Origin of the sequence: Bremerella alba (assembly GCF_013618625.1) — a bacterium.
GTDB classification, from domain to species: Bacteria; Planctomycetota; Planctomycetia; order Pirellulales; family Pirellulaceae; genus Bremerella; species Bremerella alba.
On sequence record NZ_JABRWO010000002.1, the window covers coordinates 1 to 57,671 of the forward strand.

The following is a 57,671-nucleotide window of genomic DNA, read 5'->3' on the forward strand; positions in this document are numbered from 1 at the left end:
GATCAGCTTGATCAAACAGCAGAAAAGCAAGGAAAGCATCGTGATGCGGCGGCGTATGGCAGGCTGGAACGTGAACTTCCTAGCGGAAATCATAGGCCTGCCAACGACTTAGTATGCGTTAGCCGTGGGGGCGAGTGTCACTTTGACGATATCAACTTCCATCGCGTATTGATAACCCGAAGTTAAGAACTTGGGAGATAATGTCAGGTGGTTTATAGAAGAACTGAAGCTCTGGAAAGCGACGCTGCAGTTCTCGCCGGAGATTCTTTTTATGGGACTCCGTCGAAGTTCGTTCGTGGCCAAGGGAGATAAGGATTTCTCCAGCTGCGGAAGACATTAAGGTACCATCGCTTAGGGCAAGGTTGATCCCGCTGTTGGGAATGCCAATGTTATCGATGATTGACTCGATTTCCTCTTCCGGAACGACTTCATAAATCGTATCAACTACTTGGGCAAAGTACCGCTCTGTCTCTTCGCCCCGTGTTCCCGCAAGTGCGCGAACGTGAAGTCGAATCTGCCCTGAGTCGACCGAAGGAAAGAAGTCCTGGCCGACTAGCAGGAACGAGCCGGCGGTAAGTACGACAAATAGAATCAAGACAACCAGGCGGTGAGCCAGCATCCATGCGAGTCCGATTCGATAAAAGGATTTCATTCCATCAAACATCGAATTAAATCCAACGTGAAGGCTCCCGAAGAATCCAGCACTCCGTTGCTCATCGCCTTGGGCATGCTGCTTTAATTCAGCGGCCAAAAGGTACCGCGACATCGTCGGTACGAGCGTTCGACTTAACAAGTAACTGGCAAACATGGCAAAGACGACCGCTAAGGCCATAGGCACGAATAATGCGCGTGCTGCACCGGTAATAAAACCGACGGGCAAGAACACAATGCAGATACACACGGTCGATACAAACGCTGGCATGGCGATCTGCTGAGCCCCTTCTAAGATCGAAGTCGTGAGCCCTTTTCCCATGTGCAAGTTGCGGTGGATGTTTTCAATCTCAACGGTCGCATCATCGACTAAGATTCCCACGGCTAGGGCCAAACCGCCGAGCCTCATCACATTCAGAGAATGGCCCAAGGCTCCTAGAATCGTAATCGATGCCAAGATGGCAAGTGGGATCGAGATCACAATAATCAAAGTACTGCGCCACGACCCTAAGAAAAGTAGGATCATCGCCCCCGTCAAACTTGCAGCGATTCCTGCTTCGACAAGCACACCATGAACCGCATGACGGACAAAGACGGACTGATCTGCTAATAAGGTAACTTTCATCTCTTCCGGTAAAGTGGCTAGTACCGCAGGAAGCCGGTCCGAGACTCCTTGCACAATATCGAGAGTCGACCCACTTGATTTTAAAATCGGCTGGAGAACCCCACGTTTTCCATCGACGTGTACGATGTTGGTTTGCGGTGCGAATCCATCTCGGACCGTTGCCACGTCGCGAACGCATACCGTACGATTGCCGATTGATTTTATTGGCAAATCGCCAATAGCCTCTGCGGCTTCAGGACTACCGTTGAGGCGTACGTTCATTTCATGCGTCCCGATTTTTACCGAACCTGAAGGAAGTATCAGGTTCTGCACATTGATCGCTTGAGAGATTTTCAACACGATACGCCCGCGCAGTTCACAGAGGCACTGACCACGGGCACAAGATGCAAATCATCTATGGGAAGAGTGATTTCAGACTATCACTAAAACCTGCTTTCATTCGAGGGAGCAGGTCAATATCGGATAATAGAACAAGGAGCATGGATCAAGGAGAAGAGGGATGATCGACTTGGTATCCCAAGCTTTGAGCAGTCTGCTCAACCTTCTCCATCACGCGGAGCAAGTTCTCACCGAGGATGCCTTGGATTTGTTCCTCGGTATAGCCACGATCAAGCAGACCCTGGGTGATTCGTGGATAGGTGCTTACATCGTCCAGTCCTATCGGAACCATACCAACACCATCATAATCGGATCCTATTCCCACGTGCCGCCAGCCTGCTACTTTGGTCAGGTGATCTATGTGATCCAGCACGTCGGCAATATCACCGGCAGGCATCGGATGCTCACTTTTCCAGCGATTATACAATTGATTTACCTTGGCCGAATCATGCTCTTTCTGCAAGTCTCGCTTGTAGTCTAGCCCGGCCTGGTAGACTTCCGCTGCTTTGGGAACCACAAAGGCGGAAAAGTAATTCACCATTACGACGCCATCATGTTCCGGAATCCGCTTTAGTACGTCGTCCGGAACGTTACGAGGCGAATTGGCCACAGCACGGGCTGAGGAGTGAGAAAAGATAACCGGAGCTTGGCTTGTATCTAGAACGTCATGCATGGTCTTCGCCGAGACGTGAGAGATATCGACCATCATGCCCAACCGGTTCATCCGAAGAATCACTTCTTTGCCGAATGGACTGAGACCGTTCGACTTCGATGTATCCGTTGCCGAGTCCGCCCAGTCAAGACTATCGTTATGGGTGACCGTCATATATCGAGCCCCCAGATCGAACAGGTGGTTCAGGTTGCTGATCGAGTTCTCAATGCAGTGTCCTCCCTCTACACCAATCAGCGACGCGATCTTTCCTTCACCGTATATTCGTCGGATGTCGGCTACAGTCTTCGCCATTTCGAGTTGATCAGGATAGACTGTCACCATTTTCTTAACCAGTTCAATCTGTTCGATGGTGGTCAAAAGAGCTGTACCTTTATAGCCAAGAGACACCGGAACCCATACAGACCAGAACTGAGCACCGACGCCGCCTGCTTTCAAACGAGGAAGATCGGTGTGTAGCTTCGGTTGCGTCTTAGCGATATCCAGTATTTTAAATTCGCTGTTACTCTTGGTGCGAATCTTCCAAGGCAAGTCGTTGTGACCGTCGATCACAATGCTTTTCGCGTGAATTTCACGAGCGGTCTCAGAAATCTTAACGCGAGGCTCCTCGGCGTTCGCAGCGTTTGCAATTACGAAGCCAAATATAGGCATCATTACTCTTACAATGCATTGACCAACAACACTCATATCGCACCTCAATCGAACATCATATTGTTTTAAACAAAATTAAATGGACCTAATATTGACGCTCTTCAATCTGGCATTGAGCCTTTTCATTCGTCACTACTATCGTTTGCAATCTCATTCCAGGTCCAACGATACAAATTACGTGAATCAACGTATCTCGCATCGCTACTGGATGCACCTAGCACCACCAAAATCAGTCGCTGTCCTCGGCGTTCGGCACACGACACCAGGCACGCACCTGCCGCACCAGTGGTCCCTGTCTTCACGCCGAGGTAGCCTTCTTGGTCTAGAAAACGATTTGTGTTTTTCCAGGTGATCTCTCTTTTTCCACCTTCTGGACTTTTCACTAGCGCCAGATGGCGACGTGTACTAACGGTCTCTCGGAACGTTTCGTATTCCATCGCCTTGCGAGTCAACTTAATCATGTCAGCAGCCGTCGTTAGATGGCCTTCTTTTGTGAGCCCATGCGGATTGCGATAGCTAGTTTGGTTCATACCTAACTGCAGGGCTGTCTCGCACATCGTTCTAATAAATGCGTCATACCCCGATTCCTCCTCCTTCGCCAATCTAGGACCAAAGTGCTCAGCGAAGGCCACGGAGGCATCATTCCCAGACGGCAGTAGCAAACCATAAAGTAATTCTCGCACCGACAAGCTCTCCCCTGTACGCACCGCAGAGGTTGAACCAGGCGTCTTATCCGCCTTTTCAGTGAATGTGACGGTTTCGTTCCAGACATCAGGCGACTGTTCAGCAAGCCTTAATACGATCAGTGCGGTCATGATTTTCGTAATACTTGCCGGATTCCGCTGTTCATCTTGATTCTCACCAGCCAGGATTTCTCCGGTTTGTTCATTGGCGATAACCCATGCTTTACACGTGACAAACGGAGGACCGTACAACGGATCTGCTGGTCTCTTGGGACTGGTTACCTCAGGCATCGCCGCATGCCCTGTGGCACCAAGGCATAGCACTGCTGACACAATCACAGCAGGCGTCATAGACTGCATACAAAACACCATTTGATTAATATCCTTTTATGCTACAAGCGGCACCAACGATTCGCGTTCACTAGATTTCCGAAAGTCAAGTATACTCAATGACACTACTTACTATGATTGCACTATCTGCTGCTCCGTATAGATAGTCATCGCTGCTTATCGACTTTTGCTGTCAATCACGTCAGCAGTGCCCTTTCAACGAGTTTCTCCAAAAACTAACAGGTCGCTGTCGCTAGGGCACACCTTCACTTTGATCTCCCACAACATTGCCCCCATGTCTTTTTAGTGATCTCATGATGCCTTGATAGATATAGCGATTGTTGTTCTCTGAGACCTGATTCGCCTCGCTCCATCGCTGGTAGCTAAGCTCTTGGAAGGCTATATCATCAAGTCGGCGCAGTTCGACTAGTACATCACGCATCACCGCAGCGCCACGCAATTTAAGGTCTTCCATCACCGGGGTTCCATCGGAGTATCGTACCGACGCAAGTTCGCGCAACGGGGTCGACCGAGGAAGAATTTCTGCGTCATCAGTCACGGCGGCAATAGGGTTCCATAGCGTGTACTCTGCATCGTAGGAACGATAAAAAAGCTTGGCTTGTTCGTCGCTACTTTGCGGCCAAGGACCGTCAAGATCGTAGCGAATATCCCCGATTGCCTGACTACTAATGCCATGTTCAGCCCAACGGGTCATTCCTTCCAGGTACCATCGATTTTTGAAATAGGTAGCTCCATATTGAATCAGGTGGAACAGCTCGTGGGCCGGCGTTACGTTGTGAATTGGGTCGACGTGCGTACCAATGGATATCACCAGAACCTTTTCTTCAGGGCTCTCACCTAGGATGGGACGAGCCCGGCTGAGTTCATCGTATGCGGTTCCGTTACCATTCTCTCGATGATGCACGACAACCTGAATGCACGTCGCTTCTTTGAAGCGGGAAGACTGAAGCGGGTCCGGAAACTCGAGCACTTCGCAATAAAGTCGATAGGCAACGTTAAGCTGACGAGCCAGATTTTCAATACGATCCGGCACACCGGATTGATCCTGGTCCTGCTTGGATACGGATGATTTGCCCTCTAAGGTGTAAAGGATCCGAAAGTTGCCTGCGATGAAATGACACTCCAGCTCCGGGGGATCATTATTCGCCAAAGCTTGTTCGAATGAACCTCCAATTAGCACTGCGAGAACGATTCCAATAACTCGCGGTTTCGGCATATGCTCGAATCTTCGAATATAGTCGCGCGGATAACCGTTTGGTCCGTCCGAGCAATAGGACTTACTCACCAAACTTGTCTTCCCAGATTGCGGTGCCACGGCTACCAGTGGAATCAGCCCAGGCTCGACTCATGGAACCTGTGTTGTACTCAAGAGAGATATTCCCATGACCATCAATCGCAATCACTCCACCTTCACCCGGTTTAAGCACGTCGTTAATACACGCCTGCGTCGCCTCTGATAGCGACTGATTCGCATACCTCATCCGCCAATTCACTTGCGCTGCAATCGCATTGCGGATATACTCTTCCCCACTTCCTGTCGCGCTGATGGCGCACCCTTTATTGTCAGCGTAAGTCCCGGCTCCAATGATAGGCGCGTCACCAACGCGTCCTACCATTTTACCCGTCATGCCCCCGGTACTGGTCGCTGCTGCAAGATTGCCATGCTGATCGAGCGCCACGCAGCCGACCGTTCCGCGAGAAATAGCCATGTCGCTTGGATCGCCAATCTGGCTTACTGTCGCGGGCAGAGGATAACTTGGAGCCTCGATTGCCGGCCGACCTGACTTTCGAAGTTTCCGTTGCAATTGTTTCCATCGTGTTGCATCGTAAAAGTAGTCTGGGGAGACGAAGGCGACACTCTGAGCTTTGGCAAATTCTTCTGCTCCTTTTGATGTCAACAAGACATGCGGTGTTTTCTCCATCACCAATCTGGCAGCTTGAATTGGATTGCGAATCCTCTCCACTGCCGAAACAGCACCACACGATAGATCTTGTCCGTCCATGATCGAGGCATCCATTTGATGAAAGCCTTCTGCGTTGAATACGGCCCCCTTCCCTGCGTTAAAACAAGACGCATTTTCTAATACCATGACGGTTCGCTCGACTGCATCAAGTGCCGAACCGCCAGATTCTAGAATCGATTCCCCCTCATGCAACGCTTTTTCGAGGGCCCCTTTATACTTTTGGAGTCGCTCTTGTGAGATTTCTTTTGAAACAGTTCCTGCCCCGCCATGCAATGCAATTGCCCAACGTGGTTTCTCGGCCTGTAGCGTCCCACAGACAAGCAAGCTAAAACAAAAAATTGAGTGTGACCAATGCATGTAGGTGCCTTTAATACCGACTTATTCGGAAGAAGCGTGACATCTGTAGAATAGCGTCACGGGTAAGAACGCGTGGCGTATCTCCCCTACAAATCTAGTCCTGCTGACCAATGCAACAATGCAATATTGCGCATTTTTCCTGCGACAATGCGCAATATGGCATTGGCTCGTAAAATCAAAGGACTAATCTAGGCTACGCCGATCGAATCGTTTCACGGTTTGATTTTCCCTTTTGGCGCTAAAGCCCTGACAACACATTCCCTTGGATATTGCCAGTTTATGTCGAGTAATCGTTCCGTCGCTGTTCTCGTTGAAACCTACGATAGTTGGGGGCGGAACGTCGTCGAGTCGATTGCCCGCTACGCTCAATCTGCACGGTGGTCTTTGGTGATCTCGCCTCGTGACTACGACGGTCGATTACGCTTGCCACCTCAGTGGAATGGTGACGGCGTGATCGCTATGCTACGCGACACAGCGATGGTCGATCACCTCCGTGGCGCCAAGGTCCCGGTCGTCGATGTTGATGCGTTACTTCAGGATGTCAGCGATGTTGGACGCGTCGTAACGGACGACCATCTTAGGGTCTCGATGGCTTTCAATCACTTTCGGGACATGAACTTCCAGCACTTCGCAACCTATGCCCCCAAGGTCAATCGATATCCGGATTGGCGTTCCCAGTTGTTTCAGGAAGTAGTTGAGCAAGCAGGGTTTCCTTGTTTTGATTTCCTTGATTCGTGTGGTGAAAACTTTGGTTGGCTCGCCGATTCCCGAAAGGTAGCCGATTGGATTCGACAACGTCCCTTGCCTTTGGCGGTTTTCTCCCCCGACCCTGTCCCGGCTCGCCAGCTTGCTGAGATTTGCCAGTGGGAGGATATTCGCGTGCCGGACGAAGTTGGGATTCTAGCTGGAGACACAGATGACCTACTTTGCTCGATTGCCTTTCCTCCGATTTCAAGTATCGAACTGGATTGCTATCAGATTGGCCAAGAGGCCTGTCTCTTGCTTAACGAACTGATTAACGGAAAGACACCGCCCAATCAGCCCACTTGTATTGCTCCGCTACGAGTGATTCCCCGCCATTCGACCGAGATCTTAGCCGTTTCGGATCAGGAACTTGCTGAAGTATTGAGATTCATTCGTGCCAGGGCGTGCGAAAACATCCGTGTCAAAGACATTTTGGAAGTCGTCCCCATCTCAAGACGACGGTTGGAACAGAAGTTTCGCACGTTGTTGGGGCGATCGATCGCCGAAGAAATCCGTCGAGTTCGCCTAGATCATGCGCGCCAGTTGCTAATCGAGACGACCTTGGCCACCTCGGTTATCGCGATCAAATGCGGCTTTTCCAGTGGTGTTGAGTTGGCCCATGCCTTCCGGAAATATCACGGAATTCGTCCAACCGATCTACGCAAACGGCGATGAAATGATTCTGCGCAGTCGCCCAATCTATTTGCGCAGCCGCATATTGTCACTCTAAATCGAAGCACACACAATCGAAGCAAGTAGGAAATATAGTCTTTGTTTAGGACGAGTTGAGCGATGGTAGTTGCTTCGAAGTCGATTAAAGATAACCTCAATTCTGAAACCAAACACGAACGCACAGTCGGCCAGGGACAGAAGCCAATCGTTGTCGTCGGTGGCGGTGTTGTCGGCGCAGCATGCGCCTACTACCTGGCAATGCAAGGAAGTCCGGTAGTCGTTATCGACCAAGGGACCTTTGGCAACGCATGTTCGCACGGAAACTGTGGATACGTTTCCCCCAGTCACATTCTTCCGCTTTGTCGTCCCGGCGCAGTGCTTTCTTCACTGAAGACCTTGTTTTCACGAAACTCCCCTTTCAAGATCCGTGCTCGCCTCGATATGAAGATGTGGTGGTGGCTACTCAAGTTCGCCCTGCGTTGCAATCAAGCCAATATGATTGAAGCAGGTCATGCACGTCACGGGCTTCTCCAATCTTCGCGCACGTTATACCAGTCGATGATAGACGACGGTCGCTTAGGAGACTGCGAGTGGGAAACGGTCGGATTAATGTTCGTCCATAGTGACCGCAAACACTTCGAGTCGTTCGAGAAGACCAATCAATTGATCGTCGACGAGTTTGGTGCGAGCTTTGAACGACTCGATCAAGCCGAGCTTCTCCGACGCGAGCCGGCGTTAAGAGAGGTTGCCTGCGGCGCTTGGATGTTTGAGGGAGATGCTCACCTTCGCCCTCACCTACTTATGAAATCGTGGCGAAGTCTGCTGGAAGAACAGGATGTTGAAATCCGTGAGAACTGCGAGTTCTACGACTTGGAAACGACAGGAAATAACGCCCATGCCATTGAAACGAATCAAGGTCGAATCGAAGCGGATCAGGTGATCTTTGCCACGGGCGCCTGGTCACGAATGATCCAGCGAAAGCTAAAAGCCCGGATTCCGGTAGAGCCTGGCAAAGGCTACTCGATTACTATGCAACGTCCTGAAATCTGCCCGAAATATCCGATGCTCTTCGAGGACCATAAGGTTGGCATTTCGCCGACCTCTAGTGCTCTTCGGATCGGTTCGACCATGGAATTCGCAGGGTACGACTCATCACTCCGGGAAGATCGGCTCCAATTGCTGACAGACACTGCCAAATACTACCTGCACGACCCCATTCGTAATCCCGTTGTCGAACGTTGGTACGGATGGCGGCCCATGAGTTGTGATGAAATCCCGCTGATTGGCCGTGTCCCCCGATACGGCAACGTTTGGCTTGCCGCTGGTCATAGTATGCTAGGTCTTTCGATGGCCACGGCAACCGGCAAAATGATTTCAGAAATGATGACCGGTCAAACGCCTCATCTCGACCCCCACCCCTATCGCCCCAGCCGTTTTTAGTTCCTCGTTTGTATCCATATGGAACCTCTTACACCGAAAGAGAAAGCATGAAGATCGCACGACGATCCCGCTATATAGGGCCGCTATTACTAGTCCTCTCCATCGTGATTTCAGCTAAGGCTAAGGACGACTTGGTCCTCACGGGCGCAACCATCTATGACGGGTCAGGCAGTTCCCCAGTGGTTGGCTTTGTCGCAGTCGACAACGGCAAGATTACAGCGGTTGGCGACGGACAACCGCCGGAAGCGACCTGGACAATCGATGCCCAGGGCTTGATCGTCTGTCCAGGATTTATTGATTTGCATACGCATAGCGACTCGGGGGTTGTCTCATCGACTCGACGAGCTTGCGTCAATTATCTCATGCAAGGCTGCACAACGTCGGTCACCGGCAACTGCGGTGGCGGAAAACGATTGGTCGGTAGATTTTATGATGAGATTGACGAAGTCGGAGCTGGTACGAACGTTGCTCATCTGATTCCGCAAGGAACGCTTCGGCGCTATGTTGTGGGCAACGAAGACCGAGAAGCCACCAAGGAAGAATTGCAGCAAATGCGGGACATGGTCCAGCAGGCGATGAAAGATGGCGCCTGGGGAATGTCAACCGGTTTGATCTACTCGCCGGGTATTTTTACTCCAACCGAGGAACTGATTGACTTAGCAAAACTCGTTTCACTTCAAGACGGAATCTATGCCAGCCACATTCGCAACGAGGAAGCTGAGCTTCTGCCTGCGATTGAAGAAGCAATTCGGATTGGCAAAGAGTCTGGCTGTCCCGTTCACATCTCTCACATCAAGTCAGCCGGTACATCGAACTGGGGTAGTGCCCATTTGGCAATTCGTACGATCGAAGAGGCGCGCACACAGAATCAACGCGTTACGGCCGACCAGTACCCCTACACGGCTCTCAGCACGTCACTCACGCCCATTTTATTTCCAGGCTGGGCACGCTCCGGAGGTAGATCGAAACTAGCAGATCGCCTTGATGACCCCGAACTGGCCGCCAAGATCAGGGCTGAAGTTACCAAGAAGCTGGCCGACATCAGCGACGGCGAGCGAATCTTTATTGTCCGCTGTTCATCATACCCCAAGTACGCTGGGCAAAATCTGAAACATATTGCCGAGGCCGAAGGTTCCACTTCGCTGGCCATTGCCGAGAAGATAGTCCGTGGCAGTGGTGCCAGCATCGTCAGTTTTGCGATGAGCGAAGACGACGTACGGCAAATCATGAAACGCCCTTGGGTGGCTACTGCATCCGATGCTTCGACGCGTCTTCCCAGTGCGAGCCGCCCCCACCCGCGAGGCTTTGGTACGTTTCCACGAAAGCTGGGGTACTATGCGCTGCGAGAAGAGGTCATTCCTTTGGAACATGCGATTCGTAGCGCTACTGGGCTCCCGGCAGATATTATAGGCTTTTCAGACCGCGGCTACTTAAAGCCCGGCATGGCAGCAGATATCGTCGTGTTTGATCCAGACAAGTTAATCGATAAGGCCACCTTCGATGAGCCCAACCACTATTCAGAAGGCATCCAATACGTTTTTGTGAACGGCAAGGTCGCCGTAAGTGAAAGGGTACCCACCGGGGCGTTGGCCGGAAAAGCACTCCGTAAACGACAGAAGGAGGAAACCCAAATGACACCCACAAAGTAGAGAATTCCCAATCGGCATAGAAATGCGCAACGAGCCAATTCTTTTGCGCATTGATCCCTCGGGATGAGGTGATGTCGATGTTAAACTAAAACGCCACAACGTCATGCATGCGGAAGACTTCTCCCCACGAAGATCTTCAATCTCATTTTCAGTTCATCCGTATTAAACGCATGAGGTAAAGGTATGTCATCGACGACATTTCGACGATCGGGTTTTACCCTTGTCGAACTCTTGGTTGTAATTGCCATTATTGGTGTTTTGATCGCTCTCTTGTTGCCAGCAGTCCAACAAGCTCGAGAAGCTGCTCGGCGGATGCAGTGCAACAATAATCTCAAGCAGATTGGTCTGGCCCTGCACAATTATCACGATACTTTTGGCTGCCTGCCTGCCGGCTACCAGGACGTAGACTCTTCGCATGCCCTCGAACCGATCTATGGCTGGGCTGTCGCCATTTTGCCATTCTTGGAACTCAACAATCTATTCGAAGAACTTGATCCCAATCATATTCCGCTTCGAGATCGATATCACTCAGGCTACACAGCAGAAGACCAGCAACTGCTGCAAATGCAAATTGACGCTTATCGTTGCCCCTCTGATGTCGCCGGCGATGCCCACGAGTTTACTTTTGGGGCGACGAATCACTTTTATCCCGGAACATCGAATTACGTTGCTTACGGCGGAGCAGGCGACACCTCGGTGACGCTTCGCAACAATAACGATGCGCATGGTACGTTCTTTGGTGGTTCGTATCTTAAGTTCCGTGACATTACCGACGGGACGTCCAACACGTTCTTCGTAGGTGAACGAGATGCGAGCAAAGTTGGTCCTTCGAGTAGCGGCCACACAACAAATTTTGGTGCTGCTGTTTGGGCGGGTGTTGCCAGCCGGACAAATTCTCACCGCCCCTATCGAACGTTGACCCATGCGGTCTATCGTCCCAACCACGACTATGTCGCTTCTTATGATGACGAGTCAAACACCTATAATGGTCGTGGCGTAAGTAGTCTACACCCAGGCGGCGTGAATATATTGCTGGGCGATGGTTCCGTGCAGTTTGTCTCGGAAACCATCGAGCACTACTACACATATCGCTACATGGTTTGGCGAAACGATGGCAACGTCGTTAGCGAGTACTAGGCTGCGAAGCCCACTTCATAATCTTGCCCGAGCCGGCACGATCGCCGCTCGGGCGGCCCTTAACAAACGCAGGTACCAAATGCCTGTTTCTGCAACGCCCTCAGTTCACTGACAAGCCAATGTATCAACAATTTAACAAAGTTCGCGTATTGAATTTACTTGGTCTCTTGCTGACCACTTCATTGTTTGGTTGCTCGGCGGCAACCGGCACCATCGAAGGTACCGTCACGGCAGATGGCAAGCCCGTCAAGGGAGTTGAGGTTATTTTCCGCGATTCGACGATTTCCGTCGAAGGATCCGGTATCAGCAATTCACAAGGGCAATATCGAGTCTTCTATGGACGTGGCAATCGAGACCTCCCCACCGGCGAGTACCAGTTGACACTCGGAATTATGCTGCCGGAAGATGAGGGTGCTGGTATCAAGCTGCGCAAAGATGTTAAAAAGTTCAACGATGTCCCTACTTCAAAAGCAATTGCTAGCGGAAGCAACGTCGTTGATATCGAGCTAGACTCCCAAGCTATGTAATCTCAGTAAGCAGCCTAGCAAGTCAATTTTCTTAAAGCGGGCGAGTTCTTTAGGAGCCAGCCCAAGCCACTCTTTGTTGCGGTAAGGGATATTTTCGTATCATGGTCTGTCTCAAATCAATTACGTGCGTCGCGTTCATCTTAGCTATGACCGCCGTAGCAAGCGCGCAGTCAGAAGAATCAGCAGATGGTCACTTAATTGTGGTTGGTGGCGGTAGACTAACCGATCAGATTATTTCCCGATTCGTCGAATTGGCAGGCGGCTCGGAAGCACGCCTGATTGTTATCCCCACCGCTAGCGGTTCCCCCGACTCGGATCAAACGATTATTGATCGCTGGAAAAAGAGGGGTATTGCAGACGTCCAAGTGCTGCACACCTCGAAACGCGACGAAGCCAATAGCGATGTTTTTGTTGCTCCCCTTAAAGAGGCAACGGCCGTTTGGATTAGTGGTGGACTTCAATCTCGCTTGGCAAAAGCTTACGAGGGAACCCGGGTTGAACAAGAGTTAAAAGCCCTTGTTCATCGCGGGTGCGTCGTCGGAGGAACGTCGGCAGGTGCTGCGATTCAGTCACCTGTGATGATTGCCGGGAGCTACCCGATCCCTAGAATGGAACAGGGCTTTGACCTTCTGCCTGGTGTGATCATCGATCAACACTTTCTAGCGCGCAATCGAATGAATCGTCTTCTGTACGCTGTTGGAAAGCACCCGGATCAAATTGGAGTTGGCATCGACGAGTCTACGGCAATCGAGGTCCATGGCAATCGCTGCCGTGTTTTAGGGGAGTCTACTGTTACCGTGATCCTAGGGACCGGGATTAACAAACCTCTAAACATCCTCACGTATCAAGACGGCGAAAAGTTCACCATTGGAAATGCCGAAAGCCCGGCCCCAATGTCCCCTTAAATCGAGGCCGGGTTAAGAAAAGCCGCTTTACGCAACACGTCGGCAAACGTGTACATGCTTGTGAATCCAGGTTGGCTTCTTCTATCGCGAATGGTCGGACTTGGTCTCTTCGGAAGGATGGCGAAGAGCCTTGCCTGCTAACGCGCCTGTCAGTCGACCTTCATGAATGGCGAAGGTTCCGTTGACAAGCACATAATGAATTCCTTCCGAGTATCGACTCGGATTTAAGAAAGTAGCCGTATCCCGAAAGTCTTCGGCCTTCCAGACAGCGAGATCGGCCACGGCCCCAACCCGGATGTAACCACGGTCGTCAAGTCCAAGGATATCGGCCGGAAGGCCTGTAGAGCTCCGAACGGCTTGCTCTAGCGGTATCGTTTTTTCAGCAACGGCATAGCGGCCTAGTTTTCGTGAAAACGTGCCAAAGCTACGCGGATGCGGAACAGAGGCCGTAGGAATCCTTGCTGAACCGTCCGAAGCAGTCGCCACCCAAGGCATCGACATGATGTATCTAACGTCATCTTCGCTGATGTTATGCTTGACGACCGACGCTCCGCTCTTCTCTAAAATCTGTAAAGCAAGCTCAAACGGCGAGACCTGCATTTCTTCAGCGATTTCGTCAAGCCGCCTTCCGGCCCATTCGGGGTGCCAGGAGCAACTAGCAATCTGAATTCGATGACCATTGTCGTTGAGCTCCAGATTGCGCCGAATTGACGCTCGAATACGCTCCCCTTCGGCCGTGTCTGCTTTCATTCGTTTCAATCGATCGTCGCGACTGCCTGACCGTGCCCAGGCAGGAACGAGCGATGCCTTGAGTGAGGTGCTGGAAGCCGCATAGGGATACTGGTCGGCCGTCACCAGTTGCCCGTCTGCCAGTGCCTTCTGCACATTTTTGATGGCTATGCGGACAAGCCCCCAAGAGTCTTTCCCGCTCGACTTAAAGTGAGAGATATGTACCGGGATGCTCGCGCGACGTCCTATGGAGAGGATTTCGTCGACGGATTCCAGAAGGTTAGTCCCCTCCCCTCGCATGTGACTGGCATAGATACCACCGTACTGCGAAATGACTTGAGAGATGGCGACAAGCTCGTTGGTGTCCGCATAGGAACTAGGAACGTAAATCAGTCCTGTCGACATTCCCCATGCCCCCTCCTTCATTGCTTTTACTGCGAGCTCGCGCATTTCTTCTAGTTCATCTGAACTCGCTTTGCGATTCTCGCGACCCACAACACGAGATCGCAGGGCACCTTGGGGCAGCAAATGAGCGACGTTGACGCCGGCACCCTTTTCGTCAATTTTGGTATAGAACTCGTCTACGTCGACCCATCCAGAACCGCAATTACCGGTCACGATGGTCGTGCAGCCTTGGGTCAGGTAATTCGCCGCGGATCGTGTTGTTGAACGAAGAATGGGACGATCGCTGTGATTGTGTAAGTCAATAAAGCCTGGACTAATCGCCAAACCGCTGCAATCCACTTGCATTTTGATTTTCCCCGGAAGGAACGCTCCAACCCCTACGATTTTATCGTCCTTGATCGCCACGTTACCGCGTTCAGGTGCGTTTCCATCGCCGAGGTAAAGCGTCGCATTGCTCAAAAAGATGTCCGCGTCGACCGAAACGAGATGACGCTCTACAAGGGACTGCAATTGACTGGTCAAATCTCCTAGTTCACTGTACTTCAAGCCGGGTTCATCAAGGGAATTCGATTTAGGGAACGCTGCCATAATGACAAACACCAATGCCTGATCGCCTTGTTCATTCCAACCTGACTCCACCTTCGTGAGAGGATACGAGCGAAGTGAGCCCCCTTTGCGATAGGCTTGGAGCTGCTTATTACTTTTACTTTGCAAAACACCAGCGATTCGTTTGAGCGTCTTTGGCTTGATTCCGGGGCAATCGCCGGATGCCAGAGCGGACAGAATCACACCTAGATCTCGCGATGTTGCAATGTTGTCCCCATTTTCATTTCGATCGGCAAGCATGTATCGATTGACCGCGATCTTCTTTGCTTGGGGGTGCCGTGTTCGGATCTTGTCAGTCAAAGCCTGAGGCCCGCCAAGCAACGAGATCGCCAAGTTAGAAGCCCCGTTGTAGACACGATTCGGAGCATTCTCCGTATGAATCATACGCCATCCAATTTCCGCGACAGTCGCATTACCAAGTGCCGCAGCAACTTGTTCACGTTGATCGCTGGTGAAGTGTTGGAAAGCCGGGTGCTTGGCATCTTCAAGGATCTCAGCAACACCCGAAAGTGGAGAATCAAGCTGCGATTCAAACTCAGCAAATAGCTCAATCAGGATCGCTACTTTTATCGAGCTTGCTGTGGGCATGACCTGATCAGCATGAAGCTCAAAGACAGTACGGCCATCCTTTTGACCAACCCAGATCCCCACGTCAGTGGCACTGGGAATGCCCGTTAGCTCTTTCTGGATTGCTTCTGAAAGGCTGGTCGCAGTTTCTTCCGCGTGAATGGTCGAAACACTCTTAACCCAAACAAACGCACAAAGTGCGACCATGAGCCACGTCGAGCTTAAGAAATGATACTTCATGTGATTTACGAAAGGTAACAACAATGAAAGTCTGAGAACGATACCGATTGATTGGCATATTGTTTCAGATCAAACGGCATTGAGCGGATAGATCAATTGGCAATCCGACGACATTAAACGACGCCCAAACGGGGATCTTATGCATCCTAACCGATCAACAGCCCTAGAGAATGGAGTAAAGCGCATCCTTCTTGCCCAAACGCGCATCAGACCCGCTGGCGATGTGGTGATACGGTTGTAGATAGATGCCACTAATGTAAGCGACAACGGTGCCCATTCGAGTGAGACATGATTCAAACTTACGAAGTGTTCTGAAACGAACGAATCGGTTGCTCGAGAGAATGTAGCGCGATTTGGAAGCTTATGTGCGCGATTTGTCATTGTTTGAATTTAGTCGGAATGTATCCTGAAACTCGCTCACCTTTCGTGAGTATCCCACCCCTTTAAATCATGCATGCGTTCTTTCACATTATTTCTTCCGCCTTGAAGTAAAGGAATTTCTCATGGCTCATCGATCCAGAACGATGCGTGGGTTTACCTTAGTTGAATTACTTGTTGTGATCGCCATTATTGGCGTTCTCATCGCATTACTGTTGCCAGCTGTTCAACAAGCTCGAGAAGCTGCACGTCGAATCCAATGCTCCAACAATCTGAAGCAAATTGGTTTGGCAATGCACAATTATCACGACGTCTACGGCTGCTTTCCGGCAGCGTTCTACAAACGCCCAGATGGTGTTTCTAGCTCGCGACACGGCCCAGGCTGGGCCTGGGGAGTGATGCTGTTACCGCAGATGGAACAAGATGCTCGCTTTGAAGGACTACGCGTTCACGAGCGACATGCGTCCGACGATGCTGACATTTTGCAGTATTCGCAAGCACAGATTGACGGCTACCGTTGCCCTAGTATGCCTGGCGGGACTCTGAATGAAGCGGTGCCTAGTTCTTCCACTTCCCCAGCCCATGGCCTTTCTTCCTACAAGGGTGTCTTTGGTGACCGAAATATGCAATACAACTACTCGGACGACATATGCAGCGGGTACTTCGCCGGAAGTTGTCCCGGCTCAGAAAATGGCATGTTCGGTGCAAATAGCGACGTGAAGTTCCGCGATATCACTGATGGAACAACCAACACGGTCATGATTGGTGAATGTGCCTATGGGACAAACGGAACCATCGACGAGGGTACCGGAGATCCTATGGATTACAAAGGTTCGATTTGGATTGGCATCACCAGTAATGGTGCTTCGAGTTCCGGGTCGCCTTCCGGCTACAACACGATGAGCACGTTTCGTGGAGTCACCGGGTCTGGAACTGCATCCAGGTTCTATATGCCTAACGGAGAAAGTATCTATTCGTTCGGTTCGCACCACCCAGGCGGTGCTCAGTTTGTCTTGGGAGATGGCAGTGTACGATTTCTACCTGAGAATATTGATGGCTACATCGTGAATCGTTTGGGAGCACGCGACGATGGCGAAGTGGTTGGCGAATTCTAAGTTTCGTTGGTAAGTTCGCCATCCAAGTATCATCACCTTAGTGCCAGATTGCCGCATCCGCGTTCAATCTGGCACTTTCGCTCTCGCAATAAATGTTTTCATACCGATTCATATCCGCTAGAAGGATCATTCCGTGACTCGCTTAATTGTAATTGCAACTATAGTGGCTTCGAGTCTGACGGTGGGTTGTTCACGCCAGCAGATTACACGCGTTACCGTATCTGGGGTAGTCCGCTTGGAAGGACAACCGGTACCCAACGTGGAAGTGGCCTTTACGTCTCAATCAAATCCCATGGCATTTGGCATCACCGATGCCGAGGGGAAGTACCTGCTTGCAACGCGTCGTTATGGAGAGGGTGTGGCTCCTGGTGACTACACCGTCAAGATCCGTAACATTAAGGGCTCTACAGTTCCAAAAACGTACGACCAGAGGGGAGTCGAAACGATCACGGTGAGTCGAGAAGAAGCTAATTCATTTGACTTTGACCTTAGCAAGAATCCTGGCAAATCGAAACTCAAGGCAGATTCGGGAGATGGAGCGGCGGAGTCGTAAAGAAGTGCCCTCGAACGCGGCGGATATTTTTTATTGACCAATGAGAACAGAAACTAAGCTGTGTTGCGAAATCTTCTCTCCTATTGCGTAATTCTTTTCGCTGCGACCGCCCAACCGGCCTGGGCTGAGTTTGGCTCAGGCAAAGGCGTCTTCGAGTTCACTGACCAGCAGGGAAACGCCGACCGTCCCATCAAGGTCTGGTATTATCAACCGCCAGACTTTGCAAAAGACGGACGAGTGCTCTTCATCATGCACGGGGTGGGACGCAACGCAGATGGCTATCGTGATGCCTGGATCGATATCGCCGATGCCCAGAACTTACTTTTGCTTGTGCCGGAGTTTTCTGATCAAGCCTACCCTTCCAGCAGGCTTTACCAGCAGGGCTACGTCTTAACCAAACAGGGTGATCTCCGCAAACGTTCATTATGGTCGCTGATGGCCGTCGAGAGAATCTTCGATCACGTTGTCCACGAGAATGAGCTTCGTGCGACACGTTACAGTATCTATGGCCACTCCGGTGGCGGCCAGTTTGTTCACCGGATGCTCTTGCTCAATCCCAATGCTCGGGTCGAATTGGCGATCGCTGCCAACGCTGGTTGGTACGCCATGCCGGATCTCACCGTTGGCTATCCCTATGGTCTTGCTGGCATCGGAGCAAACACTTCCCAATTACGTCTCGCACTCGGTAAACCACTGGTCGTGTTGCTGGGTGAGGCAGATACCGATTCAAACCACAAGCAACTTCGATCAACGCCGGAAGCAATGCTGCAAGGAAAGCATCGACTGGAACGAGGTAAGACGTTTTTTGAATCAGGAAAGCGACTTGCCGAGGACCTAAATGTCGAGTTCCATTGGCAACTGCAAACCGTGCCTGGAGTCTCTCATAGTAATACCAAGATGGCTCCAGCAGCGGGTCAGATTCTTAAGCGAGACTCTGGGTAAATAACCATTTCGCCGGTGAACCTAAGTGCGCGCATAGGTGTTAGAGATAGGCCTACACGTTTGATCAAATGAACTGGCATTACGGTCGAACGAACAGGTCCTCTTCGAGTACCTCCATAACAGCTTGCCACACCTTTCGACCATTTACACCGTTGGTCATGATGACCACTCCTACGTTCGTCTTCGGATCGAACTGACTGTTGCAACGGAAGCCTGTACCATTGGAACCTGAATGATAGGCAACTACCGGGGTAACACCAGTCTTGAGAACCCATCCTAGACCGCGCGCTCTGTCTTCATTATCTGGCAATGTAATCTGAGGCGTCAGCATATTCTCGATTGTGCCGGATTTGAGCGAATGGCGAGCGGCCCGGTCACTTCTCAACATCTCTACGAGAAAACGAGCGTAGTCCGAAGGTGTTGTGTACAACGTATAGGCTGAATTGGGTTTCTCGTAGTGTCGGCGTTTTCCCTTGACCTTGCCATCGGAGTCATGGCCAGCAGCTGCCTTTTCCTTATATTGTGTTTGCCAAATGAAGCTGCTATCTGCCATCATAAGCGGCTGAAGTAGCGACTGCTGAATCCAAGGTTCAAGTGGTTCGTCTACGATCCTCTCCACAGCTTTTTGTAAGAATAGAAAACCCTCTCCAGAGTAGCGATAACTTGTCCCAGGTTCGAAGGCAACGGATAGTTTCTTACCCCTCCGCCAATTAGGGAAACCGGATGTGTGTGAGAACACCATTCGGGCTGTGATTATACGGTGCAGTGGTTCGTCGGACAGATATGGCTTTTCCATGTAGTCCACCAACGGGCGATCGAGTTCTAGTTTTCCTTGCTCGACGAGCTTGAGCACTGCATAGGTAAACACCGGCTTACTCATGGAGCAAGCCTCGAAAACCGTTTCTACGGTAACTGGCTCCTGAGTTAATGCGTTTGTCACGCCATAAGCCTTGGCCCAAATGATTTCCCCATGTTCAATGAGGGCAATGGATGCTCCGGGCACTTGATGTTGCTGCAATAACTTTGGAGTAAGAGAGTCTAGTCTTTCCGAGGCTTGCTGCCATTTCGGCATCTCTGAAAGCAAAGGTAAGGAAATTGCGAAACTAAGAATTGTAGCTATAAGTAAATGGGTACACCGAAGAATCATGAGTTCTCTCGAGAATGTTCAAAGTGAGCACTAAAACGATTGATGGGATACCAATGAGGTTACTCAGCGAAGAGAGCTTTCTGACGTTGAATGAAACTGCGAAGAGGGGCCAAAGGAATTGCCTCGGTTGTTCGACCGTTCCTTCCAGTCATCGTCGTGGCCTTCAGTAGTGCGTTATAGACAGCTTCTTCGGTTGCTTCGAGTGTTGCCTGAAACAGTGGCGACATGGCTTGATTGGGTACGGTTGGTTGCTTTTCAACTTTGCTCGATCCATAGTGACTCCGCACATCTGGATGCGATGAAAATGCGATTGCGTAGTCGCCACTTCCGTTGGAATACGAAGACCCTGTGCGCGCCAGCGCGAAGACGGCACGTGCTGCGATGCGTTTCAGATTACGAGCATCAAGTGGAGCGTTTGTGGCGACAACGATCATGCAAGAGCCGTCCCCTGGACTCGTTGGAGCAGGTGAATTCCGTTCGGGCTTCTCGAAATAGGCATGTTGCTTAAAGAGCTTTCCAACCGGCAATCCATCCATCTGCAGAACTCCACCATAGTTTGCCTGGACGAGCACCCCGACAGTGTAGCCTCCGTAACGTTTAGGCAATACGCGACTAGAAGTCCCAATTCCACCTTTCCAGCCGAACGCCTCGCAACCAGTACCAGCGCCTACATTCCCTTCTTCAACCGGTCCCTCCTGTATCGATTCAATGGCCTGAATGAAGTTCTGCCCCGTGACGTGTTGCCCACGTATATCGTTGAGCCGGCCATCGTTGGTCTCTCCCACTATCGCATTCACGCTACGGATTCGTTCATTGCCCGGTTGTTCAAGGGTCCATTTCACCACAGCTTCAACCGCCGTACCTACTGACAGTGTGTTCGTTAGAATAATCGGTGTTTCAATGGTTCCTAGTTCCTCCACCTGCGTTGAACCAGCCAGTTTGCCGAAAGCATTTCCCACGAAAACAGCGGCGGGCGTCTTCGACTGGAAAAGATTCTCCCGGTGCGGAACAATCGCAGTAACTCCACTGCGAACAGCGTCGCCTTGTATCAGAGTGACTTGTCCGACGCGTACATCCGGTACGTCGGTTATCGCGTTCCATTTTCCTGGAGCGAATACTCCCGGAGTAATTCCCACCTCTCGTGCCCTAGGTCTCGGTTCCAGGTCTTGGGCGCTAATCAACCCTCCGGACAAGCAGCTCGTCACTCCCAATACACTCAGCAAGACTTGCATCAGCTGAAGTGCTTCACGACAGCAGGAATAGAACGCGATTTTGTCTAACAAAACAGTAAATACCATGTCACTTCGTTCAGGGAATATTTAGAAATACTCGTTCGGAAAGAACCCTTCAGTCTAGCTGACCGTGCCGCATCCTCAATTCAATATTGCGCACACAACCATTCAAAATACGCGGCAGCCCAATCGTCGTGGATGTTGCCATTCACCTTGTTGAACATAACCCAACGGCTCGTTCAATTTCCATTGGAGGGCCAGATCTAGATATTCACATTGCGGGGAACTTTGAGACGGGGGCTGTCGTTGTGTCATGTGCAGGAAATGGATCACAAGCGTGACACTCTTAGCAAAGAATGGAACTCTTGTTGCGCATTTTCACATTGTGGAGAGTTTTGTTCTGAGCAATCCTTGTAGTACGGCGATAGGCTCTCTTACGACGATCGCTAAGCGTACTGCCTCAGAGAAATAGCAGTATCCTACCTAAACGAATTTCCTACCGAGGACCATGCTCCCATGAAGACTAGCTATCTTTCGAATGCCATCGGTCTCTTGGCCATCTTTGGCTCTTGTGTCTGGGCAAGCTTGGTCCAAGCCAAAGACATAGAGAACAATTCGCCGTCTGCCAAGCACGTCCGTGTCGCGATTTATGACCATGCCAAGGATTTCTGCAAGGGCACCAAGAACTTAAAACGATTCTTGACACCGGAAAATGGATTCGTCCTAACCGTGGTTCGACCCGATGAGATTCGCAAGGGAGTGCTTCACAATAATTATGATGTGCTCATCATGCCTGGTGGCAGCGCGAGCAGCCAGGCTCGGCATTTGGAAGAAGAAGGCCGTGATCAAATTCGCAAGTTTGTCCAGGAGGGTGGAGGATACGTTGGCATTTGCGCCGGTGCTTACCTGTGCACGACGAACAAGCCGTATAGTCTGGGTTTGGTCAATGCGAAGGTCTGGGACCTGGCACATTGGGCCCGAGGCACTGGGACTGTTTCACTCGAGATGACTTCCGCCGGTTGCCAAGCCCTCAAGTCATCTGATCAGATCGTTGACGTCAATTACGGCCAAGGACCAATGCTTGCCCCTGGGGAAGATAGCGACTTGCCTGGGTATCAAGTGCTCGCGACCTATAAAACGGAGGTTTCGAAGAAGGGAGCGCCAGAGGGAACCATGGTCGGCATGCATGCCATCGTGCGAACCATGTATGGCACTGGAAGAGTCATTGCATTCAGTCCGCATCCTGAAAAGCCATCTGGACCTGAATCATTGATGACCGAGGGTGTCCGCTGGGCTGGACGTGGCAAAACACCGTGAATCAACCACATAAATCGCGTCGATGTGCACCTTCGATGAACGACTTCGGAAACAAATTTATGACGACTTGCTATACCACCAGACTCGGTTTCTGGACTCTCGTATCTTTGCTGGCAACACTCCCTTTTCCGCTGCTTGCAACCGAAAAGGATGCTCCGGAGGTTCCATCACCAGAGATGCATCTAGACCGTCCCTTGGGGGCCGATTTTCATGTGGTCGACTGGGGTAACGTCAGTAAGTATTACCGAATGCTTGCGAAGACATGTCCCACCGTAAAGCTGCAAACGGTGGGCAAGACGAGTGAAGGACGTGATTTTCTGGCCGCCATCATCTCTAGCCCAGAGAATTTGGCGAGTCTTGATGCGATTAAAGCATCGGCCAAGGTTATCGCCGATCCTCGGGGTAAGTCGAGCCAAGAGAAGGAAGACGCGATTAACAACGGTCGGCTCATTCTATTCGTTACGCCAACCATGCATTCCACCGAACTAGCAGCAACCGAAATGGGAATGCAAATGGCTTGGATGCTCGCGACATCCTCAGAACAACCTTGGGATGCGATGCGTCGCGAGGCGGTTGTCGTCATACTGCCATCGCTCAATCCCGACGGGATCGATCATGTTGCGCAGTGGTATCGTCAAACGGTCGGCAAACCATATGAAGGTACTTCCCTCCCAGAGCTATATCAGAAATATACCGGGCACGACAACAATCGCGACTACTTCGCCCTCACCCAAAACGAATCGCGTCTTCTTACCAAGATGCTCTATCACGAGTGGCATCCGCAGATCTTGTGGGATGTGCATCAACAGGGTGGCGTGAGAGAACGCTTCTTCGTGCCACCTTATCGGGATCCTCTCAACAGCAACATTGATCCGCTAGTTGTCTCAGGAATTAACGCGATTGGCGCTAGAGCAGCCATGGACATGTTGGCCGACGGATGTTCTGGCGTTGCCACAGGAGTTTCTTATGACAATTGGTGGAACGGTGGAAACCGCGCGGTTCCGGCCCGGCATAATATTATCGGTATCCTCACTGAAGCGGCCTCGGCAAATTGGGCATCCCCTGTATTTCTGGAACGCTCTGATTTGCGTGATCCGCTAGGCCGAAAGTCATACAGCCTCTCCAATCAGTTTATCGCCCCCTGGCCCGGAGGCTGGTGGCGTCAGGCAGATATCATTGAATACGAACTCTCGTTTGCCGAATCACTACTGGGAACACTCAGCCGCGAACCTAAATTCTGGCTGCGGAACAAAATGGCTGCTGCAATTCGATCGTCTACGCTCAACGAAAACTCGAAACGCCAGGCTTGGCTTATAACGACGGACAACGAAGATCTGGGAGCAGTAATCCGCTTGGTGGACCTACTGCACCTTTCGGGAATTGACGTTCACGTGAGTGATTCTGAATTCATTGCAGACCAACGGACCTATCCTCCTGGAACACTGGTCATCCGCTGCGACCAACCAAATCAGAATATGCTCAATGACTTGTTCGAACTAAAAGAATTCCCAGATGATGCGAAAGCCTACGATGTTTCCGGGTGGTCACTGCCCGCCTTGTTTGGCCTGCGTGTCGTCGAAGTCATTCAGCCGTTGGGTTCCGACATTCAACTCGATCCCATCGCAGGAGAACTCCCACAATCGTTCCTGGGCGATGAAAACCAAGAATCACTAACCCCAAAAGACAGCCGTTACTGGACTCAAGTGATCCAAGAATTGAACAAGCTGTCCTCAAAGAAGGAAGTCAAAGCAGCCAACAATAAGGACAAGGACTCTGCCGACGACCGAACAGAAGATATAGGTAATGAGGTGAAGTCGCTTCCACGCGTCGGCGTGTATGCTCCCTGGAGCGCAAGTATGGATGAGGGATGGCTGCGATGGACGCTCGATCACTTTCAGATGCCGCATACTCGTGTGCGCAATGAAATGATCCGGGCCGGTAAGCTGAGCGAAGATTTCGATATCATTGTGATCGCCAACATCTCGGCGACGAGAATTGAAAATGGGCGGCGGAAAGGTAGTGTCGAAACGGCGATGACGGGTGGACTCGATGTCGAAGGGGCACTCGCCATCGAAGAGTTTGTCCGAGACGGCGGAAAACTCATTGTCATGGACGATGCTTGCCCCTGGGTCGTCGACTTGCTTCGAATTCCATTGATCAACGTTTTGTCTGAAGATCACGCAGATGGTTTTTACTGCAGCGGAAGCGTTGTTCGGGGCATCCCACAAAGCGATTCGCTGACCCAAGGTTTGCCTGCAACTATTCCGTTGATGTTTGGAAAGTCTCGCGCGTGGCGCACACTAACCTCGAAAGAAAAGGAATCTGAAGATTACGCCGATAGTAAGATAACGCCATTGCTACGGTATGCGTCTCGCAGGCTCCTGTTGTCGGGAACCATCGAGAAGCCGCAGGTGATCGAAAACCAGATCGGGTGGGTGCGGGTAGAACAAGGCCAAGGCACCATTATTCTTTTTGGCTTTTGCCCACACTACCGAGGCTGGTCCCATGCGACGTTTCACCTGCTAATGCGATCTATCCTGATGGATCCGGCATCTGAATCCTGAATCTTTAGGGCTGCTTATCAAGCGGGAGCGTTCAAGATAGCAATCGCAGCCGGAATTAGGTTTAGATACCGGCTGACTCTTGGTGACGGTCATGCTCGACAATGCATTTCGCTAGATTCAGCGACGCTTTACTAAAATAGACCCCAGCATGACAGCGTTAACCTAGTCCGCACTTTCCAAAAGATCTTGCGGATGATGTCGACGAAATTCACCTGGCGTGATCCCCGTCATTCGCTTGAAGAATCGCAGCATCGAATTCTCGCAACTGAAACCTGAACGCACGCTAATTTCGGCCAGCGTACAATTGGTCTGCTGAAGGATCGCTTTCAATACATTGACTCGTGCCAATCGTATTTCTTCCGCTGGCGATCGCTTTAGTACTTTGCGAAAACGCTCTTCGAGCGAACGCCGCGACACATCCAGGTGCCGCGTCAAATCGGTAACGGTGATAGCGACATCTTTGTTGAGCTGAATAAACCTGACAGCTTCACGAACAACTGCATCCGTCGCAAACACGGTGTTGGTTGAGGCCTTCTCGACAATCCCCTCAGGTTCGATAAGCACCGGCTCGCTCCGCGGCTCTCCGCCTGAGATAATCCGCTGAAGTTCTCTCGCGGCTTCAAATCCCACGTTTTCCACTCGTTGCTCGATGTAGGAAATCGGAATCGGGGAAAGCTTCGATACCAACGGATCATCTTCGACGGCCAGAATCGCGACATCATTGGGAACGTTGATTTCCTCGGCTTGGCAAGTCAGGATGATCTCACGAGCCACGACCGTATTCCAAGCGACAATCCCTACCGGTTTGGGTAGCGATCGCACCCACTGCACCAGCCGCCTTCTCTGATAATCGTAATCAGGCTGGGGCGCCGAGGGATCGGGAACAAACTGAAAAGTACGACAACCAGCGTTCTCGGCCGTCTTGAATACCTCAGGCAGTACTTCATCCTGATAACTGTAGCAGATCGGTGGCCCGATGTAGGCCACATTCGTGAAGCCACGGTTGACGAAGAATTCACCTGCCAGTCGACCGCCTCCATGCGGATCGGTGATCACTTTCGGAAATCGTCGGCTATGAACGCCATGCCATGAAACGTTGACTGTCGGCAAGCGATGCTGATCGATTGATTGACGCAATGGCTCATTTGATATTCTGGAGATCACTCCTTGTCCGCTCCAGTCCGGGGGAAGGCTGGACGGCGTCCCGATACCACGTGGATACATCCAAATGTCCCAACGGCCGTGTGCTAGTGCAAAGCGAGCAATACCATCGAGAATGCACCGACTCCAGTGACTTTCATTCAAGACCAGCAAAGCGATTCGAAGCCGATCAGGACATGCGGATACACGCTGGATCATTGCGAGTGGACCTTACTTCTTTAGAAGTATTTGTGAGCTCAGTTTGGCGAGGTTAAAAACAGGTGGGGTTTTATCTAGCTGAATTAAAGCAATTGCCAGGCCAAGCGATCCATCAACTGTCATTTACTAGAATATTTTTGGCCTTTGTTGGCTTGAGGGAAAGCCGGACCGCAAAAATCGTAAATCGTTATGCGCATAAGACCATTGTGAGACAACCGCACGATATGGATACTCCTATAAACAATGCATTCTCTGCCCAAGAAGCGGGCAAGAGATGACTCATTCGTGTCAACCTTGCAGACATTTCTATTGGTTCCTTACCCCCTTGAGGAGTATCAATGAAGCTTCTTTATCCAAGCCGTGTTTTCGCAGTGCTCGGGCTTCTATCTCTCATTTCAGCAATGTCGGCGACCGACAGTCTCGCGTGCACCACCGCTGTAATTAGTGGTAAAGTCACCCCAGACGGACGCCCTCTGTTGTGGAAGAACCGCGATACCAGAACGAGCCTTCATAACGAAGTTGCATTGATTACCAAAGGAAAGTATCAGGCGGTCGCCGTGGTCAGCGCCGGCAAACGCAGCAGTGTGTGGATGGGGGTCAACGAAGTTGGTTTCTGCATCGAGAATTCTCTGAGCAAAGACCTTTCGACCAAAGACGATTCCTCGGGCCCTGGTAACGGAACGTTTATGCGTATGGCGTTGGAAAGGTGCAAGACGGTTGATGATTTCCGCCGCTTGCTGGAGGAAACCAACATCTCAGGCCGAAGCACTGTCGCAAATTTCGGCGTCATCGACGCTCATGGCGGTGCCGCGTTATTTGAAACTGGACCCAAGACCTATAAACTCTTCGATGCAAACGATCCGGTGACTGCCCCTAACGGATACATCGTCCGGTCGAACTTTTCAACGACTGCCCAGAAATTGAAGTCCAATCCACCTGCTGAAAATCTGGATGGCATCTACTCGGGCGAGCGATACCTGCGTGCAACCTGTATTTTGAACGAAGTTGGCTTTGACGACATCTCGGTTCAAGACGTGGTCCGCAACTGTTGCCGGGACATGAGCGATGATTCTGGGAACCCCTATCCCGGTTCCGTTAATGGTCCCAAGGGAGAACTTCCAGAATCCATCGCGACCACCAACACAATTAGCCGCACCACCACCGTCTCGGCCGTCGTATTTCACGGTGTTAAACCAGGCGAGAATCCAAAGCTGACAACGATGTGGACGATGCTCGGTGATCCTAAGTTTTCGATTGCGGTGCCGGTATTTCCAGTAGGCGAAGTTGCCGATCCACTGACCGACGATAGGGGTGGGGAAATTGGCGAAATCGCGATTACTCTTCGAGACTGGCACAAGACTTCTGATGGCCAAGGAATCGATACCGATCGAATGACCGAAATCTGGAAGGACCTCTGGCGAACCGAAGACGCTCTTGTCACGACCGTGTTAGAGGCGAAGCAACGCTGGAGTGAAAAGGGGATCTCGGTCAGCGAAATCAGAGAGCTTCAGCGCATGGCAGGCCAGCAAGCGATGGACGCCATGCAGCAAGAGTTAATCGAGGAGAAAAACGCTGCCTTGTCTCTTCGGGCTCCAGAGCCTCCATCGTTCGCTACTTCCCTGGAAGCGGCTGCCGGCAAATAGCCACAACCCTCCCGAACCATTCCCGCCAACTCAATCTCCGCATTGGAATAGTAAGTGATGTCGCACGTAAATACTCTCGCCAATTCAAACCTATTGCTGCCGATCTGTGTGATCGCCCTGACTTTGGCAGTCGCCATGCCTGTGGTGGCCCAGACCTCTGTGGTCACCGAGACAGGTCCTCAGATCCGAGTTGCCGTCTATAGCCACTCAAACGGAAAAGGCAATGGACCTACAAATCTGAAACGCATCCTTATTGAAGAAACCGGCTTTAAAACAACGATTGTCAGTCCAGCGCAAATTCGCGATGGCGTCCTCAGTGATTTCGATGTCCTGATCATGCCAGGTGGATCCGGTAGTAAACAGGCTGAGATGCTGGAAGATGTTGGATGCGAAGTGGTAAAGAACTTTGTTAGAGATGGCGGTGGTTACGTCGGCATTTGTGCTGGCTCTTATCTCGCCTCTTCGCACTATTCCTGGTCGCTGGGTCTGATCAACGCCAAGGTGTGGGATCGCTCTCACTGGGCTCGAGGAACAGGAACGGTTTCGCTTGATATCTCTCCTGCTGGCTGCAAACTTCTAAACACGGAAGAAGCCGAACTTGATTGCTACTATGGTCAAGGACCACTGCTTGTTCCTGATAACAAATCTTCGTTACCAGGCTACGAAGTCCTTGCGTCCTATGGGACCGAAATCGCTAAAAAGGGTGCACCAGAAGGATCGATGGTCGGGACACATGCGATCGTGCGATCGATATACGGTCAGGGGCGCGTAATCTGCTTTAGCCCTCATCCAGAGACGTCTAGCGGCCCCAACTCCATCATGGCCGAGGGCGTTCGCTGGGCCGGTAGCGGCCAAGTCGAATAGGCCTTGGGACCGGCACTTGGGCGTCATTCAACCTTGCTCTGCAATTCCTCTCCAACATAGGATTCTCGTAGATTGATCTCTCATCAATTTGAGGAGTCGCGAATACTTGATCGTATCGCTAGTATCAAGCTTCCATTGGACGAACACCAGGGTAAGGAGCATTCCTATCCTTGGGAACTCGAGTCTATTCTCCCTCATCCCGAGTCTCGCATTTCCCTGGTTGGATACGGAAGCCTGATCAATCTGAAGTCGGCCTGTCGCACCTTCGCTCCGGAGACTGTGCGACAGGCACGGCCCGTGATCGTTTTAAAAGCTCGTCGCGTTTACGAGTACGTCATGAGCCCACGTGGCCGCCAGGTCTACGGCGGCGAGATCTGCAAAACTCGGTGCGGCGTCCTGAATGCCCGGCCCACCGACTCGATCGAAAACTGGTTCAACGGCCTTGTGTTCTCGCTTAACCTGTCCGAGATGCAGTCGTTGATCAATCGCGAGTCGGCCTACGACCTGATCTCAGCATGGACAACACCTTGGAACGACGACGGTAGTTCGCCAAGTACTGCCTACTTTCTGTCGTGCCGCCAACAATCGTTTGGTGGTAGGCGAACGATCAATCCAGACCTTCTTCCTCATCCCAAGTATCATGCGGTTTGTGAGCAAGGGTGCCGTGAGGTGTCTGCAGGTTTTCTAGACGCGTTTCACAATAGCACCTGGGTTCGCGATACTCGTCTTGTTGATACGGATTCGTTATAGAAGTTCGCTAGATGCCATTCGGCACTCGAATAACTGCACTTTCAAGCGACAAGGCCGGTTCCTTCGTTTTCGAAGAAACCGGCCTTGCTGTTGATATGTGGAGATGTAAGGAGTAATCGCTCGATTCAGAACGCTCCGACTACCTCACCATCGTTTCTTTGACCCAGCCGAATAAGCGTCGTTCCATCGATCGTTTCTGGAAGGAAATCAACCGAGCCATCGCCAACGAGGAACTGAACACCTCCGGGATGATTACTTGAGAAAGCCCAAGTGTTTTCACCATTGAGTTTGTAATTATCGTTGTCCCAGACGCATCGCATCACGCCGGCATAACCTGCGCTATAGGTCACGCCTACCCATTGCCCACCAGCCCATGGTCGTTCGGGTGCCTTGTCGACAAAGCTACGCTCGGCAACCATCAGCGAATGACTTAGTCCATCTGTAGCGTCACGGAACTTAATGAAGCTCACCTGGAACATAAAACCACCGTAGTCGCCAAGATCGTCCGAACTGGAACGGTAACCGCCGGAGCTGTCAGACCCTTGAACGGCAATGTAGTTCGACATCCCTTGATCGTTGCGTTCCGGGTTCTGATCAGGACCTGTATCTGACGGACAGCGATACGCAGACAACACCGTCTGTGTGTACTGGTCGGGATCACGAGGAATTCTTTTCGTGGAAACTTCCATTACATCGTACAAGGCACTCTGTTCGATCTGGGGGAGGATCATAGATTGCCAGCCCCAACCGCGATTGTAATAGTCTGGGTCACGATAATAAGCCGCCGGCAAGCCGCCGAAGATGTCGTGATAATTGTGCAACGCCAAGCCCATTTGCTTGAAATTGTTCTGGCATTGCATCCGGCGTGCGGCTTCTCTCGCCTGTTGAACAGCAGGTAAAAGCAGTGCAATCAGGATTCCAATAATCGCGATAACGACCAGCAGTTCAACTAAGGTAAATGCCCCGCGAGGTTTCGGGATAGAAACATTTGACTTCATTGCAGTTGGCTCCGTGAGATAAATATGTCAGGAAGGTGACTCTTAACAAACACTAAAATAATTTTTCAGACTCGGACTACTCGACCGCCCGCGCACCGCCTCCGCGCCGCCAGTCGGAAACGCCGCGCGCTTCGCCAGTCTCCAGGTCGACGATAATCCCGTTCGCGCATCCCTGTCGCCAGACATCGTTCGCTTCGATCTCGTGTCCCATTGCCTCCAGCTTCGGTTTCATCTCGTCAAACAGTCCGTTATCGGAGGCTTCAAAACGAATAGCATCTGGGAACCATTGATGATGAAAGCGAGGTCCATCAATCGCTTCATCAAGTGGACGATCCAGGATCAGTGTTTGCATCACAATTTCCGTGACGGTATTGATAATTGTGCGGCCACCGGGGCTACCGATTAGTAGTTTGGTCTTACCGTTCTCACGCACGATAGTTGGTGACTGTGAACTAAGCATGCGTTTGCCTGGGGCGATTAAGTTCGGCTCAGTGCCAATCTTCCCTTTTCGGTCCGTGTACCCAGGGTACCAGTTGAAATCCCCCATCTCGTTGTTCAACAGCATACCGGTGCCCGGAACGACAATTCGACAACCGTAGGTCGATTCAAGCGTATATGTATTGCTGACGGCTAGTCCGTCCTTATCAATTACTGAGAAGTGAGTCGTCTCCGAACTCTCGTAAGGTCCCTCAGCGAGCGGGATATCTCCGGCGATATCTTCACTTGGCGTAGCTTGCGAGGTATCGATGGTCGAGGCGAGTTGCCAGGCATGTTCTTCGGAAGTAATGTCGGTCGGTACGGTGACAAAGTCGGGGTCTCCCAACCATGCGGCCCGTTCGCGGAAACCGCGGCGCATCACCTCTGTCATAAGGTGGACCTGTTCGACCGTCCAAAAATCATCCGACTGGGTTGGAAATTCCAAGGCTTCCAGCATCCGCAACTGCATTAAGACGGTCGTACCTCCTGACGATGGTAGAGGAGCACCAAACACCGTATAGGGACCAATCTCTCCTTCCACAGCCGGCAAGACCTGGGCCGTGTACTGCTTAAGGTCTTCCAGCGTGATCAAGCCCCCGCCGCGTTTCGACTCGGCCGCAATCTTTTGGGCGATTGCTCCTTCGTAGAACACACTCGGGCCATCTTCCGCAATCAATGTAAGCGTTTTGGCAAGATCCGCTTGTACGAGCTTATCGCCTGGCTTCCAGGGACGACCGTTAGGATTACCATAAACGCGGCGAAACTCAGCAAAGCGTGGCAACTTCTGGATATAGTCCACCGAAAACACTAAGTTCAGTGAGTACGCGAGGTAGGGGTCAACAACGATGCCCTCACGAGCAAGGTCTATTGAGGGAGCGATGATCTCATGCCACGGTAACTTGCCATACTTCTCATGTGCCAACGCCATCCCCCGAACCGTGCCGGGAACACCCGCCATGCGAATATGCTTGCGTTGTTTCCAGTTCACGAAACTTTTCGTGTCGACATTTGCGGGGGACTTTTCACGGTAGTTAATGCAAACCACCTCTTCGTCAGGCGGAGCAATCATCATGAAACCACCGCCGCCGATGTTTCCGGCTTCCGGCCAGGTCACCTCCAGGGCAAACGCAACCCCAATCGCTGCATCAACGGCATTTCCACCTTTGGCGAGGATATCTCGACCGACCTCAGAGGCGAGTGGAGTGTCCGAGGTGACGACACCCAACTTTCCTTGGACAACCTCGACGGGCTTACGGGGCGGTCGAACGATTTCCTCAGCCGAGAGCGTTGGGCTGACCAAGTTGCTCAGCAGCCCTCCGATAGCGAACAATGCGAAAGTGCAAAAATGATGATATCGAATCATGTTAATCCTTGTTAACGAAGCGAGTGACATAGAGTTGCCTTAACAAAACACTAAGACCGTCAAGGTCCAACATGCCAATGCCAGCAGCGCAGCGACGCTTGCCGGAATGATTTGAGTGAAAACATGATCCATCAGGTCCGCCCCGGTGGTCATCGCGCTGAGCACGGTCGTGTCAGAAATCGGTGAACATTGATCGCCAAACACACTTCCATTAAGCACGCAGGCAAAGCAAACCGAAAGGTAAAGGGATTCATTGGAAAGCCCTTGTGATGTGGCCAATGCTAAGGCAAGAGGCATTGCCAACGGAAACGCGACAGCAAAAGTCCCCCAACTCGTTCCTGTCGAGAATGCAATGCCGATGGTGATGACAAACAAAAGTCCAGGCAGGCTCCAATATGGGACCGAGTCACCTAGTAAATCGACAAGGAATGCGCCGCCTCCTATCTTTTGTGTCAGGTCGCCAAGGGTCACTGCCAGCATTAAGATTAAGGACGCAAACACCACGCTTTGTAGTCCACTCCCCACGCCAGCCATCAAGTCTTGCAAAGACATACCACGCAAGAGTGCGATACTCCCTGCAACAATCAACGCGAGGGCAAAGGCCCACCGCACTTGGGGAGTCCCTGTCAGATAGAAACTGCCGACAGCAACCATGGTTAATAGAACAATCGGCAAGCAGAAATCGATGGGATGGGGCTTGTAATGAGGAGCGATCTTCTTCGCATCGGGGCTATCAAACGCCATAGGACTGGCGTCTGGTCGATCTAATTGGCCCGTCTCTCGTGCTCGCACAATTGCTTCGCGAAATCGCTTACCCAAAATGGGAGCACGATCGATCGCTAAAAGAAACGTACCCAGCACGGCGAAAATCGCATAGAAGCTTAGAGGCAATGCTTGAAAGAAGAACTGAATGCGGTCGTGCTCACTGGCAAGGTAGGCAATGCCAGGAACATAAATGAGGGCCTGAATATAGCCTGGCCAAGCATTGAATGCGATCAAACAGGCAATCGGCGAAGCCGTAGAGTCGACGATATAGGACAGCTCTTCGTGACTGATATTTTGCTTATCGGAAACAGGACGCACGGCCGTGCCGACTAACACTGTGCTAATCGTTCCGCCCTGAAAGAACAGAATGCCCAAGCACCAGGCCGCGAGTTTCGCGGTCCGAGGACCTTTCACAAACGTCCTCGAGACCCACTCGGCAAATGCCTGAGCCGTTCCCGTCTGCGCCCAGATTCCCAGCAAACCTCCTAGCAGCCAAAGGTATAGCAACAGTATTCCGGCTGCCTTGACGGTCGCCATGGAAGGTAAGAGGACCTGATCCAATACGTCGATTTGACCCAAGATAAAAGCACCACTGATAGTGCCCAATAGTAGCGAAGTCAGAGGTTCACGAAACACCCAACACGAAACAATCGCCACAAGCGCCGGGAATAGTGACCAGATGCCATAGTGTGGTGTGGTTGTTCGACGCACGTATTGACGCTCGCCGGACTGCGTCATGCGGGAGACAAGTAAGCTTGTTACTTCAGGCGTGGTATCGTCAGCCTGATGTTTCTTAATGTCTTCATCGGTGAGGCCAGAGTCCTCCAGCGGGACAGACAATGACAAGTCATCAATTTCGCCCGAGTCGAGCACGACGTCTTGCACAACCCAAATTGGCGAGATGCTTTGTCCGACAAAGAGTGATACCAATAGGACAACGGCTATTGCTCCTAGAAAGGCAATGCGACGCAAAAGAGGCACCGCTTGCGGAGCGATTTCTTCAGTCGCATCTTGTCCAGGATCTGATTGTTGATGGTCGGTTTGCGGAAGCAAGTCAATGACACCCTAGTGAAAATAAGGAAGTCGAAAATCATCGCTCCGCCAAGCAATTCTTTTCGATCAGTGTGATTATGTTGCCGGTGATATAAAGCAACCTAGATGCCGAACCTTGCCCGCTCAATCAGAAAAGCAAGGATAAACCCAGCAATGCAAAACCGGTAGAAAAGATTGCGTCTTGCGCGTACCGAATCGGGTTGCCCAAGACCACGGATAGCTCTCAGGAAGGAATTGTCTTCCTGGAAGGCCGCTGACGAATCGTCAACGTGTAGACCAAGGATGCTGATAAATTGTCAACAACGGCAACTATATTGAGCACCGTCGACGCGGCCCATCCAAAATTTTTCAAAAAGAATTAGCTGTCGGGATTCGTGGTCAATCCATGTCGCTTGGCGATTCGGTAGAACTGGGCGCGATCCATGTCAGAGAGGCGAGCTGCTTCGGCTAGATTACCGTTGGCGTCTTGAATCACCCCCAACAGATATTCTCTCTCGAACTGATCCTTCGCTTTCCGAAAAGGAAGGCGTTCTTTACTAGACACAGCGTTCGGCCCTGCCAGGCCGTGTTGCACAATTCGAGAAGGTAGGTCCGTTGCCTCAATATGCGTATTGCGATGCAATACGGCGAGTTGCTCGGCGAAATTTTGCAGCTCACGCACATTCCCTGGCCAGGGATAGAGCCGCATCATCTCCACTGCAGAAGGAGTGAACGTTGGTGGCTGACGACCTTCGGGCACGAACTGATTCACAAAATGTTGGGCAAGTAACGAGATGTCTCCCGGACGTTCCCGCAACGGTGGAAGCTCGATGGAAATAACGTTCAGTCGATAATAGAGATCCGCTCGAAAACGCCCCAGTTCCACCTCCTTCATCAAGTCACGATTGGTGGCGGAAACTAGACGAGCGTGACTTATTTGATCTTTGCCACTGCCCACGCGGGTGTACTTGCCGCTATCCAAAACGTGTAGCAACTTCGATTGCAGCTCGAAACCGAGTTCCCCGATTTCATCCAGAAAAATCGTCCCATTTCCAGCGGCCTCGAATCGCCCAATCCGCTTCTTAGAGGCTCCTGTAAATGCGCCTTCTTCATGTCCGAACAATTCACTTTCCAACAAATTGGAAGGAATCGCAGCGCAATTGACTTCTACAAACGGCTGCTCGCTTCGCTGGCTTTGTTGATGGATCGCGTGCGCCAGAAGTTGTTTGCCGCAGCCCGTTTCCCCCAGGATCAATACCCGGCTTTCTGTCGGGGCAATCGTTTTCACTTTTTCAAAGACGGTGTTCATCTTCGCATCGCCAGAAATCATTCTGGCAAGGGACTTGTGACGCGTCGGCGGACTGGGGGCATGTTCCCAAAGAACTCGCCGCACCCGTGCTACTAACTCCTTACTCTCGATAGGTTTAGTCAAGTAATCGGCGACACCTAGCCGGGCAGCCTCGATGGCTGATTGCTCTGTGCCAAAGCCAGTAACCATGATGATGGGAACTCGGCAACCACCTCCGCGAATGCTGCGTATAATCTCGAAACCTCCCAGTTCCGCGATCACCATACCGGTAATAATCAGGTCGTAGTCACCGCGGACCACTTTAGGGATCGCATCCAGCGGACTGAGGTTCGATTCCGCTTCCAAACCCTCGTTACATAAGGTAGTTACCATCTCCTCACATAACGCAGGTATGTCGTCGATAAATAGGATTTTTTGTCGCGGCTTCTTTGCCATCTATCTCCCCTGTTGTGTCAGTTCGACTAGGCGAACCTTTTCGACCGGTACGGTTCTTGCATAACGAGCAAGCCAGTTATTGCCAAGTAGACCTCCGTGATCATTGAGGAGATTCCATGACACTTTCCGCCCGAGAAGCCAAGACCGAAACTAGCAGCCCCACCGATTGTCCCCCCCTGCCCCCTTTTCATTTGGCCATGCAAGTCCACGATCTGGCAATTGCTCGTTCGTTCTACGGAGAACTGTTGGGTTGTCCAGAGGGTCGAAATGCGGAGAGTTGGGTTGATTTCAACTTCTTTGGGCATCAATTCGTTTGCCATTTGAATGCCAAAATGTCGGGACACTCCATTCACTATAACGAGGTCGACGGCCACGGAGTTCCCGTTCCCCACTTCGGGGTTGTGCTGACAATGGATCGATGGACCGAGTTGGCCGAACGACTCACCAACAAGGGAATTAAGTTTGAAATTGCGCCTTACATTCGCTTTGCCGGTGAGCCTGGGGAGCAAGGAACTATGTTTTTCTTTGATCCATCAGGCAACGCGATAGAGATCAAAGGATTTCAGAGTATGGACTCGTTGTTTGCCACGTAAGCCAATCTCCGTCTTAAAAACCTTGTTTCGGTTCCAGCTGCCTTCTAGCAGTATTAACGAGATTCTAAATCGAAATTTTTTGTGACTACGAAGTCTGGGGGAGTTCATAACCATGTCCATGAACCTTATTCCAAAATATCAACACGCGATCGCACTGGGTCTTGCGACTTGCGTGTGTGTACTAATTCCAGGCTGCTTCGGCAGTTCCGGTAGTACCAATCAAAGGGAACTAGTCCAAGGCATCATCTTCTGTGGGCGGGTGCCACTAAGCGAAGGTGTGGTACGTTTCGAGCCTGATGATCAGCACGCCGCGCTGCCGGTTGCTTCTGGTGACATCCAATCCAACGGAGAGTTTCAGCTGGAAACCGACCAGGGATCAGATCTTCTACCAGGCCGCTATCGCGTGATCGTTACCGATGCGACTGGCAGCTCTGAGGGAGAAATTCGTAACCGAGCTGGCCAAGTTTGTCTCTATGGAGATACCGGCCAGACTGCTCAGGTTATTGCCGGAGGAGTCAACCAATTTCGCTTCGCCATGGCAGGTCCTGAAGGACCGCGAGATATGCCCGAAGGGGAATAACCCTTTTAGTAATACATTGTTTTTCAATTCTCTGTGAACAGGAATTCGCTCGCAACTATGAGCACTACGCATGAAATCAAAGACCACTTGCCAGCACTTAGTCCGGTTAGTGGTACAACTGCATATGACTTATCCAAGTATCGTCGGATCGTCATCCTCACCGAGGGACACACTAACGTCTCCACAGCCAAGACCGCCAACGGCTTACTCAGATTTCGCGGCGATGACGTTGTGGCTCTACTCGACAGCGAGTGCCCCCATCGTACCGCCAGCGAAGCACTGGGTCATGGCGGGGATATCCCGATCGTGTCATCGCTAAACGAAGCTGACTCGCCGGATGCCATGTTCATCGGAATCTCCCCTGCCGGGGGACGCTTGCCAGCTCCCATGCAATCCGCAATTCGCCAGGCAGTTGCCTCTGGTATCGATGTGATCTCAGGTCTGCATGATTTTCTCAGCAGCGACTCTCAGCTTGTTGCCGCTGCCGCAGAAAGTGGTAGCCAACTTATTGACGTCCGTCGTATCGACGAGCGATCTACGGCGAAACATCCGGAATTTCGCAAAGGGTGTGTGCGTGTGCACACAGTCGGGCACGACTGCGCCGTCGGTAAGATGTTTACTTCGCTAGAGATCGAGCGAGAGCTATTAAAGCGAGGCCTTGATGCCAAGTTTTTAGCGACGGGACAAACAGGAATCATGATCGCTGGTAACGGCGTCCCAATTGACTCCGTGGTATCAGACTTCGTCAATGGTTCGATGGAAAACCTCGTCTTGGCCTTCCAACAGCACGATTTCCTGCTGATTGAAGGTCAGGGAAGCATTGTCCACCCAGCTTATTCCGGCGTGACCGCAGGTCTCTTGCATGGCTGCGCGCCTGACGGGCTGATTTTGTGCTACGAAGGAGGACGAACAACAACAAAGGGGCTTGATCACGTACCGCTGAAGTCACTAGCCGAGCTAAAGACCATTTACGAGACGATCGCATCGGCTCGGAATCCATGTCAGGTTATTGGCGTAGCGCTAAATGGACGTCGCCTATCTGCCGACGAAGCAACGGCCGAGAAAGAGAAGGTGTCCGCTGAACTGGGCTTGCCGGTCTACGATGTTTATCGCGACGGACCTCAGGCACTCGCAGATGCTGTTCTCGAATTAGGAAAGAAGGTGAACCCATGAGACTGGAAATTAATCGAGTCGAGATGCCCCTCCGAAACGTGTTTCGAATCTCGCGTGGCGAGATTTCGGTCCAGGAAACAGTTATTGTCCAGTTGTACGATAACGGAGAATCGGGGTTAGGCGAGGCAACCCAAAGCAGCTATTACACACATTCGGCAGATTCAATCATTGATTCCCTTAAGCAACTCGAGCAAGAGCTTCGCGAGTGGGAGTTCACCACACCGGAAGCACTTTGGGAAGTTGCCGAGGAGCGGCTAGCGAATGATTACTTCGCCCTTTCGGCCTTGGACCAAGCTGCTCATGACCTGTACGGTAAACGCCATCGCACTTCGGTCTTCGAGCGGAAAGGAATGAATTGGCATAACGTTCCTCAGTCGAGTATCACTGTCTCGATTGCGTCGATTCCACAAATGATTGAGGAACTTCAAGGTTTTGCTGGATGGCCCATTATCAAGGTCAAGCTGGGAACGAGCGATGACTTGGCAATTATCCAAGCCCTTCGTGACAGCAGCGATGCCGTCATTCGTGTGGATGCGAACTGCGCATGGACAGTCGAAGAAACGATCCGCAATTCAATCGAGTTTGCTTCTTTGGGCGTCGAGTTTATCGAGCAACCTCTGCCGGCCGATGCCCCAGTAGCCTCTAAGCGAGTCGTCTTCGAGGAAAGTGCACTGCCAATTATCGCCGACGAAAGCTGCCAGCGAGAGGATGACGTTCGCGAATGCGATGGACTGTTTCATGGCATTAACATTAAGCTGTGCAAATGTGGCGGCTTAACTCCGGCGTTTCGGATGTTAGACGAAGCGAACTCCCGTGGCCTCAAAACAATGGTTGGATGCATGATCGAGTCGGAAGTCGCGATCTCAGCGGCTGCTCAATTGGCGCCACGACTCGACTACGTAGACCTGGACGGTGCGGCTCTGCTGGCCCGGCAACCAGCCCAGGGCGTGAAGGTGCAACACGGGAAAATTTCTCGACCGAGTGGCTTTGGCTGCGGTGTGACTTTGAACACCACTTTGGTCTAGACCACATCTCAGTTGCCGGTTACGGCAATAATAATGCGATCTATCAACCGTTGGGCGACACAGAAGAAATCGCCCGACGGATCACGGATACAATCGATCAATTGCGACGGCACACATAGCCAACACGCAATGGTCTATTGAGCCGGAAGCACACCGGAACGGCGGAAACTCTCGGCATGAAATTGCAGGAGTTCCAGGCCACGTTGATCGTAGACCTTTTGAGCACTATGCGGGGCCCCTTCTACAATTACTCGCTCGAAAGGAATCTTCAGCGATTCCAGGAACTTCATGTACTGCAAGTTGTTCTCGTAGTTAAAGCCTTCGGTACCGACATGCAGCATAATCCTCAATGGTGGCTCCTGGTCATCGGCATATTTACGTGCCAGATCCCAGGTATTATCGCCTGGGGTAAAGACCAAGTTTTTATTCTCACGACCGTTTTCTTCTGAAATTCGCTTTTCGGTCGCATATCCAGATCCGCCAGGAGCCGCCGAACAGAACAGTTCGGGATGCTTGAACATGATCCGCGTTGTTCCACGGCCTCCCTGAGAAAAGCCTTCCAGGCCACGCCCTTTGCGATCCGCTACAGTGCGATATGTCTTGTCGATGAATGGAATTAGCTCTTGCACAAAGACATCCTCTCCCATCGCGTTCTCGCGATCGGCAAGGTTATAGTGACTTACCGGACCACCATTGACGAACACATAGATCATGTCCGGTGTTTCAGAATGGGTCATGTAACGGTGAAAATAGTTCGCCAGCTTGATGCTCTTGGTTTCATTTCCTGGCCGGCCTCCATGCAAGTAGTAGACGACCGGATAGCGACGATCGGTATCCGTTTCATATGATGGTGGCAGGTAAATACAGTAACCCACGTCATGCTTCATCGACGGGCTCTTAAAGACACCGTGCTGAACACCGTCTGGCATCATGCGAGGTGTGTTGACCCACTTGAACGGCGGAGAAGTTTTCTTTTTGGTGTTCTGCGCCATTACCTCCGAGCTTTGCATTGCGAGCAACAACACTGCGATACCAAGCAAGATGATTCGCCCCATCATTTTCACATCCCCAAACTCAAAACAAAATTGCGACGTCAGTTAACCCTAGCTTGAAGCAACCAGCATTTGCAAGCTGTCGCCACCAATGCGACTACTTCGAGGCAGCCGTTTCGTGTCTGCCAACTAATTGGTCTGGGTCAGTCGGATCTAAACTCCAAAGTGGCGGCGGAACGAAGCCAGCCTGTCCGATCCCGTACGGAAGAACCGCATCGGGCGGTTGTAGTGCCCGGTGGTCGACCAATTGCTCCGCCAATTGATTCACTTTCTTAGGTTTCTCTCGAGCGAGGTTGTTCGTCTCGTTCAAATCTTGCTCAAGATGAAATAGCCGAATCAGGTGCGCGCCCTTTCTCAATTGGCTCACGTCGGTTAGCTGAGGACCATTGACCACCAGCTTCCACCCCTTGTCGATGATTGCCAGGTGCTCGGACGATGGCCCCGATTGCCCGTGGTACGAAAACCACGGCCTGCTGACAACGGTCGATCCGGGTTCCTCCAAAACGGATGTCAAATCGATACCATCAATCGGCTTCTCGGTGAAATTAGCACATTGCCCACCAGCAACTGCGACCAATGTGGGAAGGATGTCGATGTAGCCACAAACAACTTCAGTCGATCGCCCCGCAGCGATCTTTGCAGGCCAACGAACGCACGCTGGCACGCGAATTCCCCCTTCAAACACCGTTAGCTTCGACCCTTTCAATGGTTTGTTAATGCCTCGCAATTTACCTACGCCGCCATTGTCGCTGAAGAACCAGACAACCGTGTTTTCCGATTCGCCAGAGGCTTCCACAGAATCCAGGATCCGCCCGATACCTTCATCCATGCGGCCGATCATCGCCTTATAGATCTCTCGATGTTTGTTATCTCGCCCCGTCACTTCTGACAAATTCCCATATAGCTCGATGGCATCGTCGGGGGCCTGAAACGGAGAATGCGGTGCGTTGAATGGCACATAGCAGAAATACGGAGCATCTGACGCCGCGGACTGTTTGATCCACTTTGCTGCAGCGTCAGCAATCAGATCGGTTGCGTACCCCTTTTCGTCGAGAGCATCATATCCAACATGCCAGTCCCGCACGTCATCTCTTGATAGGTCGAAGTAATCGATGGCACCGTTGTAGTGGCCGTGAAAATGCGTGAAGCCTTGCGCCAGAGGGTGCCACTTCGCCCGGCGATGTCCCAAATGCCACTTGCCGAAGATCCCCCGATTCTCGTAACCAAGAGTCGACAACATCTCTGCTAGGGTCACCTCCGAGGTTGGCAGTCCGAAGTCTCGGTAAGGCGGAATCACTGCTCGAGCACAGCCGAATCGAATCGGGTAACGTCCGGTCAACACCCCTGCCCGCGTCGGAGAACACATCGGTGCGACGTAAAACCGGTTCAAGGTGATTCCACTGGCAACGAGAGAATCGATGTGCGGCGTCAGGAATTCCTTGTTTTGGTATCCAACAGAGTTCCAACCGAGATCATCGGCGAGAATCACCACGATGTTGGGTAACAGATCAGGCGTAGCCGCGCGCCGCGAAGCAGTCGAGGACTGCTCGTCTGCAGAGGCATCGCAAAAGAGTAAAGCGATCACAATTCCAACCGCAGAACAAGCACGTATAAACATAAGGGAATATCTCGCAGAAGGAGCGAAAATGAGGTGATCTTATTGTAGATACTCAATACGCCCCTGCCATGCGTTTCCTTCTTCGTCCCGGCATGAATTCAAGCGAATGGCAACCCAAGCGTACCTTTTGCGGTCCTTACCAACAAAGGACTAATTCCGATTGAGGGAACTTTCACTATTTGTTTAGGCCGTCTACGAATAACGGCATTCACTGCCGAAACCCCTTATAATTCAAACCCTTTTCATGCTGTCGCTATTCTTCTTAATACTCGCGCCGTCATTTAACCATTTCTCTAGCCCGGGAATTTCGCCATGAATTCGCTACTCCATTCTTTTGCATGGGCGTTCCTCATCGTTTGGACTGTCGAAGTCGCTCACGCGGCAGACAAATCACCGAACGTGTTGATGATCTGCATCGACGACCTAAATGACTGGACAGGGTTCTTGGAAGGTCATCCAGCCGCCCAGACACCACACATGGATTTATTGGCCCGTCAGGGGCGGGTATTTACCAATGCACACTGTGCCGTTCCCGTTTGTACCGCTTCGCGAATAAGTGTTATGTCTGGTTTGGCCGCCACGACACACGGCAGTTACGAACTGGGGCCCTCGTATGAAGAATTGCCCAAATTGGCCGGTGTCCCCACACTGCAGCAGTCTTTCCACGACAACGGTTACTACACTCTGACCGGCGGCAAGGTGCTGCATCATGGATTTCGAGGAAACCTTGCGTCATCTATTGATCGATCGCTGCAGGTCCGAGCAGGCGGCCCGAGACCAAAGCAGCCGCTAAATTTGCCCGATGGATGGAGCCGGGCTTGGGATTGGGGAGCTTTTCCAGAGAAGGATGCAGGTATGTTTGATACCCAGTTGGCGACCAAGGCAGCCGCGGCGTTGCAAGAAGACTTCCAGCGACCGTTCTTCATGTCAGTCGGCTTCTTTCGTCCCCACGTACCGCTGCACGTCCCACCAAAGTGGTTCGCCCTTTACGACGAGCAGTCGCTCTCGTTACCGAACAATCCCTTGGCCGATTTGAACGATGTGCCAGAGAACTTTCTCACTATCAATCAGCACGTCGCTGCACCGACGCAGTCAGAAGTTGAGGAGACCGGATCGCAACGAAGTTTAACGCATGCCTACCTCGCATCGATCAGCTATGTGGATCATTGCGTGGGCATTGTGTTGGATGGCCTCGCATCGAGTCGCTATGCCGATAACACAATCGTATTGCTATGGAGCGATCACGGGTTTCATCTGGGCGAGAAACAACATTGGGCCAAGCGAACACTATGGGAAGAATCGACGAGAGTTCCTCTCTTGGTTTCCGGTCCTGGCATTAAACCGGGTCCGGCTTGCGATGAAGCAGTGAGCCTGATCGATATCTTTCCTACGCTTGTTGAGTTATGCGAACTGCCGAACAACCCGCGACTAGAAGGCGTTTCGCTATCGCCACAACTCGCTGATCCGAAGACCCCGCGCGAACAACCGGCGATTACATCGTCGTATTTCGGGAATCATTCTATCCGAAACCGCGACTGGCGACTTATCGTTTACCGTAACGGACACGAGGAATTGTACGACCACCGGTCCGATCCGGATGAATTCGACAATCTTCAAGGCGATCCGGCATACCAAGCCGTACGGGACAAACTAGCACGTTGGTTGCCGCGCGACGCCACACCAGAAGTCAAATCGCTATCGGAACTAACTCCGCGCGTGAAGTGATTAAGCAGAGCGACTCTTAAACGGCACCTCATAACAAGACTTTATGAAATAGCGCTCCGAGGAGTTGCCGCAGTGCTAAGCGATCTCAGTAAGACCTCGTACCACGTCTCGCCATCGCCCGCGCAAAGGAAAACTATTTTATTGATTCAACGAAAAGGATTTGATAGGTTTCAACTACACCTACAGCGATTTCACATGAATCCCACCTGAAACTCGCATCTCTTCTGCCCAGGATTCCAACTATGAAGCTAACACGGAGCTCCTCCTGCGGATCGATGCTTGTCGGGCTCGCAATTGCTCTGGCTTTCACCTGCTTCGTGCCGCAGGTTATTGCGGCTGAGTTGTACCAGACAATCGATCATCAAATTGCCAAACAAGCTGGCGGTCCGGTGGCTGGACCCGCCGATGACGCGGAGTTTCTGCGGCGTATTTTTATTGACCTTACCGGAAAGCTGCCCACGCCCGCCAAGGCGAGAGAGTTCCTTGCCGACAATGACAAGTCCAAGCGGCAGGCTTTGATCGACGAACTGCTTGCCAGCGATGACTTCCCCCGACGCATGCAAGAGGCCTTCACGGCCATGTTGCTCGAACGCCGCACTGATACCAAAGTTCCCGATGCCGATTGGGAAAGATATCTCCGCGAGTCCTTCGCCAAGAACAAGCCGTGGAACCAACTTGTAAGCGAGTTGCTGTTTGTTGATGAAAATGAAGAGAATCTCCTGCCGGCCACAAAGTTTTTTCTGGTCGCCGGCCGCAATGATGAGAATCTAAGAACCGAGGACGTGTCTCGCCTGTTCTTGGGGCGAGACATCACCTGCTCGCAGTGTCACGATCATCCGGATGTTGCCGACTACTCTCAAGATGAATACTTCGGTTTATTCACCTACCTAAAAGAAAAACCGGCGGAAGCGACGATCGAATACGAGTCGGTCTTCAGGCCGGGCACGCACACAACGGGTCCGCGATTGCCTGGTGGCGAGGAGTTGAAGATTCCCACATTTGTGAAGGACCAACAAGAGAATGCCGCGAAATACCGTCCACGACTTCTCTTATCACGCAATCTTCCGACAGCGGATAACAAGCTGTTTGTTCGCAATAGCGTCAACCGATTTTGGTTCTTGATGATGGGCCGTGGTCTGGTGCATCCACTGAACCTTCACCACGAGGACAATCCGCCTTCGCATCCAATCCTGCTCGATGCATTGGCAACTGAATTTGTGGCCCACAATTTCGACGTGAAGTGGCTGCTCCGCCAAATCGCTTTGAGTGAAAGCTATCAACGCAGCAGTCTGTTGCCCGAGGGAGTGGAGTTGAAAGAGGCCCCGCCGCAACTCTACCGCATGGCCATTCTCAAACCACTGACACCCGAACAGATGGGCTGGTGCGTTGCCGGTGCAAGCGGCAATCTCGCTTGGTTGCTGAAGACCCCCGTGCCGAAAGATTCCGAGTTCTCACACTTCAACTACATCAATGGCCGTGTCGATCAGTTCCCCGAGAATTTTCCCGATGTGATGAAGCTGTTTGTCGGCGTGTACAGCAATCCGCCAGGCGAAGCCGAAGTCGACTTCACACCGTCAATGGGGCATGCCTTATTCTTAATGAACGATCAAGGAGTGCTTGATTGGCTGAAGCCCAAGTCAGGCAATCTGGTCGAGCGTCTATCGAAGCTAAAGGACTCGGCAGCAGTGGCAGACGAACTCTACCTGAGCGCACTAACGCGAACACCTACAGAGGAAGAATCGGACGAAGTTGCCGAGTACCTGACTCAACATGCAGAACGGCGTACCGAAGCGTGCGGCGAATTAGTCTGGGCGTTGATCTCGTCCGCGGAATTTCGGATGAATCACTAGCACCGCAGGAATCGATATTCGGAACAGCACGATGAAACGCAATTTCGCTTGCAACAGCCTCGAACACGACCTTTCACGACGGCAAATGCTAGGTACGTTGGCTGGGACGGCTGCCGGGACCCTTGGCATGGGGGCACTTTTGCAGCCCGCTCTGGCTGAGAAGATCAAATCGCAGGGCAAGCAGGTGCTGTTTATCTGGCTCGACGGCGGCATCAGCCAATTAGAAAGTTGGGATCCAAAACCAAACACCGAATTCGGAGGCCCCTTTCGCGCGATCCCCACCTCCGTGCCCGGTGTGCACTTCAGCGAGTTGGTACCCGAGACGGCCAAAAGGATGGATAAACTAGCGGTTATTCGCAGTATGTGCACGAAAGATCCCAACCACTCTACCGGCGTACCGCGTATGCAACGCGGCGACCCACAAAATCGTGGAGTGACTTATCCGTTTATCGGCTCGGCGCTGGCAAAGTTGATGCCGCCGGTCAAAAATGACTTACCCCCTTATATGCACATCAAGCCCGGTCGCGGCGGTTACATGTGGAAGGACGCCGGCTTTCTCGGGGCAAAGTACGGCGCGTTGGCCCTAGGGGACGGCAAACCACCGATCCATATTCATCGGCCCGACTCTATCAACAACGCGGTGGAATCTGCCCGTGGTAATTTACGGCGGAAGATTAATAATCGTTTTCGCCAAGGTCGTGCGGATTCAGAAGTCGACGCGTACGAGTATTCCTATCAGGTCGCCGAGAAGCTGATGAATCGCAAGGAGCTATTCGACGAATCGCTCCTGCCTCCTAAGGATATCGAGCGGTACGGCACACATCCACTGGGCCGGCACTTGCTGCAAGCACGGCGACTGCTGGAGGCAGGCGTTCAGTTCGTCAAAGTTACGTCGTATCACTGGGACACGCACGGCGACAATTTTAATATGCACCTGAATCTTGTACCGCAGATTGACCGCCCCTTCGCAGCCATGATCGACGATCTCAACGACCGTGGCATGTTAGATAACGTACTGGTCGTACTCATGTCGGAGTTTGGCCGCACGCCCAAGATTAACACCCGGACAGGCCGCGACCATTGGCCGGAAGCCTGGTCGATGGTGCTGGCCGGTTGCGGTATTCAACGGGGCGCGGTCGTCGGCGAGACGACGTCCAATGGCGCCTGGGTTGATTCGCAGCCGTACGACATCGGTCACCTGTTTCATACAATTTTCCACACGATGGGAATTGACGCTAAGGAGACCGAGTACGTAAACGACGACCAGCCTCTGCCGATTGCCCACGACGACTGCAGCAAGATTGCCGAGGTACTTTCCTAATGGCCGATACTAGCCCCACTTTCGATCCAACTAAGATATGGGAATCACAATCCTTCGAGCACGATCGCATTTTGACCGTTTGCGCCTTCAGCCCCTGTGGAAAGTTTGCCGTCGCCGGAGCGCAACACGAAGACTTGCAACGTTGGGAGCTTTCTAGCGGCCAGCGAAGCCCTCTTACGGCACATCGCAGTTGGGTGATGGCCTTGGCATTTCATCCCGACGGGAAGCGGTTGCTAACCGGCGACTACCACGGCGTCGTGCATTGTTGGGCCTATGCCGATGCCACGCCCAAGCCACAGTGGACAATTCAAGACACCGGCCACGGCTGGGTGCGAGATATGGCCATTAGTCCCGATGGCAGGCATCTTTTGACGACCGGAATTGACACACGGGTCAAGTTGTGGTCGCCTGAAGGAGGTCAGGCAATTCACGAATTTGCAGGCCATGAGCATCATGTCTTTAGTCTGACGGTGGCCCCCGACAGCAAGACCTTTTACAGCGGCGATCTACTCGGCAAGGTTCACCACTGGGATCTTGCCAGCGGTAAACTGCTGCGAACCATTGACGCGAGCGCATTGCACGAGCGAAAAGACAATTACTTGTCTGATGTCGGCGGAGTAAAGCGACTGGCCATCTCACCTGATGGCAAACTACTGGCATGTAGCGGAATGACCGATGCCAACGGGAATACGTTCTGCGTCGGCAAAGCGGCCGTCTTGCTGTTTGACTTGGCTACCGGCAAGCTCAAGCAGACGTTGCGGCCCAAAACTAAAATGGACGGTCCGCTAGAGGGGCTCTGCTTCCTGTCGGATGGAACCATCGCCGCCCAAGGACAACTGCTGCACAGCGCCACGTCAATCGAATTCTGGAAGCCCGACTCGGCGACTCCCTATCACGTAATCAAAGCCCCTACCGGCTACAGCCTGCATATGCATCCCGACAAGCTCCGCCTAGTCTCGGCCTGCTACGAAGCAAATGGCCGCACGGGCAACGGTCGCAACGCGGATAAGAATGAATACGTGAGCAACAACGGCGCCTTGAAGATCTATAGCCTGTTCGAAAAGCCGAAGGAAGAAAACGCCACAACGAAGTCGTAGCACGATGTTTTCACCTGAAACCGTGTTGCTGAAGCAGCTTACGAAGATAGGCCCAGCGTTGAAAATCGTCTCGTTCAATCGCTTTAATTCTCATGAAATACATGCCGTTTCGGAGTGAACGCCCCCGCCGATTAAGACCATCAAGACAGCACGAAAGATCAGTGCGAATTTAGCAAGTTATGATCCATGAGACCGGAACTTTGGCGTCAACGCACTGTCTGCATCAGCATCTTCATTAAACTTATTTAGGATTTTGACGTTTCACGTACAGGTAATACGCTCCACAAATTTCATCTCCGTTTTCATCTAACAGATAAGACTGAATCTCGATCGGCCCTGCTGGCAGGGTTTGCTGGCTTACGAAGGCCGTTTGAGCCTGATTCGGCTTGGCAATGGGTATGATATTGTCACCAATTCGGAGTTTTGCTTGCTGGATCGGCAGTGCTGCCCCAGCGATGAAGGTCCCGTCGGTAACCTGCTTGGGAGGACAACCCTCAGCGAGTTTCAGTTCGCTCTCACGTGGCCAGCGTCGCAGCTCGAATTTGTAGACTCCAGGCTGATCGATCTGAACGTGCCAAGCACCATTCTTACGATCACCGCGACGAATCTGAATCTGCTGGTCGACGAATACGTCGAGCCATTCGCAACCCGAGAGAAGCATCGGATTTTCAGCGTCATGTCCCACGATCACACGCTGTGGCTCTAGCACATCGTGTCGGACACCTTCCCACCACTGCTGCAGATGGGCCCTCATTTTGGCAACCACTTCAGGATTGTCAGCTGCCACATTCTGATCTTGGTGCAAATCGACGTCAACGTTGTATAGCCTTCGATTTTCAAGTAGCCGCCAATGCTTCCACATGACACACGCACCATTACGATGTGGAATGGCAGGGTTTCCCTTCGTGTATCTCACCCTTGCACCGGGCATTCGGCTGTAGTTGATCACCAAGATTCGGTCTGCGAGGGTAATCGAATGATCATCGATCACTGGTCGCAGGCTAATCCCATCGAGCTTCGGCGGTAAGTGCTGCTCGATTCCGCATAGGTCTGCCAGCGTTGGCATGAGATCTTGCACGTGACAGAGCGTGTCAACTTCGCCTGGAGTGTCGATTCCCGAGGGCCAGCGCATGAAGCAAGGAACCCGATGACCACCTTCCCACAATGTCGTTTTGTTACCTCGCATTTGGGCATTGAAATAGTGAATGCCCATCGTGCTGCCATTGTCCGTTAAGAATACGACGATCGTGTTCTCCTTGAGCCCGGTCTTTTCTAGAAACTGATCTAAGCGGCCGACGTTGTCATCGATATTGGCTCCCATAGCCAGGAAGCTGACAAGGTCTTCCTTGCGTTGGGGATCAAGCGACTTAACCACCTCTGGGTTAGCACGCATGGCATCGCGAATTGACTCCCGATAAGAATCAGGCACGAACCAAGGCCAGTGGGCCGCGTTGGTAGCAAGGAAGGCGAAAAAGGGGCGGTCATCTTGTTGGTTATCTGCCCACTTCATAGCTTCTCGAAAAAAGACATCCGTGCAGTATCCTTCGTACTTTTCTCGCTTGGTATTGTGAATGTAGGTGTCCGCGAAGTAATCGTTATCCCAGTAATCAGGTACACTATTGATATGCGACGAAGGGAACCATACGGCCTCTTCAAATCCGCGGTCTTCGGGACGAAACGGATAGTTGTCTCCCAGATGCCATTTGCCAAAAAGCCCGGTTCGATAGCCAGATTCTTGAAACACATTCGCTATCGTTTTCAGTTCGGGCCGAAGCAAAGTTCTACCGCTGCTGACGTTGATCGCACCGTTTCGAAACGCATCTAGACCACTCACAAATTGGCCCCGTGTTGGCGTGCACATGGGCGAAACATGGAAGTCAGTAAAGCGAACGCTATCCTTGGCCAGGCGATCTAGATTCGGCGTGCTCGTAATAGGATTGCCGTGACAGGAGAATTCACCGTAGCCCTGATCGTCTGTCATGATGACGATCACGTTTGGACGTTGGCCAGCACTAATGACACCAGGCACCAACATCGCGATCCAGGAAACTACACTGGCAGCCAGGAGGGCAATTATTCTCATAACCATTCACTTTCTCTAATCGACGAGGTAGCTCAGAAGGTACATCGAGTTTATTAACGGGCTCGTAGTGACAAAAATGAAATAGTCGCTTCTCATTTCCGAAACCGACTTCGAAGCGCGTCTACTAGAACGGCGACGACAATCACACTTCCCGTAATGATTTGTTTATTCGCATCGGACACCCCAACTTGGGCTAATCCGGTTTGCAGTACAGAAATGATCAACACGCCGATAAACGAACTAATAACGCTGCCACGACCGCCCATCAAACTGGTTCCGCCAATCACGCAGGCAGCGATCGCCGACAACTCTAAGCCAATCGCAGCGTTCGGATCTGAACTTGAGAGGCGCGAAGTCTGTGCAATGCCGGCCAAGCCACATAGGAGGCCACTCAGGGTAAACACCGCGATGGAATAGGGAGCCGTTCGAATGCCAGACATCCGCACGGCTTCTTCGTTCGTCCCAATGGCCATGCAATAGCGACCGAAAACTGTTCGTGAAAGCAGAAATTGTCCAGCCAGCACGGCCACCAAGGCAAGTAAGAAGGCCGGCGACAATTGCAGGTAAGGGACAGGATCGCCAATTACTTCAACCTTCGCCCCGATGTACTTTGTCTGAGAATCGGTAACAACCTTGGTCGCTCCTCGAGCGATTTCGAGCATCCCCAACGTGACGATGAACGAGGGAATCCGGAAACCGACTGAAACGCTTCCGTTAAATAATCCGCATAATGCGCCTGTGAGCAAGCAAATAGGAATGGCAGCCCAAAGCGGCCAGCCAGCATCGACCATCAATGCTCCTAACACCGCAGACGACAACGCGAGAATCGAACCGACAGAAAGATCGATGCCGCCCACCACCAAGATGAACGTCATCCCCACGGCAACCAAAGTCAGGTCGGGAATCTGGTTTGCAATTGACGTAAACGTGGCACGCTGTAAAAAGTTCTCGCTTAATGCACTGAACACGCCCACCATGATAAATAGCACCACGCACAGGCCGCCATACTGAACGAGCATTGCTCTGATTGACTTCGAGTTCATGCCTCGGCACTCCGCTCAAGATATCCAGAAAATGCGGCTTGCATGATCAATTCGTGGGACATGTCTGGTCCTTCGAAAGTCCTTACCAGCGTACCGTTCGACATCACGGCGATCCGATCACAAGTTTCAAACAGTTCTTCCAAGTCACTACTTACGATAACAATTCCTTTCCCTTGGGCGGCTAGTGTATCAATAAGTCGATAGATTCGCTTTCGAGCCGGAACATCAATACCACGCGTTGGCTCATCGAAAAGAAACACACTTGCATTGGTTGCAAGCCACCGTGCGATCACTACTTTCTGTTGGTTGCCGCCACTGAGAGTTCCAGTTGGCAGTTCGATATCGGTGCATCGAATCTCCATCGAATGGCAGTGCCGCAAGGTTTGCTCGTTCTCCGCCTGAAAACGAATCAACCCTGCGTGGCTGAATCGTTTGCTCATCGCTGCGAGCGTGGTATTCACCCGAACTGATTGTGGGAGTAGTAAACCATTTTTTTTACGATCTTCGGTTACCATCGCGATACCGGCAGATACCGCCTCGTGCGGATGACGAAACAAACGCGGTGTTTTGTCTGCGGCCAGATAGACCGCTCCTGACGATGCGATGTCAGCTCCGAAAATCAAGCGTAGCAGTTCGGTCCGCCCAGCCCCAACCAGTCCCGCGATTCCAAGGCGTTCTCCTTGGCGAACATCGAAACTAACTTCATCGACCATGCCGCCGGATAGTTTCTCGACACGCAACGCGAAATCAGTCAAACTCGAACCACCGTCCGACCGCTGGCTTGCCGACTCATGTTGAGGATGATCACCAGTCATCAATTCGACCATCTCGTCGGTGGTTAAGTCGGCGGTCTGATAGGTTCCGATCATCATCCCATCACGGAGAAATGATATGCGATCCGAAATCCGGGATATTTCGTCGAGCCGATGGCTGATGTAGATAATACCGACTCCCTCAGCCCGTAATTTGTCGAGCCAAGTGAATAGTGATTCGGCTTCCGCATGACTCAAAGCGGCGGTAGGTTCGTCAAGTATTAACAGTCGACACTTTCGATACAGGGCAGCGGCAATCTCAAGCATCTGCTGCTGACCAACGCCCAAGGTCTCCACGATCGCGTCGGTTGCGATCTCACGTAAGCCAAGTCGATCGAGCGCCTCGCGTGCTTGGTGGTGGAGTTCTTTTTGCCGGATAACTCCTCCCAACGCTGGCAGTCTAGTGAGCAGCAGGTTTTCGGCGACGCTTAGCGTCGAGATGAGGTTGAACTCTTGCTGAACGATTTCAATACCAACGGATTCCGCTTCACGCTTAGATTTGGGTTGATAGGCATGACCGTTGACTGACATTCGACCAGAAGTAGGATTCACAAGCCCTGCGATAATACGCACCAACGTGCTTTTCCCAGCCCCATTTCCTCCTAACAACGCATGGATCTCACCTGAACGGACTTCAATCGAACCATCGCGCAGCACCAATGCTTCACCATAACGTTTGGTCACATTGGTCGTTTTGAGAAGTGTCGATGCGGCGTCATTCACGGGGAGATCGATTCCTGGGTGACTAGATCGACTGGGGTTTCGACGTCTTCAATCTTGGCATCCGGGTCCTCGATGAGCTTCAGCGCGTTCTCTATGCCGTAGACGGCCAATTGATCTCCATGTTGATCGGCCGTAGCCAAGATCTTGCCATCTTTGATGGCTTGCTGAACCGCTGATATATTGTCGAACCCGACGACCAGGACTTCGCCTTCGCGACCTGCTCCTTTCGCCGCAGCGACTGCCCCCAGGGCCATGCTGTCGTTAGCAGCCAAGATGGCTTTGACCTCGGGGTGTTCGCTTAGCATTGAAGAGGCTATCGTGTTCGCCTTACTCATTTCCCATTCAGCCGACTGATGGCCAACGACCTTGATTTGAGCTTCCTCCATTGCTTCTTGGAAGCCAGCCAATCGCTGTTGCCCGTTGAAAGACGTGCGAACCCCTTCCAAGATGCAAACAGAGTCTCCAGTTACCAGCTTTCCGGCCAGGTAACTGCCGACTTGCTTTGCACCGGCTTTGTTATCAGGGCCGACGAAAGGAATTTCGACTTCTTCAGTCGCCAATACATCGGCATCGAGCCGATTGTCGATATTGACAACTACCACCCCTGCTTTTATGGCTCTTCGTAGCGCCGGCACCAACGCCTTCGAGTCTGCCGGCGCGATTACAATCGCATCAACATTGCTGGCAATCATTTCTTCTACCAGCGAGACCTGACGACTAATGTCGCGTTCGTCCTTGATTCCATTCACAATCAGATCGAACTGGTCAGCGTTCTCGGCTTGATAGTTCTCGGCGCCATCGGCCATAGTCGAGAAAAACTCGTTGGCCAACGACTTCATGATCAAAGCGATCCGTAGCTTATCCGATTTGCCCGTTGGGTTTGAACTTTCCGAGTGGCAGCCGAAAAGAAGCAAGATGAGCGATAGACCAAAAAGTGCTCTGTTCATTTGATGGATTCCAAAAGACATTCGATTCCTTGACGTGATCCAATACTCGGTTGAGCGCCCTTCTTGGACGCTGCGATCGCTCCCGCCGCATTCCCAAAACGCACTGCTTGCTCGAGATTCCCTTGCTCGGCCCAACTAACAGCCAGAGCTCCTGCAAAAGCATCACCGGCCGCAGTGGTATCAACGGAGTCGGTCACCAATGCCGGAATCAGTCGACCGCCCTGATCGTCAAACAAGAAGGAGCCTCGGCTACCGAGCGTGATGACGACGTGCCGCGCACCTTGCTGATAGAGGGCCTGGCCAGCTGCTAATATCTGTTCAGGAGAATCGAGCGAGATCCCGGTCAGCTCTTCTGCCTCGTGCTCATTGGGGCAAATGAGATCAACCTGCAATATTTTTTGGGGACAACGGTGGGGCGCAGGGGCCGGGTCCAGAATCACACGAACATTCGCAGCTCGAGCAATTTGGATAACCTCCAGCACTGTTTTGGTTGGAATTTCCAGCTGCAAGAGAACCGTCTGACTCGATTCAATCACTTGCCGATGTTTCCGGACGTCCTCAGGCGACAACCTTCCATTGGCACCCTCGACGGCGATAATCGAATTTTGACCAGCTTGATCAACCGTAATCATCGCGAGACCACTCTCACAGTCAGGCGTCACAAGAATATTTTCGCAATCGATTTCATAGTTGCTTAGTCCACGAATCAATCGATTTGCAAATGCATCGTCTCCTACGCGACCCAACATCGCAACAGAAGCACCTGCTCTCGCGGCGGCGACGGCTTGATTTGCCCCTTTTCCTCCAGGAACCTCGTCGAAGGACAACGCAACAACGGTTTCGCCTGGTTTAGGAAATTGGGAGCACCGCAGCACGAGATCCATATTAATGGATCCAACAACGGCGATTTTGGCTGGGCTGGTCAATTTCGACACGCAACTACCTTTCGCCTGAAACGTGAGGACTCGAGCTCGAGGGTGGCTCGCTCGAAAGAAGCGTTAGGGCTTCGGTGGCGCGAGCCTTTTGAGCGTCTCTTAAGATCAAATAACGATCACGTCCACCTTGCATGGGTTCAAATTTCGTATACCCATCTTCAAGAACGGTTACCTGGCCCTCAGGCGACAGATCGAAGTATCCATGATCGGGGCGGATGGCAACCAAAACGGAGGTCAAATCCCAAGTCGGGCGATCATGAGGAGGCGGAATATACAGTTCGTAGGCTTCCACGACCGGATGATGTTCGACGTATCCGAAGTCGCGTTCGACGCTTTCATGCGGGTACTTCAGGTTCAGGCCAATCTCGAAACCGCTCCAGATGATGGATGTTGGCCATTTCGAGAACAGACGGCGGGCGGACGGAACGTCTTTGAAGACATTGTACTCGCGGTACCGTTTCGGCTCACCCGTCTTGCGATCTGGGATTTTCTCGAATGCGGCTGCCATAACGGAGAGCAGGCGGACCTTTTTCTTAACCAACTCCATACCGTTTAGGGAGCTGATTTCATCGGCAGGCGATTCCAACAGATTAGCTAGATTGGTGGAAAACCCAACCTGACAAATAACGACAGAACCATCTTCCGAATCAGCTAAAGCGTTACGTAACACATTGACAGCACTGGAGGCCTGTTTACCTGATGTCAAGTCATGTGGATAACGTAACTGACCATTGTCGGTTGCATTTGCTAATCCGTTGAACTTGCCTTCTTGCGGGGTCACATCGCTACTGCAAACACCAATCGGAATATCACCTCGGCCATAGAACGTATTGATGCAATCGACGAACGGAGCTGCCAATTCATGATCTTTGGTAATTGTGACTGCCAACAACTTGCATTCAGCTCGCGATTCCAAGGCATGAATCATTGCCAATGCCAATACGTCGTCGCTGTCATTGCCGATGTCCGTATCGAAGATCAATGGAATTGGCTTACGGAGTTCTTCGGCGGTTAACGATTGCGGCAAACAAAAGCCAATGCTTGAAAGCATCAGCAGCAGCACTGCTTTATATTTCATGATGGGGACACCTTTCCGACAGATGCTCTTGTAAGGAGGGTGACGGGAACTTTGTGCATCTTCTGCACTGGGGCTTTTCCGCTTCGAATCTGCTCGGCTACCAACGATGCAGCGAGCCGTCCGAGTTCTGGAACATCTTGAGCGACAGTTGCCAACGGAACCTGCATGAAGTTCGCGAATTTAACGTCGTCAAAACAAACTAATGAGAGGTCTTCCGGTACACGTCGTCCCAACTCCATGGCTGCCTGGTAGGCACCAAACGCGTTGGGCGTGCTCATGGCAAAGAACGCCGTTATCTCTGGATGGTTCATCAGCAAGTTGCGAGCAGACTGATAGCCCGATTCGTAGGTAAATTGATTCCCTTCGACCAGTGCTGGATCAAGGTTAACACCAACTTTGGCCAAGGCCTCCTTCACGCCCAGCAGTCGCTGATCGCTAGGAAGCGTGCCAGCGATCCCTTGCAAAACCCCGATCTTACGATGCCCATTGCCGATCAATAGCTGCATCGCCTGTTGCGTTCCCGTTGTGTGATCAGACGTTACCTGAACCATCGACGATTTGTCTTTGCAACGATCGACCAATACGAGCGGAGTACCTTGTTCACGTGTGCTCTCGAGATGCGCAAACTTTAGTCCAACAGGACAAACGACCAGGGCTTCAACGCTACGAGCAGTTAACTGTTCGATGAGCTTCTGCTCTTTTTCGACCGAACCACCACTGTCGGCCAGAATTGCCGAAAAGCCATCCGATTCGGCTGAGACCGTCACCGACTGAGCTATTGAGGAAAAAAAAGGGTTGGAAAGGTCAGGGACGACAATCCCTAGCAGCCCCGTCCGTTTTAATCTCAGAGAACGGGCCACCTGACTCGGTCGGAACCCTAACTTTTCCGCCTTGTCCCGAACGAGCTGGGCGGTTGAGGAACTGATTCGATACTTCTCGGCCAAGCCATTTAAAGCACGAGATGCCGTCGAGACACTCACCTTGGCCTCGCGAGCAACATCGCTCAAAGTCGAACCAGAACGGGCCTTAGGCACGAGAATAACCGCCTATAATCTAATTGAAATCCGAAAACGCCTTATGCACAATCGATTGTGCTTCCATGTTAGTTAAAAACCATTACTTTACAAGTATCACTTGATCAATTTTAACAACCTCGAAATGCCCCCTTTTTCAACGAACTCCGAAATCCGTTGTCTTGCTATATTTTGACGGTTGTTATGGAGTCAGCTATCTCTCCATCCTGGAAGGAGAATCGGATCCGCCATCACAGCGAAGCTTACGGTTGCTGGTTGGGGCGAGCGATGATCTTGCAGTTTATCGAAAAACAATCACTTCACTGACAGTCATCGTGGGAACAACAATTGCTCGATTGGTTTTGGTCGTTCTCATCCCGAAGGAGCCCCAGGTCTTACGAGTAGATGAATCGTACAATTTTTTTCTGGACACGTTTGATCAAGGTGCTGACAACGTCAACGCTCTAACATCTGGTTGCGATCATGTCGGCAAGGCAACATCGTCCGAGGCAAAACGGCAGAGACATCAGAACTGCAAGCTCTTTTGGGGTTGGTTCCGAAAGATCCCAATTAGCTAAATGGCACGCAGCTCTTCTTGCACCCGAAGCTTGCGAACCTTTGGTTAAATAGATATCTGAACTTTTAAACGACGTCTTACGTTCATACGATGGCGGTTCCATTTTCTACCACACTGACCGCTTTCGGATCACGTCATGGCTAGGTCATTTCAGATCTGATCATCTTTAAGCGATTCTCTCTCCCGTTAGTGATGAAGGAAGCATTCATTGCACGTGAGACGAAGCAACATG

Annotated in this window: 44 protein-coding genes; 22 read left to right on the top strand and 22 right to left on the bottom strand. The window is 51.8% G+C overall.

Annotation, left to right across the window (positions count from 1 at the left end; all coding sequences use genetic code 11):
• Nucleotides 1-151: 151 nt before the first annotated feature.
• From HOV93_RS03305 to HOV93_RS03325, 5 genes are all read right to left on the bottom strand, one after another.
• Entirely contained in the window at nucleotides 152-1,615 is a 1,464-nt protein-coding gene (locus tag HOV93_RS03305; protein ID WP_315853337.1) for an efflux RND transporter permease subunit, read from the bottom strand.
• Nucleotides 1,616-1,760: 145 nt separating this feature from the next.
• Nucleotides 1,761-2,978 (bottom strand): dipeptidase, encoded by a 1,218-nt coding sequence (locus HOV93_RS03310; protein ID WP_207395049.1) that lies wholly within the window; start codon nucleotides 2,976-2,978, stop codon nucleotides 1,761-1,763.
• A 119-nt stretch (nucleotides 2,979-3,097) separates the two neighbouring features.
• The gene (locus HOV93_RS03315; RefSeq protein WP_207395050.1) at nucleotides 3,098-4,018 is read right to left on the bottom strand and encodes a D-alanyl-D-alanine carboxypeptidase family protein; all 921 of its coding nucleotides are present in this window, start codon (nucleotides 4,016-4,018) and stop codon (nucleotides 3,098-3,100) included.
• 223 nt (nucleotides 4,019-4,241) lie between these two features.
• On the bottom strand, nucleotides 4,242-5,225 hold the full coding sequence (locus HOV93_RS03320; RefSeq protein ID WP_207395051.1) for a hypothetical protein: 984 nt from the start codon (nucleotides 5,223-5,225) through the stop codon (nucleotides 4,242-4,244).
• A gap of 61 nt (nucleotides 5,226-5,286) precedes the next feature.
• Nucleotides 5,287-6,330, bottom strand: coding sequence for an isoaspartyl peptidase/L-asparaginase family protein (locus HOV93_RS03325; RefSeq protein ID WP_207395052.1), 1,044 nt, complete (start codon nucleotides 6,328-6,330; stop codon nucleotides 5,287-5,289).
• 279 nt (nucleotides 6,331-6,609) lie between these two features.
• On the opposite strand from HOV93_RS03325, the gene HOV93_RS03330 reads away from it, so the two are divergent.
• From HOV93_RS03330 to HOV93_RS03355, 6 genes are all read left to right on the top strand, one after another.
• Complete coding sequence (locus tag HOV93_RS03330; protein ID WP_207395053.1) at nucleotides 6,610-7,749, top strand: AraC family transcriptional regulator; 1,140 nt, start codon at nucleotides 6,610-6,612, stop codon at nucleotides 7,747-7,749.
• 117 nt (nucleotides 7,750-7,866) lie between these two features.
• On the top strand, nucleotides 7,867-9,186 hold the full coding sequence (locus tag HOV93_RS03335) for an NAD(P)/FAD-dependent oxidoreductase (protein WP_207395054.1): 1,320 nt from the start codon (nucleotides 7,867-7,869) through the stop codon (nucleotides 9,184-9,186).
• 47 nt (nucleotides 9,187-9,233) lie between these two features.
• Nucleotides 9,234-10,835, top strand: coding sequence for an N-acyl-D-amino-acid deacylase family protein (locus HOV93_RS03340; protein ID WP_207395055.1), 1,602 nt, complete (start codon nucleotides 9,234-9,236; stop codon nucleotides 10,833-10,835).
• A 183-nt stretch (nucleotides 10,836-11,018) separates the two neighbouring features.
• Nucleotides 11,019-11,972 (top strand): DUF1559 domain-containing protein, encoded by a 954-nt coding sequence (locus tag HOV93_RS03345; RefSeq protein WP_207395056.1) that lies wholly within the window; start codon nucleotides 11,019-11,021, stop codon nucleotides 11,970-11,972.
• Between the two features lie 119 nt (nucleotides 11,973-12,091).
• Complete coding sequence (locus HOV93_RS03350) at nucleotides 12,092-12,499, top strand: carboxypeptidase-like regulatory domain-containing protein (RefSeq protein WP_207395057.1); 408 nt, start codon at nucleotides 12,092-12,094, stop codon at nucleotides 12,497-12,499.
• Nucleotides 12,500-12,600: 101 nt separating this feature from the next.
• Entirely contained in the window at nucleotides 12,601-13,404 is an 804-nt protein-coding gene (locus HOV93_RS03355; protein ID WP_207395058.1) for a cyanophycinase, read from the top strand.
• Nucleotides 13,405-13,485: 81 nt separating this feature from the next.
• Here HOV93_RS03355 and HOV93_RS03360 read toward each other — a convergent pair whose 3' ends face one another.
• Nucleotides 13,486-15,951: an amidohydrolase family protein gene (locus tag HOV93_RS03360; protein WP_207395059.1), complete on the bottom strand. Its 2,466-nt coding sequence runs from the start codon at nucleotides 15,949-15,951 to the stop codon at nucleotides 13,486-13,488.
• 503 nt (nucleotides 15,952-16,454) lie between these two features.
• Here HOV93_RS03360 and HOV93_RS03365 point away from each other — a divergent pair.
• From HOV93_RS03365 to HOV93_RS03375, 3 genes are all read left to right on the top strand, one after another.
• The gene (locus HOV93_RS03365; protein WP_207395060.1) at nucleotides 16,455-17,444 is read left to right on the top strand and encodes a DUF1559 domain-containing protein; all 990 of its coding nucleotides are present in this window, start codon (nucleotides 16,455-16,457) and stop codon (nucleotides 17,442-17,444) included.
• 133 nt (nucleotides 17,445-17,577) lie between these two features.
• Complete coding sequence (locus HOV93_RS03370) at nucleotides 17,578-17,997, top strand: carboxypeptidase-like regulatory domain-containing protein (protein WP_207395061.1); 420 nt, start codon at nucleotides 17,578-17,580, stop codon at nucleotides 17,995-17,997.
• A gap of 60 nt (nucleotides 17,998-18,057) precedes the next feature.
• Nucleotides 18,058-18,939, top strand: a complete 882-nt coding sequence (locus HOV93_RS03375; RefSeq protein ID WP_207395062.1) for a hypothetical protein — start codon at nucleotides 18,058-18,060, stop codon at nucleotides 18,937-18,939.
• 79 nt (nucleotides 18,940-19,018) lie between these two features.
• Here HOV93_RS03375 and HOV93_RS03380 read toward each other — a convergent pair whose 3' ends face one another.
• Together HOV93_RS03380 and HOV93_RS03385 are read right to left on the bottom strand one after the other, a co-directional pair.
• On the bottom strand, nucleotides 19,019-20,086 hold the full coding sequence (locus HOV93_RS03380; protein ID WP_207395063.1) for a serine hydrolase domain-containing protein: 1,068 nt from the start codon (nucleotides 20,084-20,086) through the stop codon (nucleotides 19,019-19,021).
• A 59-nt stretch (nucleotides 20,087-20,145) separates the two neighbouring features.
• Nucleotides 20,146-21,384 (bottom strand): DmpA family aminopeptidase, encoded by a 1,239-nt coding sequence (locus tag HOV93_RS03385; RefSeq protein ID WP_207395064.1) that lies wholly within the window; start codon nucleotides 21,382-21,384, stop codon nucleotides 20,146-20,148.
• A gap of 450 nt (nucleotides 21,385-21,834) precedes the next feature.
• On the opposite strand from HOV93_RS03385, the gene HOV93_RS03390 reads away from it, so the two are divergent.
• The gene (locus tag HOV93_RS03390) at nucleotides 21,835-22,635 is read left to right on the top strand and encodes a BPL-N domain-containing protein (RefSeq protein ID WP_207395065.1); all 801 of its coding nucleotides are present in this window, start codon (nucleotides 21,835-21,837) and stop codon (nucleotides 22,633-22,635) included.
• 59 nt (nucleotides 22,636-22,694) lie between these two features.
• On the top strand, nucleotides 22,695-25,199 hold the full coding sequence (locus HOV93_RS03395; RefSeq protein ID WP_207395066.1) for a M14 family metallopeptidase: 2,505 nt from the start codon (nucleotides 22,695-22,697) through the stop codon (nucleotides 25,197-25,199).
• Between the two features lie 162 nt (nucleotides 25,200-25,361).
• Here HOV93_RS03395 and HOV93_RS03400 read toward each other — a convergent pair whose 3' ends face one another.
• Nucleotides 25,362-26,558, bottom strand: coding sequence for a XylR family transcriptional regulator (locus HOV93_RS03400; protein WP_207395067.1), 1,197 nt, complete (start codon nucleotides 26,556-26,558; stop codon nucleotides 25,362-25,364).
• Nucleotides 26,559-26,896: 338 nt separating this feature from the next.
• Between HOV93_RS03400 and HOV93_RS03405 the strand changes: the two genes are divergently transcribed.
• From HOV93_RS03405 to HOV93_RS03415, 3 genes are all read left to right on the top strand, one after another.
• Nucleotides 26,897-28,201, top strand: coding sequence for a carcinine hydrolase/isopenicillin-N N-acyltransferase family protein (locus tag HOV93_RS03405; RefSeq protein WP_207395068.1), 1,305 nt, complete (start codon nucleotides 26,897-26,899; stop codon nucleotides 28,199-28,201).
• A 57-nt stretch (nucleotides 28,202-28,258) separates the two neighbouring features.
• Nucleotides 28,259-29,065, top strand: a complete 807-nt coding sequence (locus tag HOV93_RS03410) for a BPL-N domain-containing protein (protein WP_207395069.1) — start codon at nucleotides 28,259-28,261, stop codon at nucleotides 29,063-29,065.
• Nucleotides 29,066-29,137: 72 nt separating this feature from the next.
• A complete protein-coding gene (locus tag HOV93_RS03415) occupies nucleotides 29,138-29,815 on the top strand; it encodes a hypothetical protein (RefSeq protein WP_207395070.1) in 678 nt (225 codons plus the stop codon).
• 125 nt (nucleotides 29,816-29,940) lie between these two features.
• Here HOV93_RS03415 and HOV93_RS03420 read toward each other — a convergent pair whose 3' ends face one another.
• From HOV93_RS03420 to HOV93_RS03435, 4 genes are all read right to left on the bottom strand, one after another.
• Nucleotides 29,941-30,813 (bottom strand): DUF1559 domain-containing protein, encoded by an 873-nt coding sequence (locus tag HOV93_RS03420; RefSeq protein WP_207395071.1) that lies wholly within the window; start codon nucleotides 30,811-30,813, stop codon nucleotides 29,941-29,943.
• Between the two features lie 76 nt (nucleotides 30,814-30,889).
• Nucleotides 30,890-32,653: a gamma-glutamyltransferase gene (gene ggt, locus HOV93_RS03425; protein ID WP_207395072.1), complete on the bottom strand. Its 1,764-nt coding sequence runs from the start codon at nucleotides 32,651-32,653 to the stop codon at nucleotides 30,890-30,892.
• A 39-nt stretch (nucleotides 32,654-32,692) separates the two neighbouring features.
• A complete protein-coding gene (locus HOV93_RS03430; protein ID WP_207395073.1) occupies nucleotides 32,693-34,471 on the bottom strand; it encodes a Na+/H+ antiporter NhaC family protein in 1,779 nt (592 codons plus the stop codon).
• A 358-nt stretch (nucleotides 34,472-34,829) separates the two neighbouring features.
• Entirely contained in the window at nucleotides 34,830-36,194 is a 1,365-nt protein-coding gene (locus HOV93_RS03435; protein ID WP_207395074.1) for a sigma-54-dependent transcriptional regulator, read from the bottom strand.
• A 116-nt stretch (nucleotides 36,195-36,310) separates the two neighbouring features.
• On the opposite strand from HOV93_RS03435, the gene HOV93_RS03440 reads away from it, so the two are divergent.
• The 4 genes from HOV93_RS03440 (at nucleotide 36,311) to HOV93_RS03455 (ending at nucleotide 39,565) form a co-directional block, all read left to right on the top strand.
• A complete protein-coding gene (locus tag HOV93_RS03440; protein ID WP_207395075.1) occupies nucleotides 36,311-36,787 on the top strand; it encodes a VOC family protein in 477 nt (158 codons plus the stop codon).
• A 112-nt stretch (nucleotides 36,788-36,899) separates the two neighbouring features.
• On the top strand, nucleotides 36,900-37,367 hold the full coding sequence (locus HOV93_RS03445) for a hypothetical protein (protein ID WP_207395076.1): 468 nt from the start codon (nucleotides 36,900-36,902) through the stop codon (nucleotides 37,365-37,367).
• Nucleotides 37,368-37,424: 57 nt separating this feature from the next.
• Nucleotides 37,425-38,540, top strand: coding sequence for a DUF1611 domain-containing protein (locus HOV93_RS03450; RefSeq protein WP_207395077.1), 1,116 nt, complete (start codon nucleotides 37,425-37,427; stop codon nucleotides 38,538-38,540).
• A complete protein-coding gene (locus tag HOV93_RS03455; RefSeq protein ID WP_207395078.1) occupies nucleotides 38,537-39,565 on the top strand; it encodes a dipeptide epimerase in 1,029 nt (342 codons plus the stop codon). Before HOV93_RS03450 ends, HOV93_RS03455 begins: the two co-directional genes overlap by 4 nt.
• A gap of 134 nt (nucleotides 39,566-39,699) precedes the next feature.
• Here HOV93_RS03455 and HOV93_RS03460 read toward each other — a convergent pair whose 3' ends face one another.
• Entirely contained in the window at nucleotides 39,700-40,623 is a 924-nt protein-coding gene (locus tag HOV93_RS03460; protein ID WP_235989788.1) for an alpha/beta hydrolase, read from the bottom strand.
• A 91-nt stretch (nucleotides 40,624-40,714) separates the two neighbouring features.
• Nucleotides 40,715-42,235 (bottom strand): sulfatase-like hydrolase/transferase, encoded by a 1,521-nt coding sequence (locus HOV93_RS03465; protein WP_207395079.1) that lies wholly within the window; start codon nucleotides 42,233-42,235, stop codon nucleotides 40,715-40,717.
• A gap of 312 nt (nucleotides 42,236-42,547) precedes the next feature.
• Between HOV93_RS03465 and HOV93_RS03470 the strand changes: the two genes are divergently transcribed.
• From HOV93_RS03470 to HOV93_RS03485, 4 genes are all read left to right on the top strand, one after another.
• Nucleotides 42,548-43,960: a sulfatase gene (locus HOV93_RS03470; protein ID WP_207395080.1), complete on the top strand. Its 1,413-nt coding sequence runs from the start codon at nucleotides 42,548-42,550 to the stop codon at nucleotides 43,958-43,960.
• A gap of 242 nt (nucleotides 43,961-44,202) precedes the next feature.
• Nucleotides 44,203-45,810, top strand: coding sequence for a DUF1549 domain-containing protein (locus HOV93_RS03475; protein WP_207395081.1), 1,608 nt, complete (start codon nucleotides 44,203-44,205; stop codon nucleotides 45,808-45,810).
• A 31-nt stretch (nucleotides 45,811-45,841) separates the two neighbouring features.
• Nucleotides 45,842-47,131, top strand: coding sequence for a DUF1501 domain-containing protein (locus HOV93_RS03480; RefSeq protein ID WP_207395082.1), 1,290 nt, complete (start codon nucleotides 45,842-45,844; stop codon nucleotides 47,129-47,131).
• Nucleotides 47,131-48,228 (top strand): WD40 repeat domain-containing protein, encoded by a 1,098-nt coding sequence (locus HOV93_RS03485; RefSeq protein ID WP_207395083.1) that lies wholly within the window; start codon nucleotides 47,131-47,133, stop codon nucleotides 48,226-48,228. Before HOV93_RS03480 ends, HOV93_RS03485 begins: the two co-directional genes overlap by 1 nt.
• A gap of 241 nt (nucleotides 48,229-48,469) precedes the next feature.
• Here HOV93_RS03485 and HOV93_RS03490 read toward each other — a convergent pair whose 3' ends face one another.
• The 7 genes from HOV93_RS03490 to HOV93_RS03520 all read right to left on the bottom strand — a co-directional run bounded on the left by HOV93_RS03490 (nucleotide 48,470) and on the right by HOV93_RS03520 (nucleotide 56,883).
• A complete protein-coding gene (locus HOV93_RS03490; protein WP_235989789.1) occupies nucleotides 48,470-50,311 on the bottom strand; it encodes an arylsulfatase in 1,842 nt (613 codons plus the stop codon).
• Nucleotides 50,312-50,403: 92 nt separating this feature from the next.
• Nucleotides 50,404-51,354: an ABC transporter permease gene (locus HOV93_RS03495; RefSeq protein ID WP_207395085.1), complete on the bottom strand. Its 951-nt coding sequence runs from the start codon at nucleotides 51,352-51,354 to the stop codon at nucleotides 50,404-50,406.
• A complete protein-coding gene (locus HOV93_RS03500; protein WP_207395086.1) occupies nucleotides 51,351-52,889 on the bottom strand; it encodes a sugar ABC transporter ATP-binding protein in 1,539 nt (512 codons plus the stop codon). The genes HOV93_RS03495 and HOV93_RS03500 overlap by 4 nt, the downstream gene beginning before the upstream one ends.
• Nucleotides 52,886-53,836, bottom strand: coding sequence for a sugar ABC transporter substrate-binding protein (locus HOV93_RS03505; protein WP_235989790.1), 951 nt, complete (start codon nucleotides 53,834-53,836; stop codon nucleotides 52,886-52,888). Before HOV93_RS03505 ends, HOV93_RS03500 begins: the two co-directional genes overlap by 4 nt.
• Complete coding sequence (gene rbsK / locus HOV93_RS03510; protein WP_315853338.1) at nucleotides 53,833-54,771, bottom strand: ribokinase; 939 nt, start codon at nucleotides 54,769-54,771, stop codon at nucleotides 53,833-53,835. Before rbsK ends, HOV93_RS03505 begins: the two co-directional genes overlap by 4 nt.
• A 4-nt stretch (nucleotides 54,772-54,775) precedes the next feature.
• Complete coding sequence (locus HOV93_RS03515) at nucleotides 54,776-55,849, bottom strand: nucleoside hydrolase (RefSeq protein ID WP_207395087.1); 1,074 nt, start codon at nucleotides 55,847-55,849, stop codon at nucleotides 54,776-54,778.
• Nucleotides 55,846-56,883, bottom strand: coding sequence for a LacI family DNA-binding transcriptional regulator (locus HOV93_RS03520; protein ID WP_207395088.1), 1,038 nt, complete (start codon nucleotides 56,881-56,883; stop codon nucleotides 55,846-55,848). The genes HOV93_RS03515 and HOV93_RS03520 overlap by 4 nt, the downstream gene beginning before the upstream one ends.
• Between the last annotated feature and the right edge of the window lie 788 nt (nucleotides 56,884-57,671).

Bases quoted from the DNA above. Each gene is read 5' to 3' on its own strand.
- HOV93_RS03310 (WP_207395049.1), bottom strand. From the start codon at position 2,978: ATGATGCCTATATTTGGCTTCGTAATTGCAAACGCTGCGAACGCCGAG.
- HOV93_RS03315 (WP_207395050.1), bottom strand. From the start codon at position 4,018: ATGCAGTCTATGACGCCTGCTGTGATTGTGTCAGCAGTGCTATGCCTT.
- HOV93_RS03320 (WP_207395051.1), bottom strand. From the start codon at position 5,225: ATGCCGAAACCGCGAGTTATTGGAATCGTTCTCGCAGTGCTAATTGGA.
- HOV93_RS03325 (WP_207395052.1), bottom strand. From the start codon at position 6,330: ATGCATTGGTCACACTCAATTTTTTGTTTTAGCTTGCTTGTCTGTGGG.
- HOV93_RS03330 (WP_207395053.1), top strand. From the start codon at position 6,610: ATGTCGAGTAATCGTTCCGTCGCTGTTCTCGTTGAAACCTACGATAGT.
- HOV93_RS03335 (WP_207395054.1), top strand. From the start codon at position 7,867: ATGGTAGTTGCTTCGAAGTCGATTAAAGATAACCTCAATTCTGAAACC.
- HOV93_RS03340 (WP_207395055.1), top strand. From the start codon at position 9,234: ATGAAGATCGCACGACGATCCCGCTATATAGGGCCGCTATTACTAGTC.
- HOV93_RS03345 (WP_207395056.1), top strand. From the start codon at position 11,019: ATGTCATCGACGACATTTCGACGATCGGGTTTTACCCTTGTCGAACTC.
- HOV93_RS03350 (WP_207395057.1), top strand. From the start codon at position 12,092: ATGTATCAACAATTTAACAAAGTTCGCGTATTGAATTTACTTGGTCTC.
- HOV93_RS03355 (WP_207395058.1), top strand. From the start codon at position 12,601: ATGGTCTGTCTCAAATCAATTACGTGCGTCGCGTTCATCTTAGCTATG.
- HOV93_RS03360 (WP_207395059.1), bottom strand. From the start codon at position 15,951: ATGAAGTATCATTTCTTAAGCTCGACGTGGCTCATGGTCGCACTTTGT.
- HOV93_RS03365 (WP_207395060.1), top strand. From the start codon at position 16,455: ATGGCTCATCGATCCAGAACGATGCGTGGGTTTACCTTAGTTGAATTA.
- HOV93_RS03380 (WP_207395063.1), bottom strand. From the start codon at position 20,086: ATGATTCTTCGGTGTACCCATTTACTTATAGCTACAATTCTTAGTTTC.
- HOV93_RS03385 (WP_207395064.1), bottom strand. From the start codon at position 21,384: ATGGTATTTACTGTTTTGTTAGACAAAATCGCGTTCTATTCCTGCTGT.
- HOV93_RS03390 (WP_207395065.1), top strand. From the start codon at position 21,835: ATGAAGACTAGCTATCTTTCGAATGCCATCGGTCTCTTGGCCATCTTT.
- HOV93_RS03395 (WP_207395066.1), top strand. From the start codon at position 22,695: ATGACGACTTGCTATACCACCAGACTCGGTTTCTGGACTCTCGTATCT.
- HOV93_RS03400 (WP_207395067.1), bottom strand. From the start codon at position 26,558: ATGATCCAGCGTGTATCCGCATGTCCTGATCGGCTTCGAATCGCTTTG.
- HOV93_RS03405 (WP_207395068.1), top strand. From the start codon at position 26,897: ATGAAGCTTCTTTATCCAAGCCGTGTTTTCGCAGTGCTCGGGCTTCTA.
- HOV93_RS03410 (WP_207395069.1), top strand. From the start codon at position 28,259: ATGTCGCACGTAAATACTCTCGCCAATTCAAACCTATTGCTGCCGATC.
- HOV93_RS03420 (WP_207395071.1), bottom strand. From the start codon at position 30,813: ATGAAGTCAAATGTTTCTATCCCGAAACCTCGCGGGGCATTTACCTTA.
- ggt (WP_207395072.1), bottom strand. From the start codon at position 32,653: ATGATTCGATATCATCATTTTTGCACTTTCGCATTGTTCGCTATCGGA.
- HOV93_RS03435 (WP_207395074.1), bottom strand. From the start codon at position 36,194: ATGGCAAAGAAGCCGCGACAAAAAATCCTATTTATCGACGACATACCT.
- HOV93_RS03440 (WP_207395075.1), top strand. From the start codon at position 36,311: ATGACACTTTCCGCCCGAGAAGCCAAGACCGAAACTAGCAGCCCCACC.
- HOV93_RS03445 (WP_207395076.1), top strand. From the start codon at position 36,900: ATGTCCATGAACCTTATTCCAAAATATCAACACGCGATCGCACTGGGT.
- HOV93_RS03450 (WP_207395077.1), top strand. From the start codon at position 37,425: ATGAGCACTACGCATGAAATCAAAGACCACTTGCCAGCACTTAGTCCG.
- HOV93_RS03455 (WP_207395078.1), top strand. From the start codon at position 38,537: ATGAGACTGGAAATTAATCGAGTCGAGATGCCCCTCCGAAACGTGTTT.
- HOV93_RS03460 (WP_235989788.1), bottom strand. From the start codon at position 40,623: ATGATGGGGCGAATCATCTTGCTTGGTATCGCAGTGTTGTTGCTCGCA.
- HOV93_RS03465 (WP_207395079.1), bottom strand. From the start codon at position 42,235: ATGTTTATACGTGCTTGTTCTGCGGTTGGAATTGTGATCGCTTTACTC.
- HOV93_RS03470 (WP_207395080.1), top strand. From the start codon at position 42,548: ATGAATTCGCTACTCCATTCTTTTGCATGGGCGTTCCTCATCGTTTGG.
- HOV93_RS03475 (WP_207395081.1), top strand. From the start codon at position 44,203: ATGAAGCTAACACGGAGCTCCTCCTGCGGATCGATGCTTGTCGGGCTC.
- HOV93_RS03480 (WP_207395082.1), top strand. From the start codon at position 45,842: ATGAAACGCAATTTCGCTTGCAACAGCCTCGAACACGACCTTTCACGA.
- HOV93_RS03485 (WP_207395083.1), top strand. From the start codon at position 47,131: ATGGCCGATACTAGCCCCACTTTCGATCCAACTAAGATATGGGAATCA.
- HOV93_RS03490 (WP_235989789.1), bottom strand. From the start codon at position 50,311: ATGAGAATAATTGCCCTCCTGGCTGCCAGTGTAGTTTCCTGGATCGCG.
- HOV93_RS03495 (WP_207395085.1), bottom strand. From the start codon at position 51,354: ATGAACTCGAAGTCAATCAGAGCAATGCTCGTTCAGTATGGCGGCCTG.
- HOV93_RS03505 (WP_235989790.1), bottom strand. From the start codon at position 53,836: ATGAACAGAGCACTTTTTGGTCTATCGCTCATCTTGCTTCTTTTCGGC.
- HOV93_RS03515 (WP_207395087.1), bottom strand. From the start codon at position 55,849: ATGAAATATAAAGCAGTGCTGCTGCTGATGCTTTCAAGCATTGGCTTT.